The sequence below is a fragment of the Pseudoalteromonas sp. Cn5-37 genome (assembly GCF_021532495.1).
Classification (GTDB): Bacteria; Pseudomonadota; Gammaproteobacteria; order Enterobacterales; family Alteromonadaceae; genus Pseudoalteromonas; species Pseudoalteromonas simplex.
This window is the reverse complement of sequence record NZ_JAKGBA010000029.1, coordinates 1-42,967: the sequence shown is the minus strand read 5'-3', so window position 1 is coordinate 42,967 and position 42,967 is coordinate 1. Positions and strand designations below refer to the sequence as shown.

Genomic DNA, 42,967 nt, shown 5'->3' with positions numbered 1-42,967 from the left:
TATTCATGCTGTTGTGTGGTAACAAGCCTAATTGCACGTTCACGAAATTCTGATGTATAGCGATTTGATTTTTTCATAGTTCCAGTTTCTCAAGTTATTGAGTCTCTGGCAAACACGGGGCGATTCAGTAAACTTCTGTTATATGTGCTTTTACCTTCAACAGTGCTTTATTTTTCAACTTTCTATTTCTGGGTTTCAGAAACGTTAGAACAAAAATTGACGAATACTAAGCAAGCACTTGCCTTTCAAGCCAATCTTCTTTCACAAGAGCTTAATAAACAAAACTTTAGTGCGCTACAAATTGCCAAAACTATGGCAGATGCCCAGCATCATGGTCTTTTTGGCCGTCGAGAACAGAGTAGTGCCTTTGCCAAATCAATTATAATTAATAACGAATTCCTGGAAGCTGCTTACTTTGGTTACGAACCAGATGCTGATCAATTCGATTTAAGCTATTTGAAAGTAGCGCCCGAGGAGGTGCGTTTAGGTTTGTCAGAGACAGGACGATTCGTTCCATATTGGAAGCGGGATGAAAATTCTTCAATTAGTGAGCGACTTGAGCCTCTTGTTGATATTGAAAGCAGTGAATGCTATCTAGGCCCAAAAGCACTTGCTGCGCAAAATCAGAACGGACCTACCATAACAGAGCCTTACTGGTATGAAGGGGTTCAAATTGTCGAATTTACCTACCCTATTGTGATAGATGGTCAGTTCAAAGGTATCGCGGGCGTGGATATGGCCTTAAACGAAATACTAAACAAAGCGCTTAACATTGCTGCCGATAGAAGCATTTTTATACTCAGTAATAATGCCAATATTGTTGCTTCCACCGAATCCGAACTTATCACCAAGTCATTTATGCAAACACCTTATTCTGCCCTACTTTCCCGTTTCTCAGACAGTGAGTCAGAAACCGTCAACTTTCCATTGAACAATGGGCAAGAGTTGTTATTTACTCATGCTGAGATGCCCTTAAGTGGCTGGTTGGTAATTATAGGCGCTGAAAAGAACGAAATATTATCACCGATTTACAGACAAATTGCCGACATGATACTTATCAGTTTGGCAGGCTTTATTATCCTTTTAATCGTGGTATTGAGAATAGGTCGAAAATTTAATAGCCGATTTCAAAGAACTACAGAAGTGATAGATAGATTAGCATCGGGGGATAGTGCAACCCTACCTGTGAGTTTCGAGGATACAGACGATGAAGTTAGCAGAATGAATCGGCAATTAATGCATTTACATCAGGGGATTATAGTATAACCATCATTCCCAGAAGTGATAAAGATAATTTAGCGTTCGCCTTCAATCAGATGATGTTAAAACATCAAGCAGAAGTGTTGAGAAAAACTCAGCAACAGTTGATTCAATCAGAGAAAATGGCCAGCTTAGGAAACTTGGTCGCTGGTGTTGCCCATGAAGTCAATACACCTGTTGGTATATCACTCACAGCTGCTTCTCAAATAGACTATTTGATTGGAAATTTATTACTTAACATGGAGTCCGGTAAGATAACAAAAACTCGGCTGAAATCTTCGTTAGACGAGATTCGTAGCAATAACTGAACTTGTTTTATCTAGTATGCAGCGGGCCGCAAATCTCATTCAAGATTTCAAGCAAGTTGCAGTCGATCAACACATAGACGAGAGCAGGCCTTTGTTACTAAGTGAATATTTTCAAAAAATTCTCTCTAGCTATTCCCAACAATTGAAAAAGGGTCAAGTAACTGCGGAAGTCAAAATCACTGGAAAAGAACATGCTATCGTTACTGACCCTGAGACAATGGCACAGATATTTAGTAATTTAGTAAGTAATGCCCTAACCCATGCATTTCCCCGCAGTAGCGGCACTTTCAAGCTAATATGCGATATCGATACTCAGGGTGACTGGATAAACATTAAGTTAAGCGACAATGGCGTTGGCATGAGTGAAGACCAAATGAAAAGAATATTTGAACCATTTTATACTACTAACCGACATGGTGGTGGCAGTGGGCTAGGCCTTCACATTGTATACAACCTAGTGACTCACAAGCTCAACGGTGAAATTAAATGCAGCTCACAAGTTGGAAAAGGAACCCTGTTTACGATAGGGTTTCCCGCCACTAAACAAGATTCCATTTCTCGAATGGTATGACAGCGATGTGTCAGAGACTTTAACTAATTTTGTTTAACTGCTAATCACACATACTCTATTTAGAGTTTTGAATTGGCAGATGCAAATGAACAAAAAAAGTTAATTGAGTGTCGGGCTTTATTATTGAATTTAAGATGTGAAGCTATTGCTGTATGGCTATATTTCGCACAAAGCGTCTTTCGATTCTAACTCATAATTACCCATCAACGAGTTATAGCCATGACTCGCCTTCGCTCCAAAACAAATTAGGGCAAATGTACTATTGGCTGCTTTAGACGAGGAATATTCATCCTGCATAACTTGCCAATTTTCACTTGTAAGCAATAACCCAAAGGTTTTCAACTCCAAAAAGAAAGACCTCCCTTTGTCTTTCGTATTGATAGCCTATATAAACTAAGAGTCTTAAATTTAGTTTAGTCATTATTCGATTTTTCGGGTAGAAACTTATAACCATTGATCATTGCTGAAACCAGCCCTGATTTTTCTCTTTGTTCAGCAACGATAACACCTAGTATATGCAATGGAATAAGTATTATTAGGGCATAAAATGCGTATACATGAGCAGTGATAATGGGGGATCGAAATTCTCTAAGATCCTTATAACGTTCATCGTCAACGTTAACTTTTGAATAAGGCTTGATTACATCAAGTTGAGTATCGTCAACCGCAATGCTTTTAACAAAGTGCTGTCCTAACGGTGGGTAGTAAATATCAGTCCCTGCCAGAATTAAGCCCGTCGCCATTTGAATTGTCATTGCTATCAGCAAAGCTAATACCATGAGCTTCCCTATTGGATTATGGCCTTTGTACACTTGTTTGGGAGAGCGTCTGAATTTAGTTAGTTCCTTCTTATACCCTTTCATAAATGGCAGAGTTTGTGACCACATGTCATTCGACGAACCAATAAAACCCATAACCAGCCGAATGATAAGGTTTATGGCAAAAATGTAACCGATAGTAACATGTATGGTTTTAAGCATTATTTTGGCGTCCACCGTTACTCCAAGTGTTTTTCCATTAAAGATGATTAAGCCGATCACTATTAGTAAGCTAATTGTGATGACGTTTATCCAGTGAAAAAGCCTGATGCTTTTAGGCCACACATAAGTAAGTGTTCTAGTTTTGTTCATAACATTTCTCCTTTTCCAGAGATTGCGTAACTTATAAATGGCCTGTTTCGGTGATAGTTGTTGTCCAATACCTAATTTTTATGGTTGTAAATAGTAACTTTAGTTCTTCTTTAAGCTTTTCTAATTCACATTGCTCAATAACTACTTCAAACTTCAGCATATCTTTGTAGCCTCTAACTTGTTCCTCTAAGCTAAAAGCACTATGTTTCTTGCTGTATCCCATGATCGGGAAAATGTTGAAGCCGGATGCTATATCACTCAGCATTAATTGGTCGATAACATCATCCTTGTGCTTCTTAGGGACTATGAAGGTAAAAACTAATGATGAACTAAACATTGCGCTGCTCCAATAAACGATACCAGATTGGTAATAAATAGAGTGTTGTTGCCGTTGAAGTCAGTAAGCCTCCTATAACAACTATAGCAAGCGGTTTTTGTATCTCAGCTCCCGGACCTGAAGCAAACGCTAAAGGTATTAGGCCAAACATTGCAGTGGTCGCGGTCATAAGTACTGGACGCAGCCTTCTTCGAGAGCCATCTACTACACGTTCAGTGATATTAGATATAGTGGTTCTGCTCTGTTCGAAATAACTAACCATAACGATACCATTGAGTACTGCAACACCAAGTAATGCAATAAAGCCAACTGATGCAGGAATTGATAAATATTGTTTAGATATTAGTAACGCAAAAACCCCACCCATTAAGGCGAATGGGATGTTACAAAGAATCAAACTTGCTAAGGATACAGAGCGAAAAGTTGTAAATAAAATCACAAAAATTAAGATCAAAGCTAAAGGAACAACGATAATTAAGTTCTTCATTGCTCGTTGCTGATTTTCGAACTCACCACCAAAAGTTACGGAATAGCCGCTAGGAAGCGACAACTCAGAGTGAACTTTAGCTTGTAACTCTTCAACAAAACTTACCACATCTCTGTTTTCAACATTGGTTGTAATTGAGACAAAACGTTTACCTCGTTCTCTTTCGATCAGTAAAGGTTCTTGTTCTACCTTAATGTCAGCGACGCTCTCTAGAGGTAAAATGGTATTATCAGGCATTAAAACAGATACTTGTTTCAAATCATTTATTGAGCCAATCTGACTTGCTTTGTGCTTCGACGAAGCACCGAAAACAATAGGCGTAAATTTATTAACGGTAACTAGTTTAGATATTTGTGAGCCTTCAAGTTGTGGCTTTAGAAAATCAGTTAATGCTTTAGTGGTTAAACCAAATTGATGAGCTATTTCAGGTTTTAATGAAATGCGAATGTATTTTCCACCCTCTATCAATGCTGTTTGTATGTCTTGACTACCAGATACTTGGCTTACTAACACTTTCATTTTTTCAGCGATATTTGCTAATTCTTGGACTTTATCCCCAAAAACTTTTATTGATACATCGCCTGTAGTGCCAGTTAGCATTTCAGTTACCCGCATTTGAATAGGTTGAGTAAAATTCGTGTTCATACCGGGGTAATTTGATAATACGTTGCGTATATCTTCGATTAGCTGTTGCTTGGTATCAAAGCGCCACTCATTTTGAGGCTTCAACTCCATGAATATATCCGTTTCATTTAGGCCCATAGGATCTAGGCCAAGCTCATCTGATCCAGTTCTGGCTACAATTTGAAGTATTTCAGGTACTTGTTTTAGTAGTGCTTTCTCTACTTGGGTATCAATATTTAGAGAGGATTGCAGGGTAATAGATGGCGACTTTTCTAGTTGAACAATGATGTCTCCTTCATCCAACGTAGGCATAAAACTTTTCCCCAAACTTACAAAGGCAAAAATGCTTGTGATCAACACCAAAAAAGCTATCGATGATGCTGATTTAGGTGAATTAATAACGCTTAATAGCGACTTTTTGTACTGTATTTGTAATGATTTGATGAAGCTAGGCTCACTCGCTTCATTTGATTTCAGTATCATTGAAGCTAGCACCGGGATGCAAGTAAACGCTAAAACTAGCGCAGATAACATCGCAAAAACAATCGTCAATGCAACAGGCGTAAACAGCTTCCCTTCTAACCCTGAAAGAGTTAATAGAGGGGAAAAAACAATAACGACAATTAATGTTCCTGATACAGTTGGCACAGAAACTTCTTTACATGCTCTATAAATAACATGCAGCTTAGGAAGTTTGCTGTTTTCTGAAAGCCTATTTACAGTATTTTCAACAACGACAACAGATGAATCAACAAGCATACCAATAGCAATAACTAAGCCTCCTAAACTCATTAAATTTGCTGATATGGAAAAATGGCTCATTAATATAAAAGTAGCAAGAGCTGCCACCGGCAAGGATATAGAGACAATTAGTGCCGCTCTAAAGTTGCCAAGAAATAAGGCTAGCAATATGATAACGAGCACTACAGCTTGAACTAATGCATTTGTGATGGTTTCAATAGCAGTACTAATCAAATTAGATCTGTCATAAAAGACATTGATAGTAGTGCCACTAGGTAGTGAGCGCTCTAGTTCTAAAAGTTTTTCTTTAACTGAACTTACTACTTGGTCGGTATTACTGTTTTTTAGCGCAATAACTAAGCCTTGTACGGCCTCTTCACCATTATGTGTCACTGCACCATAACGTATTAAACTTCCTTCGTTGATTGCTGCAACATCGGCTAACCTGATTATTCCTTGTTGGTTGTTTTTTATAACTAACTGACGTATATCATCAATTTTTTCAAATTGTCCTTGTGTTCGAACAACAAAATTGTCGTTACCTTTGTTTATTCGGCCAAGTCCTCCATTTAAATTGTTAGCTATTACGGCTTGTTCAATATCACTAAAAGAAACGTCTAGTGATTTCATTTTCAAAGTAGTTGGTGTTATTTCATATGTTTTTACATAGCCGCCTAAACTGTTTACATCTGCGACGCCTTCAACTGTTCGAAGAATCGGTCTGATCTGCCAGTCCAAAATATCACGTCGCTGTTGAAGGCTTAAGTTTGGATTATCAACTGTAAACATAAAAATTTCACTTAGAGGCGTACTCATAGGAGCAAGACCACCAGAAATACCCTCTGGGAGTTCAGCCCAAATATTCATCAGCCTTTCATTTACTTGTTGTCTCGCCCAATAAATATCAGTGCCTTCTTCAAAATCAAGTGTAATATCAGTAATAGAATATTTTGTGGTTGAACGAAGAATCTTTTGAGATGGAATACCGAGTAACTCTGTTTCGACAATACGTGTAATTTGAGTTTCTATTTCCGAAGTTGTCATTCCCGGTGCTTTTAAGACGATTTTTACTTGGGTAGGAGAAATGTCGGGAAAAGCATCAATTGGCAAATTAAACCAAGCGTTGACTCCTGCAGCAGTCACGAGCAAAGTCAAAATAGTAATAAAAATTCGTTGAATAAGAGAAAACCTGATCACCGCACTTATCATCGTTTATTCTCCCAGCCCGAGAAATAGACCTTGGGCAATGCTAACAAAGGAGCTAAGTACTTCGGCTTGAGGTGTTAGATTGTCAGATTGAACAATGTAGCTATCATTCTCATTGCCAATAATAATGACCTTAACTATGTTTATTTCTTGTCCTCGTTTTACTGCAACATAGCTTTTGTTATTGAGTTCGAATAATGACTGGTGAGGGACTTTAATACCTTCAATTAAAACGATAGGTGTTAGTAACAGTTGTTGCCCGAGTTTAAGCTCACACGATGAGTCGAAACTACTCCATACTGTTTGCTTATAACGGCTGATTGTTTCGTCAACATTTTCTACTTTTAGTATGCAATTATCTTCAGTTTTAAATGAGTTAACATTTTTTACATTGCTAGCTAATAGCGAAGATTTTACAAAAACATTATGGGAAGGAATTATTTCAAAAAGGTATGGTGATTGTTCGTTCGTATACTCAAGTTGACCATTAGAAGGACTGATTATAAAAATATCGCCGTTCTTATCGATGGCTAATTGTTGTAGTGCATGGCTTAAGTGTTCAAAACTTAACTTTGCTTGAAGATAGGTTTTGTTGATGTCTAACCATTCAGCACTTTTTATCGTTTTCGAATTTGCATAATTTTTAACAGACTCAAGATGCTTCTTACTTTTTAAAAGTATTGATTTACTGGCATCTATTTCTTCTAAGAAGTGATTTACTTCTGGCCCTTCTATTCTAGCTACTTTTTGTCCTTTACTTACCTTAACACCCGGATTGTATAAAAAAGATATTTGTTGCGGTGTAAAAGGCAGTTGTACTTTGAAACTGGATTTAGGTTTGAAGGATACTTCTCCAAGCACTTGCTCTATCTCCATACTGTCAACCCGATGTACGGTTTGGAACTTATGTTTAAAATTTCCCAATTGTGAAATGGCGATCACTGAATTGGTGACTTGTTCAGCTTGAATATGCATGCTTAAAACAGTTAACAACATTGACGCTATTAATGAGAATAATCGATATGAGGTTGCTATCATTTGTTACTGACTCTTGTTAGGCTAACTGGGATAGTTGCCTTGAATGGTTTGTAAAGTGAAGTTACCTTACAAATAATGTTTAGTTTTTACGTCAGGCATGTGTTGTAGATTCATGAGACAAATGTCCCATAGACTTTTTAACTGGTTGATTTTAAATGAAAGATAAATCGATAGCGGTGCTTCTAGCTATAATAATGGTACTCAATTTTTTTGATGTAATTACTGATATTTCTTTAGGTGTTCCAACTTGGCATATTGTCGAAGAAAGCTTGATTGTTTTAGCTTCAGCGATTGGTTTTGTTTTTTTGGTTCGAGATATTTCAAACCGCACAAAGCGTATTAAACAGTTGAAAAGTGAATTAGATAAATCGGGCATTCAACTAAAAAATATTTCGGAAGAAATGAAGCGCGCTCGTATAAAGTACAGTGAAGTCATAAATGAACAGTTTAATCAGTGGAGACTGACAAAAAGTGAACAAGAAGTTGCTATGTTAATGCTGAAGGGATTGAGTTTTAGAGAAATTAGTGGTGTAAGAGATACCAAAGAAAAAACAGTTCGTCAGCAGGCTTCTAGTATATATGTCAAAGCGGATGTAGAGGGTCGGCATGAGTTTTCAGCTTGGTTTTTAGAAGACTTCATGGAGCCAGACAGTACACTAGAGTAGAGTAGTCATCCTTTATCTTACCTACTATTATCTAGAAGATAAGAACACTTTAGCTTATGTAAAGTTGAATAATCTAAAAGGCATAGGCTTAACTTGAAATAATGGCCGTTTTTGACAAAGAGCCGCAATTCGCCTCTGAAACGTTTTTGTCCAGAAACGTGTTACATCCCCATTAGCGGACACTCAATCTTGACACCAAGTGATCAAAAACCAATCGAATACGTTGTGGTACTGGACCACGTTGAGGGCGATAAATATATAAATCCCAAGGCACAGGCTCGATCTCTTCTAACACTCTCACAAGTTTCTCTTGGCGTAATAAGTCTTGGGCCAAAAAGTCAGGAATTTGAGCAAACCCCAGTCCATTTTGTATAGCCATTAATTCAGCTTCGGTGTCGGCACTTCGAAAACGTGTTATGGATGGCGTCCACTGTCTGTCCATGGAAAAAACCCATGGCCAAAGCTTTCCCGTATTGCGATCTACTAACCCTGTAACCGGCAAGTGGTTTAGTTCTTCAATAGACGCAGGCCTTCCCACTCTATTTATTAAGTCAGGCGAAGCCACGACATACATATTAATTTTGGTGAGCTGGCGGGCAATAAATCGACTATCTCTCATGAAGCCGATACGAATCCCAATATCTATTTTTTCGTCAACTACATCCACGCGCTCGTCACTGAGTGTCAGGTCTATATCTAGTTGAGGATGTATTGTTGAAAGTTCCAGTAACACAGGCATTAAGCACTTATGACCAAAACCAACAGGCGCTGCGATACGAACACGCCCTTGTAATTCATTACCCGAGTTAGGGGCGCTTGTTTGAAACAATTCATCTACAGCGCGCAGGCGTTCTTTTGCTATCAAAGCAAATTTTTCTCCAACTAGGGTCACTTGTATGTGTCGAGTATTTCGATGAAATAAAAGCTCCCCTTGCAATCGCTCTAACTCCTTCACTGCTCGCGTCACTGCCTGAGGAGAAATTCCCAGACGGTTAGCCGCTTCTTTAAAGCTGCGAGACTCAGCAGCAGTACAAAATATCCGGAGCATTTCCAATCTGTTAAGCATCACAGTCACATTCAGGTTTGAAATAAATACATAAATATTATTCCAAAATATGGAATTGTGAAATTAAAATATTTCCATTTATTGATTTTTGAAGGTAAGAGATACTTTGCTTGTTATTTAGACAACGTCATTCAACTTATTTGAGGATATTAACTATGAGCAGTGTTTTAGCAAATAACATCAGCGGTAAGGTCGTTGTTATCACTGGTGGTAGCAGCGGTTTAGGCGAGACCACGGCAAGACATTTAGCCAGCCTTGGCGCATCTGTTGTTTTAGGTGCCCGACGCATTGAGAAGCTTGAAGCTATTGCTGCTGACATACGTGCAGCGGGCGGAGAAGTTGCGGTTCAAGCGACAGATGTGACTAGCCAGGACGAAGTGAAGGCCCTTGTAAATCTTGCACAAGAGCGCTTCGGTAAAGTTGATGTGGTTATCAATAATGCAGGGTTAATGGCGATTGCACCGTTAGCTGAGACTCGAGTTGACGAATGGGATCGCATGATTGACATCAACGTTAAAGGTCTGCTGTATGGAGTAGCCGCAGCGCTTCCGATCTTTCAGGCTCAGGGAGCAGGCCACTTTATCAATATTTCTTCCGTAGCGGGTATCAAAGTATTCAGTCCCGGCGGCACGGTTTACAGCGGAACCAAATTCGCTGTTCGCGCTATTGCCGAAGGCTTACGCCATGAAGTTGGCGGTAAAATTCGTTCAACAATCATTTCACCAGGTGCAGTCGAATCTGAATTAAAACATGGAAGTTCAGATACTCAAGGTGCAGCCTTTGTAAAAGATTTTTATCAGCAAAATGAAATTCCATCTGAATCTGTTGCTCGTGCTATCGCATACGCAATTGAGCAGCCTGCGGATGTGGATATCAACGAGATTGTTCTGCGCCCAACTGTTCAAGAGTTTTAATTCGTTTAATAAAAGACCGATTAACCAGCGGGTGATTTAACCACCCGCTGAATATTCAGTTTGTGAGGTTATTGATGACAGCGTTAAACAGACAAATGCGTGGTTTGGTATTAGATAGCTATGAAGAGGATACAGTATTCCGGGATGCCCTGATTAACTTACCCTCTCCATCAGCAGGTCAGGTGCAAGTAAAAATATTTGCAAGTGGAGTCAATCCTATTGATTACAAGATCCGCCAAGGTATCGCTCCTTACGCCATGCCGGAATTGCCCGCAGTACTTGGCACCGATTTAGCTGGAGAAATTGTTGCTGTCGGCGACGGCGTCACCGACTTTGCAATAGGCGATGCCGTTTATGGTCTGACTGGCGGAGTGCGAGGATTGCAAGGATCATTGGCTGAATATGCCAACGTAGATGCTGAGTTACTTGCTCTCAAACCGAAAAATTTGTCCATGCGTGAAGCTGCGGCTTTACCTCTGGTTGCACTTACCGCTTGGGAAGGTTTGGTTGACAAGGCGAATGTTAAAGCGGGCCAGAAAGTCCTTATCCAAGGTGGAGTTGGCGGAGTTGGGCATGTAGCTGTGCAAATTGCTAAGGCCTTAGGTGCCGACGTTTATGCCACTGCGTCGACTGGAAAACAACAACTGCTCAAGGCGCTAGGTGCCACGCCAATTGATTATCACACTGCAAGCCCTGCTGAGTACGTGGACGCATACACCCAAGGCAAAGGATTCGATATCATTTACGACACTGTCGGTGGCTCTGTACTCGATGCTTCATTAGATATCATTGCACATTATGGACATATTTTAAGCTGTGCTGCATTCAGTTCACATAACCTGGCACCGTCGTCATTACGCTCTGCAACATTGTCAGCGATTTTTGTGTTACATCCACAGCTCAGCGGAGAGGGGCGCAAACATCATGGTGACATTCTGCGGCAAATTACGGCTCTTGTTGAAGCTGGACAAATTAAGCCACTACTCGATCCGTTACGCTTTTCCCTAGACACGGCAATGGATGCACATAATGCCGTAGAGTTGGGAGCCATGGGTAAAGTCGTTATTGATGTAATTACTTAAAAAGTCATTGTTGAGGATGCATATGAGCCCAAGAAAACTAATTCGAACTGTTCGTTTCCATGAATTAGGTGGCCCCGAGGTATTAACTATTGACTCGCTGGCGAGTCAAAGTTTGCAGGCCACTGATGTACGTATTGCGGTCAAAGTTGTTGGGCTCAATCGTGCTGATGCCATGTTTAGGCGAGGCAGCTATATAGAAAAGGCTGACTTCCCTTCGCGAATCGGCTATGAAGCATCCGGGATAGTCATTGAAGTCGGGGAAGAGGTAAATCATTTACGCCTTGGGGACGAGGTTTGTATTGTCCCTCAGATGGGGCTTTCTCAGAACGGCTGCTACGCAGAAGAGATTGTCGTACCAAGTGAATATGTGGCACTCAAACCAGCAGGGCTAACCTTTGCTGAAGGCGCAGCAGCTTGGATGCAGTACATGACAGCTTATGGCGCTTTGGTCGAAATTGCTAACGTGCAAAAAGGCGATGCAGTACTGATAACCGCCGCATCGAGCAGTGTTGGATTGGCTGCGATTCAAATTGTGAATGCTCTGGGGGGTATCCCAATCGCTACAACTCTAACAGGAGCTAAAAAGGCTGCTGTGCTCAAGGCTGGCGCGGCCCATGTGATTGCAACCCAAGAAGAACCGCTGCTGGATAGCTTGAGAAGTATCTTGGGAGAAAACAATTTAAAAATCGCATTTGATGCTGTCAGTGGGCCGCAGATAGCTGAAATTGCTGAAGCAATGAGCCCTGAAGGAACAATAATAGTTCACGGAGCATTAAGTCCCGAAACAACTCCTTTTCCCTTAAAAATAGCACTTCGTAAAAGTCTGACAGTTAGGGGGTATGTGTTTACTGAAGTTATAAAAGACATCGAGCGTTTTCGCAGAGCAAAGCAATTTATCCTCTCGGGTTTATCCGAGGGAACACTCAATCCTGTCATTGATCGAAGCTTTAAATTTGAAGAGATAGTAGCAGCGCATCACTATCTGGAGTCCAATCAGCAGATTGGTAAAATAGTGGTCGAACTTGATTAACAGTTCGTAGCTTACGCTAGTCTCTCAACTCAGTCAGTGCCTGATTATAATTAGCGTGGGCTTTTTTGCGGAAATCGAATGAACTAAATCAGAATCTTACGATCAGATCAGGGATATTCATTCACTAACTTTGATTACATGCCGAAGCCTCGCTAAAAACCACTAACTGGCGCAAGTACAATATTTCAGGCGTGACAGATGCGGAAGTACTCCCAAATTTACTCAAACGAACACGCCGATCCATCAAGGAAATTTCGGGAGAAGGCGCCTACGATACAAGGGAGTGCCACAGGGCGATTAGGGTTAAGAAAGCGATACCTCTACTAATCCCTCCACGTGAAGGAGCCGCCTTCTGGGAAAAAGGTCATCCACGTAATCTGGCGGTTGGTTGCCAAAAGCTCTATGGTTCGAACAAAAAGTGGAAACGAAAATATGGTTACCACAGGCGTTCATTGTCGGAGACCGCTAAGTATCGCGCAAAACAACTACTAGGCGCTTCACTCACGCTTCGAAATTACAATGCACAAGTTGGGGAGACATACGCCATGCTCAAAGCACTCAACAAGCTAACAGGGATAGGTATGCCCGAAACTCAGTATATCGTTTAAAATGCAAACGATTTTGCTAGGGCTGTTGATCTTTGTAGTACATATATCAATCAGCCCACATTGGTAGCCACATCATAGTAAATGCTAAAGCGAGCATTGAATGATAATTTCGTTCAAGCTTTTCATACCGCGTGGCTATCCCTTTATATTGCTTAATACGGCCAAATGCATTCTCAACCAAGTGCCGATATTTGTACATGCACCAGTCAATATCTTCATTGCCTACTAAACGGTTGCCCTTACGTGGAATAACGAGAGTAGCGTTATTATCACGAATAAACGCTCTCAGTTTTTCACTGTCGTAGCCTTTATCTGCGACAACCATATTACTTGTTGGGCAATTAGCTACGAGTGACTCTGCATGGACGATATCATGCGTATTTCCACAGGATAATTCATAATAAACAGGCAATCCTCCGCTATCGACTGCAAGATGAATTTTCGTAGAATTTCCACCTCGGCTCTTTCCAATTGATTCATTGTCAGCAGTTCTTGCACCGCAACTATGTTGATGAGCCCTGACAATACTGCCATCAATGAAGACCCAATCCATGTCCGCATCACGAGATAATGCGCGAAACAGTTCATTCAAAATCCCTTTTTTGGACCATAAATTAAACCGTCTGTAGATAGCACTCCAACGGCCAAAATCAGAAGGTAAATCTCGCCATGGAATACCTGTGCGCATCTTATACAGTATGCCTTCGAGCGTTTTTCTTTGGTCGGGCTTATTATAAATTCGACCACTTAAGTACATTACTTTTGATAAGACATTCCATGTCCCGTCTGTTAACATTAATCTTGGCATGTAGGTTCGGTGTAAAGTTTTCTGGCGAATTCAATTATACTTTATCTTCATGCTGTTTGTTCTTCATACCACAAAGATCAACACGCCCTAGTAATAAAGAATTTTCTATTATTTATTTAAATTATCTAACTCTTTTTCAAGATCTTTCATTGCTTTTTGGGCTTTAAACTCTTCGTAAAGAGCTTCGCGTGAACTTGGATCTAAACGCTTACCAGATTGAGCGACCAGGTTATTAAACGTTTCTTGTGTATTGCTCATTACAACGAATGTACAAAGCTGTTTTACACCATCTAATTTAGCAAAAGCAACTTCTTGCGGCACAGCACCCACAAGGCTTTGCTGTGCAACTTGCTTACTTACTTGCTCAAACGTTCCACCAACATTTAGCTCATCATTACTTTGCGCTTTACGTCGATATAGCTTGTCCATAACGCTTGCTTTAACCTGTATCTGTTGTGATAAATCGGCGCGAGCTGCTGCAATAGCTTGTGCTCTGTCGGTAGACATACTGCCAGACCAAGGTACGCATGATGATGAAGCTAACCCTTTATCCGACACAGGTAATAATACCCAGCTTGGCACTGAATCATTTTTTGCTAACGGCTCAGACTGTGTTTGTTGAGTGCTTGAACACGCACCTAAAGCTAAAGCGGCTATAACAGGTAATAACTTTTTCATTTTAAATTCCTTTCAATTGCTTTTGATAATAAGCGGTGCGTTTTACCACTTTTTGTAAGTAATTACGGGTTTCTTGCGCAGGTAAATTGTTAACCATTAAGGTATAAATTTTCTCTGCAGACATTGAATTAGCTGCAATACTTGCCTGATTAAGTGATTTAGAGCCACTTAGCGTTTTGGCTACGTTGCCAGGGCCAGTATTATAAGCAGCTATACTCATGTAAATTCTTGATTGCTCGTTACGTACATTTTTAAAGTAACGATTACTTAAAATATGCACATAAGTACTCCCTGCCTCTACGTTATTATCTGCCTGGAATAAATACTCAGGGCTTAGTAGTAATGGTTTACCTTGCAAAAAGTTACTCACGTCTTTACCCGCTGATGTAGGAACTATTTGCATCAAACCAAAGGCAGGTATGGGTGAGCGAGCTAATGGGTTAAAACTTGATTCAGTATGAATTATGGCTAATAACAATGCCGGCTCTATATTGTAGCGCCTTGCTTGTTGCTGAACCTCAGGTAAGTAACGTTTTGCTTGATTAGAGAGCGTATTAGCAGGCAGCTTATAACTAATTGTTACTCTGTCTTTTTGCTTAATTATTTTAGGCGCCTTGGCAGAAAGTACCTTTTCTACAATCTCGGTAGAAAGCACCGTTTGCTCGGCTATTTTTTTAGGTTGAATCGTTGTTAATGGCTTATTTCTTTCAATTTTTCTATTTAAAGACTGACCCGCAGAAGTGAAGCTCTTATTGTTAATGGTATTATTAGCTGCAATATATACCGGATCCTTTGCAAGTGTTTTATCAACCGAGACTTGAGCAAGTTCATTTAATTGCTCTTTTGCATATTCAACAGCTTGCTCGTTGTTTCGGCTATTTAATAGCTCAACCACCACTTCACCACTTTCAAAATTTACACTGGTGCGTTTATTTAAGTCATCACTGTATTTGACCCATACTTTTGAACTTGGCAGATTTGGGTCTTGCCATTTTGTAGTTACTTGTTTTAAATATGCATTTTGCGCATCATGCCAAGCACTTACAAACGCTTCAAATTCTTGCTTTTGTTGTTGCTCAAACTGGCTAAACTCACTCTGGCGCTTTTTTAGAAAAGCCTCAAATTCAGCCTCATTATTCGTTTGAGCTATGCTGGTAAAACCCATTGTTAAATTAGCGAATACGCCTATTTTTAGAAGAATTTTAGCTATTGGATGCATTTTTATATCCCAATAAAATTAAAAGTAGCTACTTAAATCATCAGCTGGTAGGTTATCAAAAGCAGTTTGAGCAGCTAAATTTAAACGCTTACAATCTAAACTTTTGCATTGCTGGGTTAGTGAAATAACTTGCTTGTAGCGCCTATTAACAAACCACGTTTGTGCAACTGACGCTTTAGCTTCATCGAGTATTAACTCACTCACTTTTAAATATTTATCGAGATAGCTTAAGCGTTGCTCTTCTGGTGATTGATCTGCAACTAATGCCACCGCATCAGACATTGTTGTAGGGTGGTTTAATGCTATTTGCAATAAAGAACGTAAGTTTGTTTTATCTTTTTGGCTACCAATCTGCCAAGCAGCTCTAACGGCAAGACCTGCTTCGTTAATATCATGCGCAGCAGGTATTACAACGCCAGTACAAGTTAACCATTCTTGCTGTTTTTCTTGCTTATAGCCCGCAATCTCAGCGTCAATAAAGCTTACCGATACTGGCAAAGTAATATTGAGCTTTTTAGCTAAAGTATTTTTAATAATACTGCGCTGGGGCAGGGTCAACGCATTTCGACATGCCTGCTCAAGCGCATTTTTTGCACTCGTTTTTAACGCCATTACTCGGGCGTATTGACCATTAGCCTGACTTTTAAAATAAGCAGTTTGCTTTTCAATTGTTTGCTCTGAGTCAAAGGTGCCCGAAGCCACCAATGTAAGCGCTAAAATAGGTGCTAACATTAAAGCTCCTTTTCACTCGCTACTTTACCTGATGCCCCCTGAGGATTAGCCGCTTTATCATTTAACCCACCATGAGCTTTAATTTTATGACCATAACGACTGACGCCGTTTACTGTTTGTCCATTATTACCAGCCATTTCTTTTGCAGCTTGGCGCGCTGTTGCCTCTAAACTTGGCGCGTAAACAGCAACACTGTACTGCCAGAAACCATCATCACTTGCAAAACTTTTGACGCTCACTCCCGGTGGTAATTTACCCTTTGCAACAGTTGAGTATTCATCTGATGTTTTTAATTGATTTAAAAAAGTACTGCGGTCTTCTTCAAGAATTTTTACTTGCTGTGGATCATTTAAATATGGGTCTTCGTATTCAAACTGCTTAGTGCCTTCCATTTGCTTTTCATTAAAGCTACCTTGCCAATACACTTGTTCACCTTGAATGGTGGCAAGCAACGCTGAACGGGCACGCGTTTGTGATTGAGATTTAGCAACACCTTTAAGCTTACGTGCAACCGTTTTATTTCGGTTTTGACGGGCAATGGCTGAGCCGTAACCTAATACAATTACTTCTCCCGTTTCTGCATTAGTTAGTACTTTAGCGCCTACAGGAGGTAAAACACCGCTTTTAACATCACCAATTACTTGTTGAAAAATAGCATTTGGCTCAGTAGTCACCGCTACGGCACCGCGGTTTTCTTTAATTTGAGCACGTGTTTTTGGTGTTGAAATCAGGCTTACTCGTACACCTTTTTCATCAACGTTGTCGTATACATCATAGGTAACAAAACCCGCTAGCGAACCAGATACAGACTCTTTACACGCTTCCATCATATTAGTCTGTTCATTTACAGTACTTTCGACGCCTGTATCGATAGAATCCATAATTGCAGACACGACATTGCTGCACTGATGCTCCACTCCCTTCATATTTTCAATTAATTGTTTTTTAGCAATTAGATACGCTTGATTATAAGCCCCGCGTTTAGAAAGTAACGATGCATTCATATTGTCGTAAGTGTTATAGCTAGCACTACCGATTGATAAAATACCGGTACCACTGCCAACCTGAATCATTTTTATGCCATCTTCGTTATCATCAATTAGTGCCTGATGCGCAACAGCCACTGCCACATTTGTATCTTTTGCAACCACTACATCGCCAGAAACTTGTGCTTGTTCAGCTCCCGCTACTTGCGCTCCAGGGCGAGCAGGTATCATGTCTGTTAGGCTAAACTCTTCAGTTGCAATTGCAGGCATAGCTAAAACCATTGCTAATGTTAATATTTTAAATTTCATCATCCATCCTTATTTGTACCTGAGTGTAAAATCGTCTTCGACTGTAATTTTCGAAAGGTTTTTTGCTGTTATTGTCATTAATGCTTGATCGAGCGCATTAGCAAGCTCACCGGTATCACCTTTAAACCTAAGGCTTGCTACAGTATATTTTTGTTGTCTGTGTATAGATACGTCGCTTACGCCACCTAATGTACTTAATACATCATGCAGTTTTTCTGGTTGGGTTAACTTATTACTTGGCAACATGACTTCACGAACTAACCCCCCCCTTGCAACAACTTGAGTAAATGCATTATTAAGCGTGCTATGAAGTGCTTTTGATTGTGACTCACTTGCTAAATGTACAGCCATTAAATCTTTTTCAACGTATGGGCCTTTAGGCAATGACATAAATGAAGGGTCGTTTTTCCATTGACCATAAATATTTCCAGCTAAGTCTCTAACGTCAGCAGTTAAATAAAGCTGCCTGTTGTTCCCTCGGCTAATCACTGTAGACTTCGCATAAATAGCTAAACTCGCTACGTTACCAACCTCAATACCCTGCTCGTTTAGCCAAACTTTAAGCTCTGTTTTTAATGGCTCTGGCGCAACAACTTGGACTCTAGGCGAACCAATCATGCTCAGTAATTTAGATGCTTTTTGAATGAGAGGTGCTTTTTCTACCACAGCCAAAATAGTAACTTCTACCCCCCCATTTTTGAGCTCTTTGGTTTGCAGCGTTTGCCACTCTTTAACAAGCCCTTCACTGTGACTCGAAAGCTGTTGACCTATCAGCTCTTGCATACTTGTTGACTCATTACCCTCAGCAATACTCATACTCGTGCTTGAAGATTGGGTATGTTGCTGAGTAAGCCATACACCTACCACTTGCGATACAGCACGTTGTAAAGCATCTTGCTCTGCTATGGTTAGTGCTGTTTTACCTTCTTTTTTCCAGCCTTGGCCTATTACTGTCACACTAAAATTTTGCGTGGTTTGCTGCCAGTTTTGCTGTAGTGGCTCTCCTAATTCCTGTGGATTGAGGCTTACAGTCATGCACGTGTCGTTACCGCTAAGCGTAGGCGTTGAGTAGTTTAAAGGAACAGCACCGGCACTCAACCCTTCCATCATCGTAGTTCGTTGCTGCTCATATAAGCTGGCCGCATCATCATCTAATCTGGATGTTAAATGTTGCTGTGCACCTTGTGTTGTTAGGCTTTTGTTACCTTTAATAAAACTTATAAGCTCGGCACTTGCCTGAGCTTTTGCACCAGAAATAGCCGTGCTACCTCGACCATAAGCACACGCCTGTGTTTGCAATGTGCCATCAGCCAAGACATCAACCTGGGCTTGTGCACTTAAAGAACACAAAGCTAATAGGCCAAGCTTTTTGATCATGTCCTATTCTCCAAAAAGTCTGCTGGCGTGCCAACCGATACAGCAAATATTTTGGCAACATTTGATGGACGGTAAATGCCATTTTCAGCTTTGTTTTTAACATCATCAGCTGCACGAGAGTCTTTCCAACGAATAATTTCACCATTAGCGCTACTTCGCGAAGGGTTTACATTTGCAACGCCAAGTGGCTCAACAAATCCAGCCTCATAGCTAAAAATGATCATCGTTTCGTTAGGCAGCACACCTGCATTTTGGCCTCTGTCTAAGCTAATCTTATTACCTTTAATACCTAACACTTGCGCTGTTGCTGGCATTTCACTCAACATACGAGTAAGTAAAATATCAATACCACGCGATCCCATGTCGCTAAGTACTGCATTTACATGAGCACTTTGATCAAAATGGAAACCCGCTGCATAGCGTCCGCTTACAGTTGTAAATTTCAACTCTGAGCGATCACGTACATCTTCCGATTTAACACGAATCTTTCCTAAATTTGGGTGCGATAGCTTTTCACGTGTTTGCGGGTTTATAACACCAGTTGTCAGCTCTAATGTGTAGTCGGCCCAATCCGTGATCGCCCCTTCAGTTTTTAGTGTCCTTAGTGAATCAATTTTCACGACAAAATCGGGAATTAATGCTTTAACTTCAGCGCGTTTAGCTGCTGTTGCTACACCTTGTTGTTGTAAAATTAACTGTTGTTCTTTTGAAATAGCATCATCATCACGCGTAACAATTCTAAATCGATTAATACCAGCAAATTGGTTTTCGAGCATAAGCAATAAATTTTGATTATCAAACTCACGCATTGCATCAACACCAATACCACTTCCGCTTACACCAGCTAAGTCAAAATACATACGTACAATAGGTTTTTTGAGTGGGCAACTATCGATTTCACTATTAATATCGAAGGTACAACGCTCTAAACCTTGAGTATCAAAATAGGCTGGCATTACAATATCAGCATCTTTAAATTCATAAGCACTTTTGGCGATTACTGTATTCGAAGCGTTGTTGCTCACTGTGCCAGATTGAGTCGTGCTTCCCTGTTTTGGGCTTGTGTTACAACCAGCCAATAAGGCAATAGTTAGTGCAGAAAGAGTTAAATTTTTGACTAATTTCATTGCTATTCCTAATTATCAAACAGCCACTGACTAGCAGGCGCTTTAATTTGTTTTACTAAATGATTAATCGCGTTTTGTTTTGCGATTTCTTGAGTGCTGGCACTTTCTTGGGCGGATATGTTGTGCTGTAACAGTACTTTAAATGGACTCACGCTTCGAGTAAGTACAATGGTTAGATTTGCTTTAGCGAGGTAGGCATTATCGCTTTGAGCATACTGCCATCGTAATTGTGGCCTTACCCATAAGCGAGTTGAACCACTATGCGGTAACGCATCATTTAGAGCGGACTTTATTTGGCTAATGTTATTAGCGCCTATCACATCGCAAGCGATAGCGCCTAACCCTATTGACTGTTCATTTAAAAGTTTATTTAAAATTTGTTTTATAAATGGCTTAGGGCCAGATAGGTGCTCTAACAAAGCGACTTTTTTTGAGGCAAGATTAAGCTCTTCACTTTTTTGAAGAGCCCATATAAATCGCTGTTCTACATTATTTTTGGGGATGGCTATACGCTCTAGTCCCTCTAAATCAGATTTAAGATTAGCGATTAAAGTCGCTTTTTTTATGCCCACTTTTAAAGCAAATAAATTATTTTGGTTAATCGAATTAAGCTCTTCAAGCCCCGTTAATGTAATAGGTAAACTAGTTAAGCTCGTTGTTTGTTCAAAATAGTTATTTACTCGATTATTTTGCTTTTTTAGCGTTTGTAATTGCTGTGTATTTACATTAACGCTTAACTGAGTCGTAATGTCGGCTAGAGCCGCTTGCTTTGCGGCTAAGCGACTTTCACCAATGCCGACTGCAGTAATGTATTTATCACTTTTATGGGATTTGGTTACCCAGTCAGGCCAACTTTGAGCTGAACAATTAAAAACACATCCTACTAAAAAAGCAAAAATGCTTGTTTTCATCTGCCTTTCTCTTCTTGCTCAAGCTGAAGCTCATTTATAGCTGTGATAGTTGCTTGCTCAAGTTCAATAATCTCGTTTGCTTCAAGTGCTAATGCAAGCTGATCTTTTGCTTTAACAAGTGCAGTGCCTATATCTTTTGGATCTTCTTCTTTTTCGGCGTTTTCTTCATCGCTTGATAACCAAGAGCTAACTACATCACCTCCCATTCGCAAAGCTGTAACTTTAGCTACTGCACTACTGTGCTGGCTCAAAATATAAGCAGACTTAGCTATTTCAATTGTTAAGTCTGTCGCAAGCTCTACATTTTGTTGGTAAATACCTTCATTAGCTAAATTATAAGCCGCAATTTTATGACCAATTTCTTCGTCTTTATTTTTAGCTCCTGCGTCAAATTCAATAATGGCAGCTTGTAATCGTTCAGGTGTAGAATTCTTATGAGCATATAAAAATGCTTGCACATCTCTATAGTTATCAGTTTGAGTGCGATACTCAGCCATAACCTTGCGTTGACGTTCTAAAATAATAGCGGACATATTTAAAAACTCATCTATCCCTGGTTGTACTTCAACTGGGTGAAAATAGCCGAGAGTGTCCATGCGAGTTGTTAACTCTGCAACGGCTGCACTTCTGTCTAGATTAGCAGATGTACTTGTGTCGGTTGTAGATACACAACCGGCGAAAAGGGGGGCGAAGATAATGGCAGATAAGCTAGCTTTTTTCATTAGGTTATTTCCCTATACTTATAAAAACACAAGAAAGCACAAAGCTAAGCTGTTGACTTGGTTCATTCTTCCTTGGATATTTTATTAAAATTACCGAAATTATGAAAAAATGCAACCCTACAAATTAAGAACTTTTTATTTACTTACCTTTCATTTTATTACAAATGTAACGCTGACAAGGCATTCAGCCAGCATTCATACTTTTATCTCATTTTATAAAAAATTTAATTTTTTTACTTAAATAGCATATACAGGCTTAGAATTAGGGGCTGTTGAACTTTCGTGATTAGTTTTTGAGCGGCATGGTAAAGCGTTATAATTTGCTTCGCCAAAAGTAAAATAACAACCCAATACCATGCCTAGACTAATGCTAACTGATACGCGGTGGCTAAAGCTACTTCAAGTAATGAAAAATACAGGCCGCATATACAACAAACCAGAACACAGAATGACGTTTGAAGGGATACTCTACCGGCTGAGAACGGGTATCCCATGGCGAGATTTACCCACAGAGTTTGGTGGTTGGAGCACCATTTATAGACGCTTCAATTTGTGGTCAAAGAAAGGGTTATTAAACCGGTTATTCAATGAGTTAGCAAAACTTTCTGATTACGATTGGGTCTTTGCTGACGGGTCGATTGTTAAAGCTCATCAACATAGCACTGGCGAAGCGACCTCAGACAATGAGTGCATAGGAAAGAGTCGAGGTGGTAACTCTACAAAAATCCATTTAGCCGTGGATAGCGGAGGGCTTCCCATTTATTTTGAACTATCGGAAGGCCAGAGAAATGACATAACTCGCGCTCAAAGCTTAGTTGACCATTTTGCGGGAAGTGAACATTTTCGTCGGCGACAAAGGGTATGATAGTGATATGTTGAGGGAATATATTGAAGCCAAAGGAGGCGCTTCAGTCATCCCCAAGCGGAATCATGGTCAAGATATAGACAAAAACAGTATCGATTGGTGTCTCTATAAATATCGCCACTTAGTTGAAAATGCCTTTGCGAGAATTAAACATTATCTTGCAATATCAACTAGATATGAAAAATTAGCACGGAACTATGTCAGCATGGTCTCACTGGCATTTTCAATGATGTGGTTGCCTATGTATTGCTGATTGAAATATGTACAGTAAAGTTCAACAGGCCCTAGCTTTCTTCAACAATTTCCAGCCAGTAAAGATGGATTTAACCCCAAGTTTGAAATTAAAAAACTCGCTTATGGCCGCTTTGCAGTAAATGATGAATGTTTTTCTGACGGATCAATTTAAAGTGCGTTCTGGGCTGGCTTTATTGCTGCAGATGGATGGGTTGATGGTGATAAACGTATTGGCCTTTCTCAACACATTAACAATGAGCTCATTTTGATCGATTTTGCTAAGTATTTAGATTTTGGGAACACCTTAAGTTACCGGTTTTCTGCAAGTAACGCGGTTATGGTTGAAGTTAGATTTACCTCTAAGGTAATTGCTAAACCACTAAAACAGTTTGGCATTGTACGTAAGAAAAGTTTAACTATAAGCCCACCTAAATTATCTCAATCAACTAATGTACTGGCATTTATTGCAGGCTATATTGAAGGTGATGAATGGGTTAGGAAATATTACCAAAGAAATAATAAATGCTTTTGTATTGGCTTGTGTAGTGGCTCACAAAAGTTCATTGAATGGGCTCATAATGAAATAAAGAGCTTGCTTGGAATTACTGGATCATTTAGCACCAAACAAAATACAGTATCATTAAAATATTCAAACTCGGCTAGCATTATCTTGTTAGATCGTTTATAACCTGTCTCTAACCAGAGTAGCAAGATTACAAAGCTTATTCAGAATTGGCACCTATAACTGGCCATGACAAACTTGAAATTTCATCGCGATTAAAATAAAGCTTTGTTCCATCACTTTTCAAAATGTAGCTTTCCAAAGATATTGGATCTGTTCTTAATGTACCTTTGATATGACATTCAACTGATGTACAACCTCGTAAAATTAATGTCGTATTTGGGGTACCATCACTGAGAAGAGCAACAACCCTATTTGTGACGTAGATATGCAAAAGATAAATTATATATAAAACAGCTATCACCATTTTCCAAAAGCTTCTAAGTTCTCTAGATTCCGCCATATTTTGCCTTCAGTTATTGATTTAACTCACCTATTATTCTAAGCGTACTTTTAATGAGTACCCTCTTTGCAATCTTCAATAAAAAGCGTCTTAACAAACAAATTTTCCGTATATTTGTTAAGGCGCTTTGACACAACAACTTAATCATACATGAGCATTAAACCCACCAGCTAATTTTAAATTACTTCATTGCCTGGGTAACCGCATATGGCGTAGCAACCAACTTCAAATCTTCACCTATTTTGTATCGCATTTTATCAAGATCATCATTGAGCTTATCCAGTGATTCGATATATGGTTTAGCAACAGCCCCTTTTAGTGATACACCTACAGATGAATTTGACTTGATGTTATGAAGCACTTCCTGAAGTACCGTTATTATTTGCTGAGCTACAGCTTCCTGCGCTGTCAATGATAATGTCTTTGCGGCCAACCGAGGGCTTTTTAAAGCGCTAACTAACTCTGTAGCATTTAAATCTGCAATAGCTTGTAGTGCTATTTCATCTGCCGTCTGAGCTACATTCAGTCTTTTATCAATTTTGGCAACGAGCTTTTCTGCTATATCATCAAAAATGTACTTTAAGCCTCTGCTTGAGATAGTTTGTTCAATAGGGTTTAAGCAATTTGGATCTGTGCTTTTACACTTCATTACTCTAATTGAGCCTGTATCAGACTCTTCGAAAATATCTCTTAATGAGACAGTTGCAGGTTTAGTTATTACATCAATCCCAGTATCGGTCGAGCTTGTGCTTCCAGACTTTCTAGAAATTGTTGTACCGGTTAACGACATGATCAGGTCTTTTAAGTTTGCACCACCCAAACCTGAGATTGAGGAATGGGTATAAGCACTGACATTTGCATTCACTAGAATATGATGAGCTGTATTAACTTCTACTTCGACACCATTTTTTTCTGCTTTAACAGCTGTATTATCTGTATCGCCTTTTGTAGCGTTTGCCTCACCTCTATCTGTTAACCAACCTGAAGCATCATTTGCGAGTCCTTCTAAAGCACCAAACTGCACTGAGCTCTTGAAAGTATCGACTGCATTTGTGCCGTCATCTAATTTCAGATCTCCCAAATATCCAACAGCCTTTTCGCAACCATTAGCTGTCATTTGATTAAATTCATCAAGTTTTGTTTGAAGGTCTGACATTAACTTACTACATGAGGGACAAACTGAAGTTAAAGCCAAGTTAAAGGCGTATGATGGTACACCTTGTGCAATCGCCCTTCCCATTTGCACTAATTGGTCGGAGTTTATTAAGCTAAAGCTTCCAGCAAAAAAATCGATGCCACCACAGCCTCCAGATATTTTCGGAGGTTGGAAATTAACGACATTCGCTCTTACCCCTTTTACTCTGTAAGAAGCCCCACCAAAACTAATACCGTTTCTTGTTGGTGTACTGAATGAAGTAGCAGTTGTCGTTTGAAATGTTACAGCTTCAGTAAAGACATCTTCCATCACAGTTGAAGCATGAATTGATGGAGACAAAGCGCTAAGTGCAATTAGCACTGTTAATTTATTAATTTTAAACATTACTGAGCCTTTGATGTCGTTGAAAGGTTAATCTCATTAAGCCGCTTTCTGAGTAGATCAGATAGAATTGAAGGGTTGTCTTCTAACTTTTGCTTTTCAACTACTAAAGGCTCCTTTGACACAAGAATGTCTTTCACTTCTTGTGTTTTAACGAATTGCTCCTCACTAATGAGGTTCATCCGTTTTGCTGCATAGAATGCTCTTTGAACAAGTTCACTACCTGATGCCATGCCATATTTAATTGTTTGAAAGTGCTGACCATCATTTGAGACAAGCATTGTTGTAGGGGTAATGCTCACTTGAAACTTTCGAGACAAAGTCATGTTAGGGTCGATGACATGCTTAACTCCCGGGAACTCTTTATCTAAAAGAATGCCATCCATTGAGATTGCTAACACATCAACCCCCATTATCTTAGCTAAGGACTCCATCGCAGGAAGTTGTTGGTGACAATACGGGCAGTCAGAACGATAGAACATCCACAGCCCAACTTTATCGAATAAAGAATTGAACACTTTGGTTTTATCTTTATTTGTTTTTACTTTATGAGCAAATAACGCATTACTTGAATTTGGTCGGCGGTTACTTTCAGAAAGTTGCTCTTCAAACATAAAAAATTCTTTTGTTTGATCGCTAAATGCATTCGCTTTGTCGATAGCTAAACGTTGTGCGTAATAATAGTTAGAAATGTTCTCTGTACTAGGATCATCAATAGCTATATTGAGTAATTTAGGAAGGTTTTCTTTTAACCATGCTGAATTAATTTCAACCATTTCTGGTTGTTTCTTGTCATTTGGCTGTGCAGAAGGAGGTTGCGCCTTTGGAACTTCTTGCTTTTCCTCATCTACAAGCTCAGGATCTTCGTAAAAGTGCCATCCTCTACTAGGCTTTTCTGTTCCAGAAACCGGTGAGCTTTTAGCAGACACAAAGCCAGCATTCATTACTCCCAATGCTACAATGGTTAAACTTAAATAGAATCTCATTCCTTTCAACCTACGAAATTTTAGCTACTTGCGTGTGTTGTACTCGAACTGATTGCTCTTGAACGAAATGATGGATATTTACTTTTTTAAGTTTTATTGTTTTCACTGATTTAGGATTAACACCACAACGGCACCAAGGACAAGAAGAAGTGAAGCTTTGGGTTGTTCTTAAATAAAAGCGGCCACATGAGCATCTATTTGGGTATAAGTCCTGCTTAGAAATTCCACAAAACAATGAATTAACTTGATTAATGTCAATTGGGTCGACCAAATCTTGGAATCGCTTATTAAAGCTTATACAAACATTAACAAGCATATCGGCAAAAACATTCTGATTATCAAAATCAAAATTAGGGTAAAGAGCTTTAGCTTCATTAAATAGTAGATTCGCTATCAAAAATCCTTCGCGGTTTGAATCAACCCATCCATACCCAACCGAATTTGCAATTTTCTTGAACTCAAATGGCTTAGAAGAAATAGTGTCTACTTCCCTTTTTATTTCTTTATAGCGTCCAATTTTGATATAAGGAAAGAGCTCAGCAACAAGAGCAGGTCTTGCATTAAGAGACATCAGCGAAACAATCAGTGAAATGTCCCTTGTTATATTATATGAAACACTTCTTCCATCCACTAAACCTATGAGTTCTGAACTAACTGCATTCATAATTAATTCCCTACCACAGCGATTGAGGTACTTGCAGCTAAGTTTTTAAGCTTGCCAAGTTTTGAATCATTATTCTCAGCACTTTTAATAGCATCTAGCATTTGTTTAATTCCATTCAGACCAAGCGATGCCGCGTTAATAACTGTTTTTTCTCTAGCAAGTCGTTGCAATGCCATTGTACTTGCATCACGTATAGCAACTACATCAGCTTCAGATTGAATACAGAAAAGGTGCGCAGCCAATTGAATATCTACAACTGCAGCATGTTTCACTAGAAGCAACGCACTAACTTGAATAGATATTGCTTCATCCAAAAATTGACTTCGATTTTCCATAACACAACCAATAAAAAATTATTAACAATGAAGCTACATTTTAAACAGAAGCTCACTAAATTGGCAACTATACAAAGTGTATAATTCACAATTAAAATTTATAGAAATTTTAAACGGTTGATTTTGTAAATTTTAATTTATTTATAAATCGCCACATTATGATTTAAAAAATAAACACAACCACAATCACTAATACTTTATAACCAGACATTTAAGTCGAGTACTGTTATCAAAAATCAAAGTTGGCCATTAACAATCCAAATGTAATACTCAATTCAGGTATAACTTTTAGGTCTTTAAATGAAATCTCTGTTTCACATTGCAAATAAAATTAATGAAATGCTCACAGAATATGAGCTGGGTAACCTTCAAGAATTGAGGAAAAATATTCATTCTTTATCAGGAGCTCCCTCAAAGTATGTATTTGACCAAAGGGGAGTAAAAAAATTGGGGAGCTCATTTCGGAGGTCGAGCCGAGCTTCAATTTAACATAGGCTTTGAAAATAATTCGTTTCGATATGGAGTAGCATTCTCCCTTCGCCCTAGTAGAGATCATCCAAACCTTAATGCTCTAATAGAGAAAATTAATTTATTCAATGAATACTTCAATGAATTCGGAACTGAGTTTTACGATTTAAGCATGTGGCACTATGATGTTGAGCATGACGGCTCTAGAAGTGAAGACTTTCAGCCAACCATAATCAAGTCAGAATGGTGCAAAACTAATGCTTTTATTTTCCTAGGTGAAAAACAAAATCGTGAAAGAATTGATTATCAGCGAAAATACCACCAGACAAAGTCCCTGTTCATATACGGAAGAATACTGGAAGCAGTTTTTCCATAGTGCGGAAATAACCAAACAGCAACGACATCCTTTAAGAGGAATAAGCTTAAGTTTACCATGGTTCATATGGCGGACTTTAAATGAGCCTATCTGAAGCTTCAAAGTACTTAAAACTCATAATGCATATGAAAGATGAGTTAAACATATAGCGAACAATTTAACCGCTTTGCGGAAAGTGATTTTTATCTTTTACTGGCTAACACTATCCACTATACGGATTGTGAGCACTTAACTTTAAAAGAGGGTTATTCAAGTTCTAGTTTTTAGGTAAGGCCCTTCACATTCTATAAAATCTAAAATTGCTATTCATGATACCAACGCTGCCTATAGCAACATGCTCATAAAATTATGGGTAACCCCTCTGTTAGCTAAGGCCAGGTTTTTCTAAGTAAATAAATCAACACACAAAAAGACGTAGAGTAGATTGATGATGTAAGCATCAAAGCCCTCAACTTTTAGATTTCAAATAATTTAAGTTTGTTTGCTACATATATGATTCAAAATTTCGTTTTATTGCAGTAACCGTAAATGATATTTTTTTCCTTAACTATCCTCTTTAGAACCGTTTAAAACAAGGTGACTTAAAGCTCACAGGTATTCCGTTGCATAGATTATGATGCAACCATTCAACATTTACAGTCGGTTTGGCTACATGTTAAACCTGCCGCAATTGCTCCCCAATTTATAAATACGGTTTTTCTGCGTAGTTATGATGCAGAAAAAAGTTAATTTAACCAATGTCATTCAATGACAAGTTTTTGCGTATCTATGATGCAAAAAACAATCCCCCTTCACAGTGTTCCTTGGCAGTTTCGCAACGCAGAAAACTTTTATTTGCATCTAAATAGAGCAAGCCTTTTTATTGCTCTAGATTTATTTCCCAGTTACACCCTTGAGGTTTAGTTCACTTCAACTTTCGGTTCGCCACATTTAAAAACGTGCTTTGGCTAATTTTTTTGAATATACGTTTGAAAATTCGACTTTAGCTATCTTTTTGCAAAGCATAATTAAGTCTCAATTAAAGTTCGGGGTTAAAGATGCTGTCTACAGAAATAGAAGTGCTGAAATTAGTTTTAGAGGCGATCGAGGATGCTGAAAAACCAATTGTAGAAAGTGCGCAAGATATTTGTGACCAACACAAAAAAAGGAGAGTTCTTATAGATCAAATTAATGGTGAGTCGGGCTATTTTAAAAAATCGACATTACAAGTAAAAGTTAGGCAGCGAAAAAACTCTGAAAAATTTTACATCACTTGGGTTTCTCATGAGTACTCACCTATCAAGAAAATTAATAGGCATTGGGGGAAAGAAATTCCACCAACAAAAAAAGGATATACCGAAAAACAACTGAGTAAAAATTGCGAGGATGGCCACGCAAAAATTAATTGGGAAACTGAAATGCAACTTGCTCCATTAAGGGAGTCACTTGAAGTTTTGCATTCATCCAGAGTTAGTTTGAAAAAGCAGATCTGCAAACTTTCTAAAACACTATTTATCGCTCCAGCTGAGGAAGAAAATCATGATCAATAATGACCAACTAATCCATAAAACATTTGTTACTAATATCCAGTTCAAATCACACACCATCCATAACTTTTGGAAAAACGAAGGTGACCGGACATTAAATATTTATGAACGCATTGGTTCATTATTAATGTTAACCACTACAGAAAATGAGCTCTATTCGAAAGTAAGCGCTTGGGAGTCAGAGCTTGCTGATTGGTTTAACCAAGAAATCGAAAGTATACAAAAACAAAAAGAAGCATTTATGGAAAATGCCGGTTTAGAAGAATCACCAGAAGTTATGACACCAAGCTCTTATGAATCAAGCGTACCAGTTTGCTATCCAGTCACTTGGAAGTTACTAAATTTAATTCAAACTTTAGATAATGAAGTAGCAGAATTAGAAAATCTTTGGTTAACCGGTTTTGTTACAGATTTAGGTCGTCATGAAAACAGCAATAGAGCGATTGGTCTATTACGAAAATTAGTAGCAAAAATTAGCAACGCTACATCACCTGGTAAAGACAGAAGTGGGGGTCGATTTAAATCCACCCAACTAATTTCGTTAATTCGAGGTGGTCTAGAATTGTATGTAGATGACAGTCTTATTTTAAAACAAAACGAAGAAATTAAAGCCAAAGCTTCAATTAAAAACAAAGAAAAAAAGACTGACTCAAAATCCACTTCATTGGATAGCCCTACTGCAGACTCTAAGAGCGAAACCGAACAGTCAAGCAACTCAAAAGTTAACGCAGCTTAAAATGACTAGGCGGGAAACCGCCTAATTTTTCCAGAGAGAAATATGAAGCTTTTACTTATTCCTTTTACTATTTTAATTAAGCTTTTTTTTAAAGTTCAGAAAAAGTATCTAATCGTTCAAAGTGAAAATGCCGCTCGCTTGATGAGAGATGACGCAAAGAAGTGCAATGTAGATCTTGATAGTTCGAATAGCCCAGAGTTAGTTAATCAGATCATTGATGATAATAAATATTTAATTGCTCAAACTCGCTACTGTTTTGGAAATTGCCATGATTGGGAAAAAGAGAACCTAACCTTTCAGGGTCTATTTATAGATACGATTAAAAACTACGCTAGATATTGTGGCAACCTTCCTGCTTCTGAAGGTTATCACCATGCTAAAGAGTTCGGCTTAATTGAACATAGTTTACAAGTAGCTGATTTGGCATTAAGGCAAGCAAAGTCTCAATTCCTCCCTCAAGAATTCCCTCTAGACATCGAGAGACAAAGAACAAAAAGATATCAGTACGCCGCATGGCTTTGCGGCTTAGTGCACGATGCCGGGAAGATGCAAACTGATATGGATATTTACGATAAAAGCAATCCAAATAATATCTGGATTCCAATTATAGAGGACCTTGTTAGTTGGAAAGAAAAAAACAAAATAACAAAAGTTGGCATTAGATGGAGAAAAGACAGAATTCATAAGGGGCATGAAGTTTCTCCGCAACCCATATTTCAACAAATCCTCACACCTGATGCAAAGAGGTACATAGGCACATGCCCTGGCAACTTACTTGAAGACATAAGCACCACCCTTGCAAACTATCAAGGTATAGATGGCTACTTACAAAGAGCGGTTCGCTCAGCTGACTATATTTCAACTGCCAAAGACATTCAAACAACTTGGGACAACGACCTTGGCGCAAGGAAGTCAGCATTACACGAGAAAATCCTTAAGCTAATGCAAGATAAAGCCAAAATATGGCTAACAGAAGGTAAAGCTATTGCTATTGATAACGAGATATACCTTCGGTGGCCTGAATGCTTCAATGAGTTAGCAAAGGAAATGCATCAATCAGATCCAACTGTTCCTAACAACCCAAGTCTTTTGCGTGAAAAAATGATGGATAGGGGCATTCTTCGTAAGCAAGAAAAAACTGATTACGCGCTCTTTTTTGAAACTGTTACTAACCTGTCTGAGGGTATTGATTTACTCATCAGTAAAAATCTTAAGGGCGGTATTGGCGTTATTCGTCTGGAGTGGCCTTTATTTTTGCTTAAAGGTGAAGTTATTCCACCAAACCGTTACGGCCTATTAAAACTCGACATGGGGCTAAACGCAGTCATCTACTCAAGTGAGGGTTACCGATACATAAGCGAAGAAAATGTTATTGCTCATGAGGCTGTGGCTCACTTAAAAGCTAATAGTGATTCTCTAGAAATGAAAGTTGAGCATTCGGCAACAAAAAGCCCGCAAAAAAACGGCAAGCCTAATACCAGTAAAGCCAAAGGAGAAGCTACTGCGGAAGAGCCCATTAAGCCTAACAATCCATCTGAAAAAGCAAAAGCAGCTCAAAAGGATAGCCCAAACAAAGATAAACCTAAAAAGGAAAAACCAAAGAACACTAATGGTGAGCTATTTGCTCCAACCAACCAACAAAGCGCAAAGGTACCGGAAAAGCAAAATAACGAAACAACACTTAAAAAAGCAGCCCCAAAACCTAAGAGTGGTATTAAGGTGACTTCAACGACCAAAGCCATTGAGTTCATAAAGACCTTAGAGCCGATTTTAATCGATGGGCAAAACTACTACCTTGTTGATGATAAATGGAAAGACAACCTTGACGACAATCTAGAAAACGAACTTGAAAAAGCGGGGCTTATCGAAAGAAAGCCACCAGCATTAATTCGTTACTTCATCATCAATAAGCGTAAATACGTTAAAGCGAAGTCGCTTGAACCAAGTCAAAACCAAAAAGCTGAAAAAAAGCCGAAATCAAATGAAAATCAGGATAGTTCAGATGTAACCGCAGCTGATAATACATCTCAGAAAGCAAAGTTAGATATTGAATCTCTGCTTGCTATTGGCTTAACCCTTAAGACTGCTGAATTATTATTTGGAAACATTATTCACGAAAAAGTTGAGTTAAGAGACGGCTTTTTAATTGCACCTATAAGAGATAAGAAAACTCTTGTTAATGCCGTCACAAACAGCAAAGCCAGCGAAACAAATATCTTGTCGAGTTCAATCGTACAAGATAAGAATGACATACATATTAAGGTGAAACATGACGCAGGAACGTAGTAACCCATTATTCCACGAAAATTTATACCGCCCTGTATATGAGTTAAATAAGGCTTACGCCTCTTTAGCCGCTGGTGTTGTAACCTTTACTTCAAGCGTTATTGAGAGTGAAGGCCATATCGGTATGGTGGGTTTTGGAATCACTACAATACTCACCGCTCAATGTGGACTCTACACTCTAAAGGCAATTCCACTAGTCAAACGCCAGTGCAAAATCTTCTTCAACAAGATTGAATTCGAGGATATAAAAGCAATACGTCAAGAGCACATGGCTAAAGAGAATATCCTAAATCCAAACAACAAAAAGAAGGGAAATAACAAGATATTCATTGGAAATGGATTTGAATGGGGCGTGGAGCATGCAAATCGCTCATATCAAATACAAGGATTATACTCTGACAAACAAGAGGTGAAGCTTCCACTATTTCTTAAACCATTCGTTAAAAAATGGCGTAAAGAAACGTTAAAGCTTGGCGGTAAGCCATGGATTGATGGTGTCGGGGATGCCGAAAGGCAATACGTAGATGCTGAAACGTTCTTTGGCCACTCTATGATTATGGGCAATGTTGGTACCGGTAAAACAACAATGTTCATTTTGCTTAGCCTCGCAATGATCCACAAAGGCTATACCGTCATTGTATTAGACCCAAAAAACGATTCATCGTGGCGCAAAGCTTTACAAGCGGAAATGGAGCATTTTGGTAAGGGCGAACACTTCCACTACTTTCACCCTTCGAAACCATCTACATCTTGCACAATAGATCCGATTAAAAACTGGAATAGACCGACTGAGATAGCTGAACGTATCGCATCCATTATGGTTGAGTCGGGTAAAGAAGATAGCTTCATTCGATTCAACTGGAACGTCATAAACTCAACAGTTAACGCGATGCTTTATGCGGGCATACAACCACAAATCAAATCGATTGCTCGTTATGTGACAACAGGCAAAACCGCCTTAACTCAAAAGTGCCTTGAAAGACACTACGCTAAATGCTTAGGGGAAGATTGGGAGACTCAACTTAGCGCCAAAATGAGCTCTTTCGGGAAAACTCGTTTAGAGCAAATGCTAAATTACTATCAACAAGTTATATCTCAACAACATCAATCACCAGAAGTGGATGGCATAATTCAGTTGCTTACGCACAACGCCGAGCATATGCAAAAGATGACAGCTAATTTACTTCCTATTTTTAGCGTCCTTACATCTACACCTATGGATGAGCTTATATCACCAGAAGAGGCGATAGCAGAAAGCTTAGATGCGCGTGATGAGGATACTAGATACGATACAGCTGAAAGTGAAAGTATAGATTACACATCAAATCACATTGAAGGTGTATCAAAGAAATCAGGGAAAATAAGAGAGAAAGACAGTCGTTATGTAGACACTTCAGACATCGTTGAAAATGGAGGACTACTTTACATGGCGCTTGATTCTCTCAGCGACACAAAGACAGCTGGTTATTTAAGTAAACTTGTTTTAGCTGACATTGCTGCTGTAGCAGGTTCACGATACAACTTCTCAGAAGGGAGAGGCCGTCGAGTAGCGGTGTTTGTGGATGAAGTACATGCAGCGATTGCTGGGAATGATGCTCTTTTGAACTTATTAGCTCAAGGTCGTGCAGCATTTATGCAAATGTTTATTGCAACCCAAACTAAAGCTGATATTGAAGCTAAAACAGACCCAGCTACTGCAAACCGTGTATTAGGTCTGTGCAACAACTTCTTCTCTATGAGAGCAAACGACACATCAACTCAAGAATATGCTTCCAGCCAATTTGGTGAAGTGCCAATAACCAGCCAACAAATCACTTTAGGTCAAAGTTCAGGGAACACAAACGACATGACTGACTTTGGTTCCTCATACGCTGAGAGGCTTACACAACAAAACGACAAAGCATTTAACGAAAGCCTACTTGGTTCGCTGCCTATTTTACAATATGTAGCACGACTTGCTGACGGCAGAACAATCAAAGCTAAAGTACCGGTAATACAACGATGAGCAGAGAAAAAGTATATAAAATTCAAAGTAGATGCTACAAAAAAAGCAATGTGAATAATTCACTTTCAGAAGATAACAAGCACATATACTCGATCATCTACAAGAAAGCACCTGCTGTGGAAGAAACACTTCGATATTTGTTAGATTTTATTGGGGATGAATTGAAGCATCCACAACAAGATGTAGATCTATTTAATCACATCATTAACAAAGCTGGTCAGCACTCTCTTGTACATAATTCACATCTGAGCCGAGCAGAGTTTTTTAAAGCCTTTCTCTTCACGGTTACAAGTGAACTTACAGCCGTACTCGATGTTATGGTCTACACAGGGGGCTCAGGCTCGTGTATTGCAGTATGGGACCCACTCTTAGAGACAATCAGCCAGTTTCTCATCACGCACAAGAACTCAGCAATACGCGCTAAACCAAACTTGATTGAAAAAGAGTTAAATCAAGAATCATTACTGATGATACAACACTTTCTACTGAGCAAGATTGTGAAGCGTTCACACCTGTTCTATTTCGGCATTCCTAATTTCGATGAAAGTAAAACCCTTACATTTAAGGAGGCGTTTTCGTCATGATTTATGAGAATGACAGCGAAGACCTGTATAAGGATAAGTCTGGAGAGCAAAATAGAAAAAAAGAATACTCAAAGTTATTCATCTTTATTCTATTTGCGTTGGCAGCACAAATTCTTGCTTTAAACCCCACCAGCTTTAACAGAATGCTAGAAAATGAAGTTAAAGCGAGCTACAAGGCCATCGGTGAAAAGAATTGGCTTAACCTTACAGATGCATCGTATAGGCATTACAACACAATCATTGTGAGGTCAGGATTTAAGCAGTATTTCTTAGACAAAGTAAATCGAGATACAGACGATAAAAACCCTTTAGCCAGGCTAACAGCAAAACTTTTGCCTTTAGTGAAAAGAGTAACAAACAACATACAAACGCTTACATACCAAATCTTACACAGAGCAAACCTTTTAATGATTTGGCTTTATATTTTAGTGCCTTTCGCACTTGCTCAACTAGTTATTGGTGTTTATAGCTGGAGAATTAGGGCTTATACATTCGGTAACAAAACAAAGACTCGTATGTTAGTTATTAAGAAACTAACCAAAGGTATTTTAGTAGGTGTCATAGTATATTTCGCCCTACCTAACTTTTACCCTACAGCTGGGGCATACATACCTTTTATTGCTTTATTGTTTGCATCATTCCTAACATCTAGATACATAGCAACACTGCAAAAGCATATTTAGGACCCTCGGCAACGAGGCTATAAAAAACTGACGCTGTTTACGTGTAAGAGGAATGAGTAACTCACGAACACAAGCTTGTTTAGGTAGCGTGCTGCAAAAGCCGAATGTCAGATCTTGTCTGAATTAATACAGTTTAAAGTGTTAACACCAAGCGACTTTGTCGTACTTTAATTACCAAGCGATTTTGTCGTAATCGCTAATTACCAAGGGAAATTGACGGTTATCTTTAACCGTGCTTTTTAAATATCTATTTGAGTATTTAAAAGGTCTAAGGATGATCATGATGAATTCCAAAGCTCAGTTGGCTGTTGATGTGATTGCCAAGGTAGCTGAAGGTCGTTTGACCATTGGTAATGCCACTAAACTTCTCAATAAATCTAGACGAACGATTGAACGGTATCTTCACCGATATCGTAAGGTTGGTGTTCAATTCATTATCCATGGCAACACAGGTAAAGCCCCTGTAAATAAAACGCCAGATAAATTAAAGCAAACCGTACAGCAACTCATTCGAGTGAAATATTATGATCTTAACCTCCTTCATCTTGCAGAGTTGCTAGAGGCCAATGAACATATTGTCGTTAAACGAGAAACTCTCAGGTGCTGGGCGCATGACATTCATCACGTAAAGCGAGCTAAACGTAGACGAAGTCGAGTTCATAAGCACAGAGAACGCATGGAAGCTGCTGGGTTAATGTTGCAAATGGATGGTAGCCCGCATCGTTGGTTTGGCAATAAGAAGTCTTGCCTCATAGCCGCCATAGATGATGCTACGAGTGAGCTATTTGCTGAGTTCTTTCCATCAGAAACCACTGCTGGTTGCTTAAAAGTCTTGCGCAGTATCATCGAGAAACGTGGTATTTTTAAAACGCTTTATGTGGATAGAGCAGGCATTTTTGGTGGGCCTAAACGTAGCAACTTCTCACAAATGCAACGTGCTTGTGAAGAGCTTGGTATTGAAATCATATTTGCCAGTTCACCACAAGGTAAAGGACGAATTGAGCGAGCCTTCGATACGTTACAAGACCGTTTAATACCAGAATTAAGGCTAAACAATATTAACGATATGGTTAGTGCCAATAGCTACCTACGGCACGTATTTATTCCCCAGTTCTGGCATAAAAAACTAACCGTAAAATCTAAGCTGAATAACTCGGAATATAAGCTATTGCCACCTCATGTTAATCTCGATGACATCTGCGTGATTAAACAATATCGCAAGATCCGTAATGACCATACCTTTAGCTATGGCAATAAGTTTTACTTCATTGAATCTCCGCTCAAGCATTCAATAGCTCATCAAAAGATTGAAATCCGAAGTAAATCACAAGGTAAATTCAGTGCTTACTTCGCTGGCCGTCAGTTAAAGATCAATGAAGTGGTTGAGCCAATCAAAACGTCAATGGAGGACATTGAAATACAGAAGAAATTAGATGTATTAGCATTAGCTGATAAGCTTGGGAATGTCTCTGAAGCCTCTCGGCTTAGCGGCGTATCAAGAGACACTATTTACCGCCATAGGCGGTTAATCAAGGAAGGCGGTATTGATGCGCTAAAACGCCAAGAAACGCCCAATCATCGTCACTTAAACCGAACAGATGATGAAGTAGAAAAGCTCGTCATCGAGTTCAGTCTACAAAACCCACATTTAGGGCAAGCTCAAGTATCTCGTCAACTAAAGACAAATTACTCTGTTGAAATAAGTCCTGCGGGTGTGCGCTATGTCTGGCTGAGAGAAAATATGAATACAGCTGCACTGAGGCTGGCTAAATTAGAGTTACTTCCCAAGTCGGCCTGAGTTGCCAACTTGGAGGGAGGCTGTTAGTGTTGCTACGACAAAGTCGCTTGGTAATTATACCGTCAGACTCCCTTGGTAATCACATTAATACAGTTTAAAGTTAATACAGTTTAAAGTTAATACAGTTTAAAGTATTTGCCCCGAAATCTTCTTCTAAATCGTTTTTGAAAAGTGAGTTAGAAAAGATTTAAATGATATCAAAGTATGCACTCAATCCGGTTTCTGCCATTTTCCTTTGCACGATATAAAGCTGAATCAGCACGTTCAATTACTGTCAACGTATTATCATCAATACGACTGACCGTCACTCCACAGCTGACTGACAATCTTTTTTCGTGAAAATAAATACCATTTATATCTGTAATAATGGTCGTTGCAATCTCTTTTGTTTCATCTAAGGTTGCCCCTTCAATGATGATTACAAACTCTTCGCCACCCCAACGAGCACATAACGCTTTACTTGGAGATACTGACTTTAATTTATTTGAAACAATGACAAGCGCTTTATCGCCTTCCAAGTGACCATAGGTATCGTTTATTTCTTTAAAATAATCAATGTCTAGTAGTATGAAACCAAAATTCGAGCTTTTTAGTAAACTTGAAAGCGTTCTATCTAGTTTTTCTCGATTAAACAATCCAGTGAGTTTATCGGTTTCAGCGAGTTTTTTAATAAGCTGATTTTTCTCAGCCAACGTATCATAAGCAGCAAACCGAGTTTTTTCATAGAAACGAAATAAGACAATGTGAGCAATGGCAACTTCAATAATATTAAAAACAGAGCCAAGGCCAATTTTAAGAGGTTCCGGATTCTGTGAGTGTTCATAAACTATAAAAGCACACACTGCAAAAGCAAACGCACTAAGTAAACTTCCCCAATTTCGACCTACTAAATAAAATGAAAATGGAGGAATTAATGTTGCCCAAAATAATGAATAGGCCGCGCCGTTAATTGAGATAATAAATGTCAGTATTAAACTGTTAATCAATAACACCACAGCCCATGAAACCGCTTTAATTTTTGAGCTTTTAATGAACCAAACATATAGTAAAATAGACAAAGTTAGCCCAACCGCATCAAGCAAAGCGAGTTCATAGCTGTTGAATTTAAAGATATTGATAACAGTCAGTACAAAGAAGTACACAGTACATATCAATAAAGAATGGGCGATCAAACGGCTTCGCCAAAATAGCTCAGGACTATTGTGGTGTGCTGGAATGTTTTTATACCAATATTTGAGCATAGTAAATTCTGTTTTTAAATTATTACACGCGAGCTATGCTCTCAAGCAAAGGCCCAGTCCTGTCACTCTATCATAGAGAAACGTGCTAGGACTGAGCGAGGTTTTTCATTATTTTTTATCGCCGTTTATTATGTGCAAATCACGTTGAGGGAACGGAATAGTAATCCCTTTGCTCTCCACTTTATCTTTAATTTTACGCTGTGTTTGCCAATATATATCCCAGTAATGTGGTGTAGCGACCCAAGCACGAAGCTGCAAGTTCACAGAGCTATCTGCTAATGTGTGGACTAAATACTGAGGGGCTGGCTCAATCAAAATTCGAGATTCTTCACTAACAAGCTCCCTTAATGCCGCAAGCCCATCTTCAATTGAATCACCATAAGAAATACCCACAGTGATATCCATGCGACGCTTTTCGTTTCTCGTAAAGTTTTTTATCGCATTTGCCCAAACCGTGCTATTTGGGATTGACACAAAAACACCATCGGCGGTTTCAAGGACAGTGGTAAATAGACCTAAATCTTTTACACTCCCTGTATAGCTTGACACTTCAACAAACTCTGCCTTTTTTAGAGGCTTTAAGAAAAGTAGCATGACCCCCGCAGCCACATTACTGAGCGTATCTTTTAGGGCTAGACCAATCGCTAAGCCTGCGGCACCGACGAGTGCGACAAGACTGGCCGTATTGACTCCAAATAAATCTAAAATAATCACAATTGCAATTAAATAAACCACATAGCCTGATAGCGTGGTAAGCAGCTTAGTAATGATTTCATCATGCTTGCTCAATCGGTAAACACCTTTATGTACAGCTCGTTTAAGTAGCTTTGAGCAAATACTAGCTCCTATTAAAATGAAAATAGTAAGCAATGTATTCTTGGCTATCGCTATGATTTGTAATTGGTGCTCAGAAAAAAAGTTTATGATGGTTTCCATCGGTGATTTCCCTTTAAATATAAATAATATACGCGTTTGTTTCTAAATGATTTGATAACGAAAGCTAGTTAATGATGCTGTTAACTAAGTAACCATTGTAAGCAATGTAAGAAGTAAGCAAGACACCACCTTCCCAACGGTTTACCCTGCCTTGTCGGCCAAAACCGTAAGCCATAACCAACAACATGACGGAAAGTACAAGCATCACACTCCAATCTCGGTAAAGTACGTCTGTAGAAATGTGAGGGATAGGCTCAATAATACCAGCGATACCAATTACAGCTAAGATGTTAAACATATTCGACCCCACAACATTGCCAATTGCGATGTCATGCTCTCCCTTTTTAGCGGCAATAATAGAAGCTGCAAGCTCTGGCAAAGATGTCCCTAATGCAACGATAGTTAAGCCGATAATAAGGTCACTGACACCGAGCGCAGTTGCAATTTCAACCGCTCCCCAAACAAGTATGCGAGAGCTAATAATGAGTAATGTTAAGCCCACGATGAGCCAGAAAATTGCTTTTCCTAAGGACATGGCGTGACTTTTAAGCTCAGTATCAAATTCTGTTTTAAGGGTATCACTCGGTGATTTCATACCTGAGTACACAGACCATGCTAAGAACAAGACTAATCCGCCCAGCAACAGACTTGCATCAACCACTGATAAAGCGCCGTCATACAGCAAATACCCCAAAAAAAGTACGACAACTAATAGTAAGGGAAGCTCATTTTTAACAATTTTAGACTGAACAGTGATAGGGGCAATGATGGCTGTTACACCAAGAATTAAGCTAATATTTACAATGTTGGACCCAAGTGCATTACCTAACGCTAAGTCAGGGTTTCCATCACTTGCAGCCATTGCTGATACAACCATTTCCGGAGCCGAAGTCCCAAAACCAACAATAACCATACCAATTAAAATTGAAGGCAAGCCAGCATGACCAGCTGTAGATGCCGCTCCTTCAACAAAGCGGTCTGCACTCCATACGAGTAAGATAAACCCCGCAATAATAGCTGTCATAGCTAAAACCATGACTGAGCCCCCTCTATAGCAATACCTGAAAGGCGTATGGCAGGTCTATTTACAAAATGAAGTGAGCTTTGGCAGTGACGTAGTTTCATTATTTACCCTTAGGGCAGACTGGAATAATAAGGCAATAAACCACCTCTGCCCGAAATGACCCATTGCCTTAAGTCTTGTCAAAACCTGATACGGTTCGAAACTGCCACGAGCGATGTTGCTCGGAGACTGTTGACAGTTTCCTTGCTAAATGCAAGAGACTACTCCCCTAAGTTTTTAAAGAATAATCTATCCCTAATAATAATACAATTAGCTTGGCTGCCTTTTTTAAAAAACGATGAATGTAAAGAATCATCAGAATAGGCCGATATGAAATTACATCACTAAATCAGGGACGTATTATGAAGGTTAATTCTGGAAGTTTACCGCAACCACTTAATAATCAAAATGTGACTTTAGAGTCACCTATAAATGGCAAGGCTCTTTTAGAAACTGAGCTTAAAAAATTGGCGGATGACGTATATCATGAAAGCGCGCCTCCAGAGCTAAACCAAACGTATACCAAACTGCTGACGATGACATCGAGCCAGATAGACATAACTAAAACAGTTGATGACTATATGCATGAGCTAGCTGTTGCTACTGGTGAATTATATTTGCCGGGAGGTAGTCTGCCTAAGGCGGTAGAAAAAATGCTGTCTCCCTATGACTCACTTCTTTCAGATGTAAATCGGCAGAACCCTTCATTGGCCAATAAAAATTGGGGAATCGCTATAAACCAATCTGGTGCTTTAGAAGCGACAGGCACAATTACAGATTTTGAAAAAGAATTCTTAGAAGAAAGGCTAAATAATTCAGAGGAATTGGTAAGCACTATAGCTGATTTTAAATCTAATTTTTTAAAATATATTGTGCCTGAAAACCGAGGTTATGGAAGGTATGATGTTACGGCTGATAATTTTTCAGATGTCTTCGATTTTAGAGAAATGCTTGAAAGTTCAAGAAGCGATGCAGACTTTAAAAAGACATGGGAATATGAAACTAATTGGTTAAAGTTGACTGACAACATTTTGTCACAACTAAAAAGAAACGCCCAAAGCTTTTAAAGGTTTTTAAGTATTACAATGAACTCACAGAGAATGTTACAGATCCATCGGCCCTAAAAGCACTGCATCAATCTCAACAATTAACTATGTGAACTACTCGCGCCTAAAGGCATCGAGCTTCCAAGATAATAGCCTAAGCTACTAACCTTTCTTTTTTGACGCTTCGTTGGACACCGCTAGTCGAGCTTTTTACTCGGCTAGTCTTACAATTGCCTCCACGTCCACTATCTGCCTGAGTTATTAGAACTCCATCGTCAGACAACACCGTTCCAGTGTCTAATATTAGGTTAATTGCCCGTTTCTTTATGACCTTTGATGCGTTGTTATCTGCATTGTCAGTATTGCCACAGTTACCGCACACAAATAGCTCTTGTGATTTACGGTTGTCGGGGTGAGTGTGATCGCATATAGCGCACTCCTGACTGGTATGCGGGGCGGGTATTTTGAAGACGGCTTTTCCTGCTTGGTAGGCCTTGTATTTGGTGTAAATCTCTATGATGTGCCAGCCAACGTTTAAAATAGACTTGTTTAGCCCAGCCTTTTGTTTGGCTTTGTTTGACACATACCGACCTTGTTCATCCTGCTTCGCCTTTGGCTTGCGCGTCATGCTTGAGGT

40 protein-coding genes and 1 pseudogene are annotated in these 42,967 nt (G+C 39.2%); 18 read left to right on the top strand and 23 right to left on the bottom strand.

All coding sequences use genetic code 11. The annotated features are described in order from the left end of the window. The first annotated feature begins 144 nt into the window (after positions 1 to 144). From L1266_RS19285 to L1266_RS19275, 3 genes are read left to right on the top strand one after another with little or no spacing between them, the layout of a single operon-like run. Entirely contained in the window at positions 145 to 1,266 is a 1,122-nt protein-coding gene (locus L1266_RS19285; protein ID WP_235378161.1) for a PDC sensor domain-containing protein, read from the top strand. 53 nt (positions 1,267 to 1,319) lie between these two features. After that, positions 1,320 to 1,568, top strand: a complete 249-nt coding sequence (locus L1266_RS19280; RefSeq protein WP_235378160.1) for a hypothetical protein — start codon at positions 1,320 to 1,322, stop codon at positions 1,566 to 1,568. A 16-nt stretch (positions 1,569 to 1,584) separates the two neighbouring features. Further along, positions 1,585 to 2,139, top strand: coding sequence for a sensor histidine kinase (locus L1266_RS19275; protein WP_235378159.1), 555 nt, complete (start codon positions 1,585 to 1,587; stop codon positions 2,137 to 2,139). Positions 2,140 to 2,552: 413 nt separating this feature from the next. Here the strand turns inward: L1266_RS19275 and L1266_RS19270 are convergent, their stop codons facing one another. Genes L1266_RS19270 through L1266_RS19255 form a run of 4 tightly spaced genes read right to left on the bottom strand, consistent with a single transcriptional unit; the run spans position 2,553 to position 7,702 of the window. Continuing rightward, positions 2,553 to 3,269: a cytochrome b/b6 domain-containing protein gene (locus tag L1266_RS19270; RefSeq protein ID WP_235378158.1), complete on the bottom strand. Its 717-nt coding sequence runs from the start codon at positions 3,267 to 3,269 to the stop codon at positions 2,553 to 2,555. 31 nt (positions 3,270 to 3,300) lie between these two features. Beyond that, positions 3,301 to 3,606 (bottom strand): DUF3240 family protein, encoded by a 306-nt coding sequence (locus tag L1266_RS19265; RefSeq protein ID WP_055022338.1) that lies wholly within the window; start codon positions 3,604 to 3,606, stop codon positions 3,301 to 3,303. After that, positions 3,599 to 6,667 carry an efflux RND transporter permease subunit gene (locus L1266_RS19260; RefSeq protein WP_055022337.1) on the bottom strand — a complete coding sequence of 1,023 codons (3,069 nt, stop codon included), beginning with the start codon at positions 6,665 to 6,667 and terminating at the stop codon, positions 3,599 to 3,601. Before L1266_RS19260 ends, L1266_RS19265 begins: the two co-directional genes overlap by 8 nt. 3 nt (positions 6,668 to 6,670) lie before the next feature. Continuing rightward, positions 6,671 to 7,702 (bottom strand): hypothetical protein, encoded by a 1,032-nt coding sequence (locus L1266_RS19255; protein WP_235378157.1) that lies wholly within the window; start codon positions 7,700 to 7,702, stop codon positions 6,671 to 6,673. 155 nt (positions 7,703 to 7,857) lie between these two features. On the opposite strand from L1266_RS19255, the gene L1266_RS19250 reads away from it, so the two are divergent. Beyond that, on the top strand, positions 7,858 to 8,367 hold the full coding sequence (locus L1266_RS19250) for a helix-turn-helix transcriptional regulator (RefSeq protein ID WP_062564760.1): 510 nt from the start codon (positions 7,858 to 7,860) through the stop codon (positions 8,365 to 8,367). 172 nt (positions 8,368 to 8,539) lie between these two features. Here the strand turns inward: L1266_RS19250 and L1266_RS19245 are convergent, their stop codons facing one another. After that, entirely contained in the window at positions 8,540 to 9,433 is an 894-nt protein-coding gene (locus tag L1266_RS19245; protein WP_235373814.1) for a LysR family transcriptional regulator, read from the bottom strand. A 155-nt stretch (positions 9,434 to 9,588) separates the two neighbouring features. Here L1266_RS19245 and L1266_RS19240 point away from each other — a divergent pair, with 155 nt between their 5' ends. From L1266_RS19240 to L1266_RS19225, 4 genes and pseudogenes are all read left to right on the top strand, one after another. Next, the gene (locus tag L1266_RS19240) at positions 9,589 to 10,347 is read left to right on the top strand and encodes an SDR family oxidoreductase (RefSeq protein WP_235373815.1); all 759 of its coding nucleotides are present in this window, start codon (positions 9,589 to 9,591) and stop codon (positions 10,345 to 10,347) included. Between the two features lie 74 nt (positions 10,348 to 10,421). Next, complete coding sequence (locus L1266_RS19235; protein ID WP_235378156.1) at positions 10,422 to 11,429, top strand: zinc-dependent alcohol dehydrogenase family protein; 1,008 nt, start codon at positions 10,422 to 10,424, stop codon at positions 11,427 to 11,429. A gap of 22 nt (positions 11,430 to 11,451) precedes the next feature. Next, a complete protein-coding gene (locus L1266_RS19230) occupies positions 11,452 to 12,459 on the top strand; it encodes a zinc-dependent alcohol dehydrogenase family protein (RefSeq protein WP_036973880.1) in 1,008 nt (335 codons plus the stop codon). A gap of 179 nt (positions 12,460 to 12,638) precedes the next feature. Then, positions 12,639 to 13,067 (top strand): annotated as a pseudogene (locus tag L1266_RS19225) (transposase); the annotation flags it as partial. Between the two features lie 46 nt (positions 13,068 to 13,113). Here L1266_RS19225 and L1266_RS19220 read toward each other — a convergent pair. From L1266_RS19220 to L1266_RS19180, 9 genes are all read right to left on the bottom strand, one after another. Further along, complete coding sequence (locus tag L1266_RS19220) at positions 13,114 to 13,875, bottom strand: IS5 family transposase (protein WP_036973881.1); 762 nt, start codon at positions 13,873 to 13,875, stop codon at positions 13,114 to 13,116. 108 nt (positions 13,876 to 13,983) lie between these two features. Further along, on the bottom strand, positions 13,984 to 14,553 hold the full coding sequence (locus L1266_RS19215; protein ID WP_036973882.1) for a hypothetical protein: 570 nt from the start codon (positions 14,551 to 14,553) through the stop codon (positions 13,984 to 13,986). A gap of 1 nt (position 14,554) precedes the next feature. Beyond that, positions 14,555 to 15,772, bottom strand: coding sequence for a murein transglycosylase domain-containing protein (locus L1266_RS19210; RefSeq protein ID WP_036973883.1), 1,218 nt, complete (start codon positions 15,770 to 15,772; stop codon positions 14,555 to 14,557). An 18-nt stretch (positions 15,773 to 15,790) separates the two neighbouring features. Further along, entirely contained in the window at positions 15,791 to 16,504 is a 714-nt protein-coding gene (locus tag L1266_RS19205; protein ID WP_036973884.1) for a hypothetical protein, read from the bottom strand. Then, entirely contained in the window at positions 16,504 to 17,799 is a 1,296-nt protein-coding gene (locus L1266_RS19200) for a hypothetical protein (protein WP_036973886.1), read from the bottom strand. Before L1266_RS19200 ends, L1266_RS19205 begins: the two co-directional genes overlap by 1 nt. A gap of 9 nt (positions 17,800 to 17,808) precedes the next feature. Next, entirely contained in the window at positions 17,809 to 19,176 is a 1,368-nt protein-coding gene (locus L1266_RS19195; RefSeq protein WP_235373817.1) for a hypothetical protein, read from the bottom strand. After that, on the bottom strand, positions 19,173 to 20,303 hold the full coding sequence (locus L1266_RS19190) for a hypothetical protein (protein ID WP_036973889.1): 1,131 nt from the start codon (positions 20,301 to 20,303) through the stop codon (positions 19,173 to 19,175). The genes L1266_RS19195 and L1266_RS19190 overlap by 4 nt, the downstream gene beginning before the upstream one ends. Positions 20,304 to 20,311: 8 nt before the next feature. Further along, positions 20,312 to 21,214 (bottom strand): LPP20 family lipoprotein, encoded by a 903-nt coding sequence (locus L1266_RS19185; RefSeq protein ID WP_235373818.1) that lies wholly within the window; start codon positions 21,212 to 21,214, stop codon positions 20,312 to 20,314. Continuing rightward, positions 21,211 to 21,936, bottom strand: a complete 726-nt coding sequence (locus tag L1266_RS19180; RefSeq protein WP_036973892.1) for a hypothetical protein — start codon at positions 21,934 to 21,936, stop codon at positions 21,211 to 21,213. The genes L1266_RS19185 and L1266_RS19180 overlap by 4 nt, the downstream gene beginning before the upstream one ends. A gap of 355 nt (positions 21,937 to 22,291) precedes the next feature. On the opposite strand from L1266_RS19180, the gene L1266_RS19175 reads away from it, so the two are divergent. After that, positions 22,292 to 23,054 (top strand): IS5 family transposase gene (locus L1266_RS19175; RefSeq protein ID WP_235373819.1). Its coding sequence is split into 2 segments (ribosomal slippage): positions 22,292 to 22,759 and positions 22,761 to 23,054, totalling 762 coding nucleotides; the frame shifts between segments, so codons are not numbered across the junction. A gap of 246 nt (positions 23,055 to 23,300) precedes the next feature. Further along, positions 23,301 to 23,723, top strand: coding sequence for a hypothetical protein (locus tag L1266_RS19170; RefSeq protein WP_036973893.1), 423 nt, complete (start codon positions 23,301 to 23,303; stop codon positions 23,721 to 23,723). Positions 23,724 to 23,757: 34 nt separating this feature from the next. Here L1266_RS19170 and L1266_RS19165 read toward each other — a convergent pair whose 3' ends face one another. The 5 genes from L1266_RS19165 to L1266_RS19145 form a co-directional block, all read right to left on the bottom strand. Then, positions 23,758 to 24,060 carry a hypothetical protein gene (locus L1266_RS19165; protein WP_036973894.1) on the bottom strand — a complete coding sequence of 101 codons (303 nt, stop codon included), beginning with the start codon at positions 24,058 to 24,060 and terminating at the stop codon, positions 23,758 to 23,760. Between the two features lie 181 nt (positions 24,061 to 24,241). Next, positions 24,242 to 25,600 (bottom strand): conjugal transfer protein TraH, encoded by a 1,359-nt coding sequence (locus L1266_RS19160; protein ID WP_235373820.1) that lies wholly within the window; start codon positions 25,598 to 25,600, stop codon positions 24,242 to 24,244. Beyond that, the gene (gene traF, locus L1266_RS19155; RefSeq protein WP_235378155.1) at positions 25,600 to 26,583 is read right to left on the bottom strand and encodes a conjugal transfer protein TraF; all 984 of its coding nucleotides are present in this window, start codon (positions 26,581 to 26,583) and stop codon (positions 25,600 to 25,602) included. Before traF ends, L1266_RS19160 begins: the two co-directional genes overlap by 1 nt. A 10-nt stretch (positions 26,584 to 26,593) precedes the next feature. After that, entirely contained in the window at positions 26,594 to 27,247 is a 654-nt protein-coding gene (locus L1266_RS19150) for a hypothetical protein (RefSeq protein WP_138558825.1), read from the bottom strand. Positions 27,248 to 27,249: 2 nt separating this feature from the next. Further along, on the bottom strand, positions 27,250 to 27,582 hold the full coding sequence (locus tag L1266_RS19145) for a hypothetical protein (RefSeq protein ID WP_138558826.1): 333 nt from the start codon (positions 27,580 to 27,582) through the stop codon (positions 27,250 to 27,252). A 1,881-nt stretch (positions 27,583 to 29,463) separates the two neighbouring features. Between L1266_RS19145 and mobI the strand changes: the two genes are divergently transcribed. The 7 genes from mobI to L1266_RS19110 all read left to right on the top strand — a co-directional run bounded on the left by mobI (position 29,464) and on the right by L1266_RS19110 (position 38,044). Next, positions 29,464 to 29,955 (top strand): conjugative transfer protein MobI(A/C), encoded by a 492-nt coding sequence (gene mobI, locus L1266_RS19140; RefSeq protein WP_138558828.1) that lies wholly within the window; start codon positions 29,464 to 29,466, stop codon positions 29,953 to 29,955. Continuing rightward, positions 29,945 to 30,688: a hypothetical protein gene (locus L1266_RS19135; RefSeq protein ID WP_138558829.1), complete on the top strand. Its 744-nt coding sequence runs from the start codon at positions 29,945 to 29,947 to the stop codon at positions 30,686 to 30,688. Before mobI ends, L1266_RS19135 begins: the two co-directional genes overlap by 11 nt. A gap of 42 nt (positions 30,689 to 30,730) precedes the next feature. Then, the gene (gene mobH / locus L1266_RS19130; protein WP_138558830.1) at positions 30,731 to 32,974 is read left to right on the top strand and encodes a MobH family relaxase; all 2,244 of its coding nucleotides are present in this window, start codon (positions 30,731 to 30,733) and stop codon (positions 32,972 to 32,974) included. Then, complete coding sequence (locus tag L1266_RS19125; protein ID WP_138558831.1) at positions 32,958 to 34,979, top strand: type IV secretion system DNA-binding domain-containing protein; 2,022 nt, start codon at positions 32,958 to 32,960, stop codon at positions 34,977 to 34,979. The genes mobH and L1266_RS19125 overlap by 17 nt, the downstream gene beginning before the upstream one ends. Next, positions 34,976 to 35,563 carry a hypothetical protein gene (locus L1266_RS19120; RefSeq protein ID WP_171040475.1) on the top strand — a complete coding sequence of 196 codons (588 nt, stop codon included), beginning with the start codon at positions 34,976 to 34,978 and terminating at the stop codon, positions 35,561 to 35,563. Before L1266_RS19125 ends, L1266_RS19120 begins: the two co-directional genes overlap by 4 nt. Beyond that, a complete protein-coding gene (locus L1266_RS19115; RefSeq protein WP_138558833.1) occupies positions 35,560 to 36,246 on the top strand; it encodes a DUF4400 domain-containing protein in 687 nt (228 codons plus the stop codon). The genes L1266_RS19120 and L1266_RS19115 overlap by 4 nt, the downstream gene beginning before the upstream one ends. A gap of 274 nt (positions 36,247 to 36,520) precedes the next feature. After that, complete coding sequence (locus L1266_RS19110) at positions 36,521 to 38,044, top strand: ISNCY family transposase (protein ID WP_235378154.1); 1,524 nt, start codon at positions 36,521 to 36,523, stop codon at positions 38,042 to 38,044. Between the two features lie 197 nt (positions 38,045 to 38,241). On the opposite strand, the gene L1266_RS19105 is transcribed toward L1266_RS19110, so the two are convergent. From L1266_RS19105 to L1266_RS19095, 3 genes are all read right to left on the bottom strand, one after another. Then, positions 38,242 to 39,285, bottom strand: coding sequence for a GGDEF domain-containing protein (locus L1266_RS19105; RefSeq protein WP_138558834.1), 1,044 nt, complete (start codon positions 39,283 to 39,285; stop codon positions 38,242 to 38,244). 108 nt (positions 39,286 to 39,393) lie between these two features. Then, positions 39,394 to 40,221: a mechanosensitive ion channel family protein gene (locus L1266_RS19100; protein ID WP_055022483.1), complete on the bottom strand. Its 828-nt coding sequence runs from the start codon at positions 40,219 to 40,221 to the stop codon at positions 39,394 to 39,396. A 64-nt stretch (positions 40,222 to 40,285) separates the two neighbouring features. Continuing rightward, positions 40,286 to 41,257, bottom strand: a complete 972-nt coding sequence (locus tag L1266_RS19095; RefSeq protein WP_235378153.1) for a calcium/sodium antiporter — start codon at positions 41,255 to 41,257, stop codon at positions 40,286 to 40,288. A gap of 389 nt (positions 41,258 to 41,646) precedes the next feature. Between L1266_RS19095 and L1266_RS19090 the strand changes: the two genes are divergently transcribed. Further along, the gene (locus L1266_RS19090) at positions 41,647 to 42,351 is read left to right on the top strand and encodes a hypothetical protein (RefSeq protein ID WP_235378152.1); all 705 of its coding nucleotides are present in this window, start codon (positions 41,647 to 41,649) and stop codon (positions 42,349 to 42,351) included. Positions 42,352 to 42,484: 133 nt separating this feature from the next. Here the strand turns inward: L1266_RS19090 and L1266_RS19085 are convergent. Further along, the coding region (locus L1266_RS19085; protein ID WP_235378151.1) for a transposase at positions 42,485 to 42,967 on the bottom strand (483 nt) is incomplete at its 5' end.

Coding starts and splice junctions, on each gene's coding strand:
- L1266_RS19260 (WP_055022337.1), bottom strand. CDS start 6,667: ATGATAAGTGCGGTGATCAGGTTTTCTCTTATTCAACGAATTTTTATT.
- L1266_RS19180 (WP_036973892.1), bottom strand. CDS start 21,936: ATGAAAAAAGCTAGCTTATCTGCCATTATCTTCGCCCCCCTTTTCGCC.
- L1266_RS19235 (WP_235378156.1), top strand. CDS start 10,422: ATGACAGCGTTAAACAGACAAATGCGTGGTTTGGTATTAGATAGCTAT.
- L1266_RS19185 (WP_235373818.1), bottom strand. CDS start 21,214: ATGAAAACAAGCATTTTTGCTTTTTTAGTAGGATGTGTTTTTAATTGT.
- L1266_RS19145 (WP_138558826.1), bottom strand. CDS start 27,582: ATGGAAAATCGAAGTCAATTTTTGGATGAAGCAATATCTATTCAAGTT.
- L1266_RS19205 (WP_036973884.1), bottom strand. CDS start 16,504: ATGTTAGCACCTATTTTAGCGCTTACATTGGTGGCTTCGGGCACCTTT.
- L1266_RS19120 (WP_171040475.1), top strand. CDS start 34,976: ATGAGCAGAGAAAAAGTATATAAAATTCAAAGTAGATGCTACAAAAAA.
- L1266_RS19250 (WP_062564760.1), top strand. CDS start 7,858: ATGAAAGATAAATCGATAGCGGTGCTTCTAGCTATAATAATGGTACTC.
- L1266_RS19275 (WP_235378159.1), top strand. CDS start 1,585: ATGCAGCGGGCCGCAAATCTCATTCAAGATTTCAAGCAAGTTGCAGTC.
- traF (WP_235378155.1), bottom strand. CDS start 26,583: ATGAGATTCTATTTAAGTTTAACCATTGTAGCATTGGGAGTAATGAAT.
- L1266_RS19220 (WP_036973881.1), bottom strand. CDS start 13,875: ATGCCAAGATTAATGTTAACAGACGGGACATGGAATGTCTTATCAAAA.
- L1266_RS19090 (WP_235378152.1), top strand. CDS start 41,647: ATGAAGGTTAATTCTGGAAGTTTACCGCAACCACTTAATAATCAAAAT.
- L1266_RS19160 (WP_235373820.1), bottom strand. CDS start 25,600: ATGTTTAAAATTAATAAATTAACAGTGCTAATTGCACTTAGCGCTTTG.
- mobH (WP_138558830.1), top strand. CDS start 30,731: ATGAAGCTTTTACTTATTCCTTTTACTATTTTAATTAAGCTTTTTTTT.
- L1266_RS19265 (WP_055022338.1), bottom strand. CDS start 3,606: ATGTTTAGTTCATCATTAGTTTTTACCTTCATAGTCCCTAAGAAGCAC.
- L1266_RS19095 (WP_235378153.1), bottom strand. CDS start 41,257: ATGGTTTTAGCTATGACAGCTATTATTGCGGGGTTTATCTTACTCGTA.
- L1266_RS19100 (WP_055022483.1), bottom strand. CDS start 40,221: ATGGAAACCATCATAAACTTTTTTTCTGAGCACCAATTACAAATCATA.
- L1266_RS19165 (WP_036973894.1), bottom strand. CDS start 24,060: ATGGCGGAATCTAGAGAACTTAGAAGCTTTTGGAAAATGGTGATAGCT.
- L1266_RS19240 (WP_235373815.1), top strand. CDS start 9,589: ATGAGCAGTGTTTTAGCAAATAACATCAGCGGTAAGGTCGTTGTTATC.
- L1266_RS19280 (WP_235378160.1), top strand. CDS start 1,320: ATGTTAAAACATCAAGCAGAAGTGTTGAGAAAAACTCAGCAACAGTTG.
- L1266_RS19245 (WP_235373814.1), bottom strand. CDS start 9,433: ATGCTTAACAGATTGGAAATGCTCCGGATATTTTGTACTGCTGCTGAG.
- L1266_RS19115 (WP_138558833.1), top strand. CDS start 35,560: ATGATTTATGAGAATGACAGCGAAGACCTGTATAAGGATAAGTCTGGA.
- L1266_RS19270 (WP_235378158.1), bottom strand. CDS start 3,269: ATGAACAAAACTAGAACACTTACTTATGTGTGGCCTAAAAGCATCAGG.
- L1266_RS19195 (WP_235373817.1), bottom strand. CDS start 19,176: ATGATCAAAAAGCTTGGCCTATTAGCTTTGTGTTCTTTAAGTGCACAA.
- L1266_RS19210 (WP_036973883.1), bottom strand. CDS start 15,772: ATGCATCCAATAGCTAAAATTCTTCTAAAAATAGGCGTATTCGCTAAT.
- L1266_RS19230 (WP_036973880.1), top strand. CDS start 11,452: ATGAGCCCAAGAAAACTAATTCGAACTGTTCGTTTCCATGAATTAGGT.
- L1266_RS19255 (WP_235378157.1), bottom strand. CDS start 7,702: ATGATAGCAACCTCATATCGATTATTCTCATTAATAGCGTCAATGTTG.
- L1266_RS19150 (WP_138558825.1), bottom strand. CDS start 27,247: ATGAATGCAGTTAGTTCAGAACTCATAGGTTTAGTGGATGGAAGAAGT.
- L1266_RS19215 (WP_036973882.1), bottom strand. CDS start 14,553: ATGAAAAAGTTATTACCTGTTATAGCCGCTTTAGCTTTAGGTGCGTGT.
- L1266_RS19125 (WP_138558831.1), top strand. CDS start 32,958: ATGACGCAGGAACGTAGTAACCCATTATTCCACGAAAATTTATACCGC.
- L1266_RS19190 (WP_036973889.1), bottom strand. CDS start 20,303: ATGAAATTAGTCAAAAATTTAACTCTTTCTGCACTAACTATTGCCTTA.
- L1266_RS19105 (WP_138558834.1), bottom strand. CDS start 39,285: ATGCTCAAATATTGGTATAAAAACATTCCAGCACACCACAATAGTCCT.
- L1266_RS19110 (WP_235378154.1), top strand. CDS start 36,521: ATGATCATGATGAATTCCAAAGCTCAGTTGGCTGTTGATGTGATTGCC.
- L1266_RS19200 (WP_036973886.1), bottom strand. CDS start 17,799: ATGAAATTTAAAATATTAACATTAGCAATGGTTTTAGCTATGCCTGCA.
- L1266_RS19135 (WP_138558829.1), top strand. CDS start 29,945: ATGATCAATAATGACCAACTAATCCATAAAACATTTGTTACTAATATC.
- mobI (WP_138558828.1), top strand. CDS start 29,464: ATGCTGTCTACAGAAATAGAAGTGCTGAAATTAGTTTTAGAGGCGATC.